We start from the raw sequence: 57671 nt of genomic DNA, 5'->3' as shown, positions 1-57671 counted from the left end.
GCAGCCGGACTCGCCCACCACGCCGAGCGTCTCACCGGAGCGGACCTCGAAGTCCAGGCCGTCGACCGCGTGCACCGCGCCGACCTGCCGCTGGAGCAGGCCCTTCTTGATCGGGAAGTGCTTCTTCAGACCCGAGACCTTCAGCAGCACCTCGCCGTCCGTGCGACGGGACTCCTGGGCCTGCGCGGGAATCGTCACCGCTTTGTCGTCACTCACAGCTTCGGCGCAATCTCTTCGGTCCAGATACGCTCCCGCTGCTCCGTGCTCATGTGGCAGGCGGCCCAGTGCCGGCTGCCGACCTCGGCCAGCTCGGGGCGGACCGTGCGGGTGACGTCGTCCTTCGGGATGTCAGCGTACGGGCAGCGCGGGTTGAAGGCGCAGCCGGACGGGACGTTGATCAAGGAGGGCGGGGAGCCCTTGACCGGGATCAGGCGCTCCTGCTGGTCGCGGTCGAGCCGCGGCATCGAGCCGAGCAGACCCCAGGTGTAGGGGTGCCGGGGCTCGTAGAACACCTTGTCGGCCGGCCCGCGCTCGACGCAGCGCCCGCCGTACATCACCAGGATGTCGTCGGCCAGTTCGGCGACGACGCCCAGGTCGTGGGTGATGACGATGACCGCGGAGCCGAACTCCTTCTGGAGGTCGCGGATGAGGTCGAGGATCTGCGCCTGGACGGTCACGTCCAGGGCGGTGGTCGGCTCGTCCGCGATGAGCAGCTCGGGGTTGTTGACCAGCGACATCGCGATCATCGCGCGCTGGCGCATACCGCCGGAGAACTCGTGCGGGTAGCTGTCCACCCGCTTGTCCGGCTGCGGGATGCCCACCCGGTCGAGCATCTCGACCGCGCGGCGCTTGGCGGTCTTCTTGTCGACGTCGTGGTGGATCCGGTACGCCTCCACGATCTGCTGGCCGATCGTGTAGTACGGGTGCAGCGCGGACAGCGGGTCCTGGAAGATCATCGCCATCTCGCGGCCACGCAGCTTGCGCACGTAGTCCGGGTCGGCGGAGAGCAGTTCGGTGCCGTCCAGCCAGATCTCGCCGGAGATCTGCGCCTTGCGCTTGCCGTACTGGCCCGCCGTGTGCAGGCCCATGATGCCCAGCGACGTCACCGACTTGCCGGAGCCGGACTCGCCCACGATGCCGAGGGTCTTGCCCTTCTCCAGCTGGAAGCTGAGTCCGTCGACGGACTTGACCAGGCCGTCGTCGGTGGGGAAGTGCACCTTCAGGTCGCGCACTTCGAGGAAGGAACTCGGGGCCGGAGAGGGCGCCGTGGGCTCGCCCACGGCCGCTCCGGTCTTGCTGAGTTCGGTCATGAGAGCCTCACTCGGGGGTCGATCACGGCGTACAGGACGTCCACCACGAGGTTGGCGATGAGCACCGCGAGAGAAGTGATCAGGACGACGCCCAGAATGATGGGCAGGTCCTGGTTCCTGATGGCGTTCAGCACCGCCTGGCCGAGGCCGGGGAGGCTGAACGTGGTCTCGGTGAGGATCGCGCCGCCGATGAGGGCGCCGAGGTCCATGCCGAGCATGGTCAGGATGGGCGTCATCGTCGAGCGCATGGCGTGCTTGCCGATGACGGTCTGTTCCTTGAGGCCCTTGGCGCGGGCGGTGCGGATGTAGTCCTCGCCGAGGATCTCCAGCATGGTGGCGCGGGTGATCCGGGCGTACATCGCCGCGTAGAGGAACGCGAGCGTGATCCACGGAAGGATCATGCCGCCGAACCAGCCGCCGAAGCTGTCCTCCAGGGGCACGTACTGCGCGTTGAACCACTTCAACCCGAAGGCGAAGACGGCCAGGCTGAGCATGCCCGTGAAGTAGATGGGGAGCGAGACGCCCGCGAGGGCGACGACCATCGCGCCGCGGTCCCACAGGGTGCCGCGCTTGAGCGCGGAGAGCACGCCTGCCGCGACACCGAGGATCAGCCACAGCACGGCGGCGCCGAGCGCGAGACCCAGGGTCACCGGGAAGCGGTCGGTCAGCACCGGCCAGACGGCCTGCTCGCTGCGGAAGGAGTAGCCGAAGCACGGCGCGGAGCAGTGGATGGTGTCCCCGCCACCCGTGTAGGTGCGACCGGCGAAGATGCCCTTGAAGAACTCCCAGACCTGGAAGTAGATCGGTTCGTCCAGGGACAGCTTCTCGCGCACGCCCGCGATGGCGGCAGGGTCGGCCTGCTTGCCCACGAAGCTCAGCGCGATGTCGACTCCCGCCCACTTGGGGACGAGGAAGAAGATGCCGAAGACCACCATGATGATGACCACCAGCATCACTGCGGCGGCGAACAACCGCCTGATGAGGTAAGCGAGCACAGCTCTCGGCCCGCCGCGGACCGCGGGCCACCGGGGGTTTCCCGATGGCCCGCGGTCACGCTGCGCCGGCCTTCACCTGCCTTTCGTGCCGTGTGGCGGGTGCGCCGGGTCTACTTCTGCGGGTTCTTCAGACCGAGGTTGACGAAGTCGTACTGACCGCTGTAACCGTCGGTCGTGTAGACGTTCGCCAGGTTGCTCGAGCGCCAGTTGATGAACTTCTCGAAGACGAAGGGCAGGTAGTACGCGCCCTCCATGACCTTGTGGTTGATCTCCGTGGAGATCTTCTCCTTGCCGGCGTCGTCGAGGGTGTTGACGTACTGGTCGAACAGGCCGTCGATCGTCTTGTCGTTGATGAGCGCGTAGTTGTTGTTACCGCTCTGCTGGATGTACTTGCTGTTCCACAGCGGCAGACCGAAGCCCTGGACGGACGGGAAGTCCGGACCCCAGCCCATGATGATGATGCCGTAGCCCTTGGTCTTCACGTTCGAGGGGCTGCCGATGATGCCGGAGGTCTGCGAGCCGTCGTACTGGTCGATCTCGGCGGTGATGCCGATCTTCTTCAGCGACGCCTGGAGCGACTGGGCGGTGGCCACCTCGACCGGCTTGTTGTTGCGGACGGCGATGGTGGTCTTGAAGCCGTTCGGCTGACCGCAGGCCTTCAGGGCCTCCTTGGCCTTGGCCTCGTTGCCGCTCTTGTTGGCCCCGTTGAGCTCGTACGGGTCGTACTTCTGGCCCTCGGCGCCCGGGACGGACGGCGGGAGCATGTTGGTGCCGATGTCGCCGCCCGCGACCGGGCCGCCGCGCGCGGTCTGGAGCGAGACGTGGTCGGCGCCGAGGATGACGGCCTTGCGGCACTCGATGTTGTCGAACGGCTTCACGCTCTGCGGGAAGACCGCGTAACGGACGTAGCCGGAGACCGGGTTGTCCAGGTTGGCCTTGTGCTGCTTCAGGGCGGTGGTGCGGCCCTGCGGCGACATGCCGGTCTGGTTCAGGTCCAGGTCCAGGTCACCGTTGAGCAGACGCTGGTCCAGCTGGTTGGCGTCCGAGAAGAACTGGATGGTGATCTTGTCCGGGTTGGCCTTGCGGACCGGGTCCGAGGCCTGCTTCCACTGGTCGTTGCGGACCAGCGTCAGCTCCTTGCCGGGCTGGTACGACTGGAACTTGTACGGACCGGAGGAGAACGGCTTCAGCTGGTACTGGGCCTTCGTGTCCTTGTCCTGGCGGACCGGGGACGCGGAGATCAGGCCGAGCATCTCCTCGAAGTCCGAGTTGGCCTTCGGCAGCTTGAAGACGATGGTCTTGTCGTCCGGCGTCTCGATGGCCTTCAGACCGAGCTTGTCGGCGGAGGTGTCCTTGTACGGGCCCTTGTACTCGCCCTTGGGGTCCAGCACGTCCTTCAGGTACGTCGGGCCGCCGGACAGCACGTCCTGCGCCCACACGCGCTCGATGCCGTACTTGACGTCCTTCGACGTGATCGGCTTGCCGTCCTCCCACGTGACGCCGTCACGCAGGGTGTACGTGTAGGTCTTGCCGTCGTCGGTGACCTTGGCGAGATCGGTGGCGAGGTCCGGGGTGAGCTCGGCGCCCGCCTTGCCCGGCTCCGGCTTGTTCGTCACCAGCTGACGGCTGTAGTACCGGGCGAAGTTCCACATCATGCCGTAGTAACCGCGCGTGGTGTCCCACGAGTCGGCGTCCTGGGCGGCGCCGAACTTCAGCGTGCCGCCCTTCTTGGCGAGCGAGGCCTGGGCGACCTTGTTGTTCGCGGCGTCGAAGCCGGCGGCGCCGTCCTTCGAGCCGTTGCCGCCGTCGTCTCCGCCACCGCCGCACGCCGCCGTGGTCAGCAGCGCGGCGACCGCGGCGGCAGCGGCAAGCGCCTGCTTCCGCCGGCCTGAGGTGCGTTGGGTAGTCACGATCTCGGATCCTCCGGATTAGATGAGAGACCCCGTGTGAGGCCACGGGACGGTTGTGGTGCGGCGGTTCAGCGGGAGGCCTTCGGGTCGAGCGCGTCCCTGACGCCGTCGCCGAAGAGGTTGAAGGCAAGCACGGTGATGAAGATCGCCACACCCGGAACCACCATGTACATGGGGTCGGACTCGTAGTAGTCGATCGCGCTGGAGAGCATCTGCCCCCAGGAGGCGGTGGGCGGCTTGACGCCCACGCCCAGGAAGCTGAGCGCGGCCTCGGTGAGGATGTTGGTGGGGATCATCATCGTGGTGTAGACGACGATCGGGGCCACGAGGTTGGGCAGCAGCTCCTTGAACAGGATGTACAGCCGTCCGGCGCCCAGCGAGCGGGCGGCCTCGACGTACTCGCGCTCACGCAGCGAGAGCGTCTGGCCGCGCACCACTCGCCCGATGTAGGGCCAGCCGAAGAATCCGATGACGAGGATCATCACGAAGACGCGCACGTTGGAGCCGGTGAGACCCATCAGGTTGCTCGGCATGACGGAGACCAGCGCGATGATGAACAGCAGCTGGGGGAAGGCGAGCAGGCCGTCCATCACCCGGCTGATGAGGGAGTCGACCCAGCCGCCGAAGAAGCCGGCGAGGATGCCGAGCACCGTTCCGAGGATCACGGCGACGACGGCGGACAGGAAGCCGACCAGCAGCGAGATGCGGGCGCCGTAGAGGATGCGGGCGAAGATGTCGCGGCCGTTGACCGGTTCGACGCCGAGCAGGTGCTCGCCGCTGATGCCGCCGAGGGTGCCCGTGGGGGTGCCGAACAGCGGGTCGATGAGGTCCTCGTGATACTCGTTCGGGTCCTGCCCGAGCGCGCCGGTGATGACCGGGGCGAGCAGCGCGATCACGACGAGGAAGAGCACGATGATGCCGCCCGTCAGCGCGAGCTTGTCCCTCTTCAGGCGCTCCCAGGCGATCCGGCCGAGGGAACGACCCTGTACGGCCTTCGTGTTGGACGCGGCGACCGCCGCTTCCTCGACCGGGCTCGGGGCCGCTTCCGCGGTCGGCTCGTGCAATGGTGCCGTCATCTGGCAGGGACCCCTCTCAACCGGCGGTAGCCGGCCCGCACTTGCCGCTGTAGCGGCGTGATCAGTCCGTTCGTGTGCAGGGGTGAAGCACCCCTGGTGCGGGAGTCTTCAACGCTTTGGCGATCTGTTGCCAGACTTGGCAGGAAAAGGATGCGTAAACGTGATGCGGTCAGGTGGATTCCGTTATCCGGACGGTGGGTAATGGCTGCCGGACGCGGACGTGTTGGGGCATTTGCTCAGCAAAACGGACCAACTGCCGCTATCTACGCGCGAAGACGACCGGTGCCTTACGCGGCTGGGGAACGCTGAGTGAGGGCCCGGACGCCAAGATCAGAAGCGGCCGGCGGGCGGGTAGCCGTAGCCGGCCACGGGCGCCTGAGCCGGGGCGGCGGGGGCGGGGGCGTGGGCCTCACGGTCGTAGAAGGGGCGGGCGTGGGCCCGCATCCACATCACGATCGGGTCGTGGTCGTCGCTCATGGAGACCGTCGACACCGGCAGCCCTTCCGGCACCGCGCCGATCGACTGCTGCATCATCGCCCGCACCGCGTCCACGGCCGGCGGGGAGGTGTCGTACACGTCCAGGCCGATGACCAGGTACGGCGCGCCCAGGGCGGGCTGGACCCAGGCGCGGCGCAGTGAGCGCAACGCCGGTGTGCGGTGGGCGTTCTGCGCGAGGAGGGCGTAGAACTGCGGGACCTCGACGCCCGGTTCGGACAGCCGCAGGGGGCCGGCGGGCTGGCGGTCCAGGCCGGTGGCGATGCGGCGCAGGTCGAGCCAGGGGATGCCGACGCCGCCGCCGGGGGCGTGCGGGTTCAGCCAGAGGCCGTAGTGGTCGGGGTAGAGCGTGCGGGCCACGTCCAGGCCGTCGATGACCTCGTACGATCTGTTCCAGCCGCTCGCCGAGAGCTCCTGGGCGGAGGTGACGCAGGGGGCGTAGCCGTGGCCCTCGACCTCCATCGTGCCGTACTGGGCGTCCGGGGAGCCGGCCTGGCCCTGCCACAGCAGCATCCAGACCTGGCCGGCCGTCGGGGTGGCGAGCGCGCGCAGGAGCGCCTCGTAGGCGTCGTAGCGCCCGGGCGTCACCTGGCGCAGCATGTGCTCGACCTGCCCGGCCGCGATGCCGCTGGCGCTCACCTGTACCGCCCCTTCGATTGGTTGGCCGCGTTGCGTGGTCCAGCTTAGGTGGCTTCGCCGACAACGGGTGCCCATGGAGTGTCGAGTTGTTCGCCGTCCGCGGCTGCGGGTTGTGGGGGCTGGGCGCGCAGTTCCCCGCGCCCCTGGGGTCGGGCCGGGCGCCCTGGGTGGAAGGGGGCCCTTCGGTCGGGGGTCAGCGGGTGTAGAAGGGGCGGACGGATTCCTTCAGCCAGCGGGCCACCGGGTCGGCCGTCACGTCGAGGAGGACCAGGTTGACCGGCCAGTTGGCGGGGGCGCGGGTGAGGGCGCGGCCGAGGGCCTCCAGGGGGAGGGCCCTCAGGTCGCCCTCCCACTGGGAGAGTTCGACGCCGACGAACATCACCGGGGCCGCCGTCTCGATGGCGGCGAGGCAGCGGCGGGCGGTGACGACCACGCCCGTCGCCTCGAACTCGGCCGAGGCGGCGGACAGGAAGTCGATCGGGTCGTCCTGCCAGTCCGGCTCGAAGAGGCGGACCCGGCCGCCGGCGGCGGGGCCGTCCAGCGGGGTGCGGCCGGCCCGGCACAGCTCGGCGACGGCCGGCGGGGGCAGCGGGACGCCGACCACGCCCTCCGGGTTCACCGCGATGCCCACCTGCGGCGGCAGCCCCCGCGCGAACTCCACCGCCGGCGCGATCGTGTACGCCATGTGCGGGCCGACGACCTGGCGGAACTGCTCCTCTGAGCTGAAGACGGGCACGTAGACCTGGCCGTCGAGCTCCAGCGTGGGCAGGTCCAGCGGGCCGCTGTGCGGGCCGCCGCCGCTGGGCAGCGGGATCCACACGAAGCTCCGGCCCAGCACCTCCACGATCCGCCCGCCGGCCCCCGGCACGCCGAGGGACGCGGACAGCGCCTCCTCCAGCTCGTTGCCGGGCCAACCGCCGTGCGAAGGGGGGTGCGCCTGTGCCGGGAAACCCGCGGAGAAGTCCGCCGGGAAGTCCGCCGGGGGGAATTCCATCTGCCTACCGCCGCCTGCCGAGAACCACTGGTGCAGAAAGGCTAGCGGCAACGGCCGTCCCGTCCAGATCCAGGCGCACCCCGGGGCTCAGCCGGTGAAGCCGACGCGGCGCAGGGTGTCCGCCGCGTCGCGGTCCAGCAGGATCGCCGAGCCGCAGCCGGAGGGCAGCCGCCCTTTCTCCACCGCCCGCAGCAGCCGGGACGCGGCCCGGCGGTGCCGCAGGAACGCGTACCGGGAGACGCCCCGCCCCCGCTCCCGCTGCCCCTCCAGCGCCGTGTCCACGGTCACGTCGAGCAGCAGCAGATGCAGCATGCCCCCGCGCCGGCGGGCCTCCCGGGCCAGCCAGTCCCGCACCCACGCCTGCGTGCCGCAGTCGTGCACCACGACCCCCTTGCCCGACCGCAGCGCCCGCCACAGCCCCGCGTAGTGGGCCAGCCGGACGAGCGGCCGGTAGAGGGCGTACGGCAGCGCCCGCGGCATCCGCGCGTCCCAGCGGTCACGGGTGTCCTGGGAGTCGATGCGGACGCCCTTCACGGCACGTTTCATCAGCGTGGACTTGCCGCTGCCCGGCAGACCGGTGACCACCACCAGGTCCCGGGGCCCGAACAGCAGCCCGTGCGGGCTGTGCCCGGCGCGGGCGCGCAGGTCGCGGACGACGGGGGCGGGCCGGGTGCCGCACGCCCCCCGGACCGGCGTCGCCGGCTGGGCCGGCAGCCCGATCGCCGTGGTGGTCGCGTACGCCGAGGTCGTCGCGTACGTCGAGGTCCTGTTCACCGTGATCGTCCTCCCCTGGGGTCAGACAAGTCTTCTCCCCATCGAGCGTAAAGAGAAGGTAATGCGCGGTGTCTTCCGTTTTCGTGCGCGTACCGCCACAAGCCGGTTACAGACGGGGCCTGCCCCGACCGGGGCGTGCCGTGCAATGATGGCCGCGCCAACTGCATACCGGCCGTTTGAATCCGCGCGGGAGAGTTCCCAGCGGCGCTTCCCGCAAGCGCCGGGCTGGGGCGCCGAAGGAGCAAGTCCCTCCCTTGAATCTCTCAGGCCCCGTTACCGCGCGGGCGAGGCACATCTGAAAAGCGGGCCGGCCCCTGTCCGGGGGCGGCTCCACCCAAGGTGCAAGCCACTGACCGTCCCGTTCACGGACGGGCTTCATGGCGAACCTCTCAGGTTCCGATGACAGATGGGGAGGAACGACCTCACAGTCATGCCTTGGGAGACGAACGCCCGATGAGCAGTACCCCGCTCCGCCATACCGCCCTCGACGCCCTGCACCGCTCGCTCGGCGCGACCATGACCGACTTCGCCGGCTGGGACATGCCCCTGCGCTACGGCTCCGAGCGCGACGAGCACCTCGCCGTGCGCACCAAGGCCGGCCTGTTCGACCTCTCGCACATGGGCGAGATCACGGTGACCGGACCGCAGGCCGCGGCCCTCTTGAACTACGCCCTCGTGGGCAACATCGGGACCGTCGGCGTCGGCCGTGCCCGCTACACCATGATCTGCCGCGAGGACGGCGGCATCCTCGACGACCTGATCGTCTACCGGCTCCAAGAGACCGAGTACATGGTCGTCGCCAACGCCTCCAACGCCCAGGTCGTCCTCGACGCACTCGTCGAGCGCTCCGCCGGCTTCGACGCCGAGGTGCGCGACGACCGGGACGCGTACGCGCTGATCGCCGTGCAGGGCCCCGAGTCCCCCGGCATCGTGAAGTCCCTCACCGATGCCGACCTCGACGGCCTGAAGTACTACGCCGGGCTGCCCGGCACGGTCGCCGGCGTCCCGGCGCTGATCGCCCGCACCGGCTACACCGGCGAGGACGGCTTCGAGCTGTTCGTGAAGCCGGAGCACGCGGTCGAGCTGTGGCAGGCGCTGACCAAGGCCGGCGAGGGCGTCGGTCTGATCCCCTGCGGTCTGTCCTGCCGGGACACGCTGCGCCTGGAGGCGGGGATGCCGCTGTACGGGCATGAGCTGTCGACCTCGCTCACCCCCTTCGACGCCGGGCTCGGCCGGGTGGTGAAGTTCGAGAAGGAGGGCGACTTTGTGGGGCGCCAGGCGCTGCGCGAGGCCCTCGAGAACCTCAACCACGACATTCCGCGCGTCCTCGTCGGCCTGATCGCCGAGGGCCGCCGGGTCCCCCGCGCCGGGTACGCCGTGGTCGCCGACGGCCAGGTGATCGGCGAGGTCACCTCCGGCGCCCCCTCCCCCACCCTGGGCAAGCCGATCGCGATGGCGTACGTCGACGCCGCGCACGCCGTTCCGGGCGCCGCGGGCATCGGCGTGGACATCCGGGGCAGCCACGAACCGTACGAGGTCGTGGCGCTGCCGTTCTACAAGCGCCAGAAGTAGACACTGGGCGCGGTGCTTCGCCCCACGGCGTGACCCTGCGCACATTTCCGCTGCTCACGTGCGTTCCGAGCAGGTCCCCCTTCACCAGCACTCCCCCGCGTACAGGAGAATTCAGGCCATGAGCAACCCGCAGCAGCTGCGCTACAGCAAGGAGCACGAGTGGCTGTCGGGCGCCGAGGACGGCGTCTCGACGGTCGGCATCACGGAGCACGCGGCCAACGCGCTCGGCGACGTGGTCTTCGTCCAGCTCCCCGAGGTCGGCGACACGGTCACCGCGGGCGAGTCCTGCGGCGAGCTGGAGTCGACCAAGTCGGTCAGCGAGCTGTACTCGCCGGTCGACGGGGAGATCGTCGAGGTCAACCAGGACGTCGCCGACGACCCGTCGCTGGTGAACTCCGCCCCCTTCGAGGGCGGGTGGCTGTTCAAGGTACGCGTCGCGGGCGAGCAGGAGGAGCTGCTGTCCGCCGACGAGTACACCGCCTACACCGCCGGCTGAGGAGTCGTAGACGCATGTCTGTCCTGAACACGCCCCTGCACGAGCTCGACCCGGAGGTCGCCGCGGCGGTCGACGCCGAGCTGCGCCGTCAGCAGTCCACGCTGGAGATGATCGCCTCGGAGAACTTCGCTCCGCTCGCGGTCATGGAGGCGCAGGGCTCGGTCCTGACCAACAAGTACGCCGAGGGCTACCCGGGCCGCCGCTACTACGGCGGCTGCGAGCACGTCGACGTCGCCGAGCAGATCGCGATCGACCGGATCAAGGACCTGTTCGGCGCCGAGTACGCCAACGTCCAGCCGCACTCGGGCGCCTCCGCCAACCAGGCCGCCCTGTTCGCGCTGGCCCAGCCCGGCGACACCATCCTGGGCCTGGACCTGGCGCACGGCGGTCACCTCACGCACGGGATGCGGCTGAACTTCTCGGGCAAGCAGTTCGACGTGGTCGCGTACCACGTGGACCCGGCGACCGGTCTCGTCGACATGGCCGAGGTGGAGAAGCTCGCCAAGGAGCACCGCCCGAAGGTGATCATCGCGGGCTGGTCGGCGTACCCGCGTCAGCTGGACTTCGCCGAGTTCCGCCGGATCGCGGACGAGGTCGAGGCGTACCTGTGGGTGGACATGGCGCACTTCGCGGGCCTGGTCGCCGCGGGGCTGCACCCCAACCCGGTCGAGCACGCGCACGTCGTCACCTCCACCACGCACAAGACGCTGGGCGGCCCGCGCGGCGGGATCATCCTCGCCAAGAAGGAGTTCGCGAAGAAGCTGAACTCGTCCGTCTTCCCGGGCTTCCAGGGCGGCCCCCTGGAGCACGTGATCGCGGCGAAGGCGGTCTCCTTCAAGGTCGCGGCCGGCGAGGAGTTCAAGGAGCGCCAGCGGCGTACGGTGGAGGGCGCCCGCGTCCTCGCCGAGCGGCTGACCGCCGCCGACGCCCGTGATGCCGGGATCAACGTCCTGTCCGGCGGCACGGACGTGCATCTGATCCTCGTCGACCTGCGCGAGTCGGAGCTCGACGGCCAGCAGGCCGAGGACCGTCTGCACGAGGTCGGCATCACGGTCAACCGCAACGCCGTCCCGAACGACCCGCGCCCCCCGATGGTCACCTCGGGTCTGCGGATCGGCACGCCGGCCCTGGCCACCCGCGGCTTCACGGCCGAGGACTTCGCCGAGGTCGCCGACGTGATCGCGCTGACACTGAAGCCCGCCTACGACGCCGAGGCGCTGAAGGCCCGGGTCGTCGCCCTGGCCGAGAAGCACCCGCTGTACCCCGGTCTGGGCAAGTAGTTCCGTAGTTTCCGTTTTCCGGCGGACGCCCCGCACACACGTACACGTACACGTACACGGGTGGGCGGGGCACCCGGCGGAAGACTTCTGCACCACCCCGTATGGAGGAGTTCCCGTGGCCATCTCGGTCTTCGACCTGTTCTCGATCGGCATCGGCCCGTCCAGCTCCCACACGGTCGGCCCGATGCGGGCGGCGGGCCTGTTCGCCCGCCGGCTGCGCAACGAGGGCCTGCTGCCCTCCGTCGCCGCCGTCCGCACCGAGCTGTACGGCTCGCTGGGCGCCACCGGCCACGGCCACGGGACCCCGAAGGCCGTCCTGCTCGGCCTGGAGGGCGACTCGCCGCGCACGGTTGACGTGGAGACGGCGGACGAGCGCGTGGAGGCGATCAGGTCGACCGGCCGCATCCGCCTCCTGGGCGAGCACGAGATCCCGTTCGCCTTCGACGACGACATGGTCCTGCACCGCCGCGAGACCCTCCCGTACCACGCCAACGGCATGACGGTCCGGGCCTACGACGACCAGGGCGCCGAGCTGCTGTCGAAGACGTACTACTCGGTCGGCGGCGGCTTCGTCGTCGACGAGGACGCGGTCGGAGCCGACCGGATCGTGCTCGACGACACGGTCCTGAAGTACCCCTTCCGCACGGGCGACGAGCTGCTGCGCCTGACGAAGGAGACGGGCCTGTCGATCTCCTCGCTGATGCTGGAGAACGAGCGGGCCTGGCGGACCGAGGAGGAGATCCGCGAGGGCCTGCTGGAGATCTGGCGGGTGATGCAGGCGTGCGTGGCGCGCGGCATGTCCCGCGAGGGCATCCTGCCCGGCGGCCTTCGCGTGCGCCGCCGCGCCTCCATGACGGCCCGTCAACTCCGCGCCGAGGGCGACCCGTTGGCGCATTCCATGGAGTGGATCACGCTGTACGCGATGGCGGTGAACGAGGAGAACGCGGCCGGCGGCCGGGTGGTCACCGCTCCCACCAACGGCGCGGCCGGCATCATCCCCGCCGTCCTGCACTACTACATGAACTTCGTCCCCGGCGCGGACGAGGACGGCGTCGTGCGCTTCCTCCTCGCGGCGGGCGCGATCGGCATGCTCTTCAAGGAGAACGCCTCGATCTCCGGCGCGGAGGTCGGCTGCCAGGGCGAGGTGGGCTCGGCCTGCTCGATGGCGGCGGGCGCCCTCGCCGAGGTCCTCGGCGGCTCCCCGGAGCAGGTCGAGAACGCGGCCGAGATCGGCATGGAACACAACCTCGGCCTCACGTGCGACCCGGTCGGCGGCCTCGTCCAGATCCCCTGCATCGAACGCAACGGCATGGCCGCGGTGAAGGCGGTCACCGCCGCCCGCATGGCGATGCGCGGCGACGGCTCGCACAAGGTGTCCCTGGACAAGGTCATCAAGACGATGAAGGACACGGGCGCGGACATGTCGGTGAAGTACAAGGAGACGGCGCGGGGCGGGCTGGCCGTGAACATCATCGAGTGTTAGGGAAACTGGCCCTGCCCAGCGCGTTCGTTTCTTTCAGCGCTGTCGGGGCCTTCCCTGCTTACGCGGCGGGAAGTCCCTGAAAACTCCCTGGGACAGACGTGAAAGTCCCTGAAAAGTCCCCAGGATGTCCCCAGACGCAGGTCGCTCATCGGGGTTGGCACGAACCGGTTTCAGGACCGACCCGGCACCCTGAGCTCCGCGAACGGGGCTGGCTCTCCAGCACCCGCCTCTGACAATTCGGGCCGCCGAAGGGCTTCTTTCAGTCGTCCCGCCGCACCCTGAAAGCCGGCGGCCGCAGAGGCGAGGACGGGCCCGGCAGCCCCTGAACCCTGCGGCACATCGGGCCTATATGCCCTGGTCCAGGCCGTGGACCCAGCCGGACACGGAGCGCTTTTCCGCCGACGGTCGGGAAGCCCCATGCGGTGGGGATCGAGCTCGACGGTGCGCAGCGTCTTGCGGTGGCCGGCGCCACGCTGTCGCCGCGGAACCCACTGCCTCCGTAGGGACGTCCCGTCAGGCGACACCGGTCCGCAGCACATACATGACTCCCGCGAGGATCGCCCGGTCGGGAAGTGTCGGGAACGCGCAGTCGGCCGGGATGGCGCTGCCGTCGTTCGGGAGCGGGCAGCCACAAAGGTGTTGGCCAATTGCCACGAGCTGCACCTGCCCAGAGCGGCCGTCCTGGAGCCGTGGAGAGTTTTCATTTGTCTTGTTCGCGCCGTTTTGCCAATTGAACGGGAAGGGCTGATTCCTGCCCGCATGAGGGATGAATTGCCGGGAACGGCCCGGAAGTTTGTGCGAGTTCTGTGACAACTTGTGGGCGCCCGGTGGCCGCTGGGGCCGCCGGGATCTGCCTTCCTGTGGGGGGAAGTCATGCACGAGCGTGCCTTCGGCATGCCGTTTCGGCGTGCCCGCAAGAGATCAGCAACCGGCGTTTCCCTGGCAGCCATCGCCTCGATCGCCCTGGCCGTCTCCGTCCTGCCCGGCGCGGGAGTGGCGGCGGCCGACGACAAGCCGGTGTCGGCCTGGGGCAAGGACAGCCCGGACTTCGCGATGCCGGCGGTGAAGGTCGGTGAGAACCGCCCGGTGGCGTCCGAGCGGTCCGAGGACCCGACGGACGAGGCGTTCCTGCCCTGGCAGCGCGAGCAGCGCGAGCGCGTCAAGGGCCCCGCGGGCAAGGCGGGCGGCGGCAAGCAGGCGCCAAATCGGGGCGCCGCCGCGGACGCCTCGGCACTGAGCATCATCCCTGAGGGCCAGGGCAATGTCCCCTGGCACCGCTACACCAGCTTCGCGATCACTGACGCGCTCACCGCGAAGATCGACTACTCGACCGGCAACCTGATGCTGACGGCGACGGACTTCGACATCGCCGGCGTCGGCCAGCGCCTGCAACTGGCGCGGACCTACAACTCCCTCGACGCTCCCTGGGGCCGGGTCTCGCAGCGCTGGTGGCAGCAGTACGAGCGCTACCTGTCCATCGGCTCCTCGGAAGTGATCTTCTACGACGCCTCCGGTGCGACGGTCCGCTTCGCCAAGAACAGCGACGGCTCCTTCACCACGCCCAAGGGCTACTCGCAGGACCTGAAGAAGAACGCGGACGGCACCTACACGCTGACCAAGTGGAAGTCGGGTGCGAAGGAGACCTACAACCAGTACGGGACCTTGACGAAGATCACCGACCGCAACAAGGGCACGATCACCGTCACCCAGCACGACGAGAACGGCGAGAACAAGGGGTTCAAACTCACCGAGACCCGCTCGGGCCGCTTCATCGACCTGGTGAAGACCTACGCGTCGCAGTGGCAGGCCAAGGACAACACCGGCCGCACCGCCGTCTACAACCTCGACGCCGACGGCAACCTGACCTCCACCACCGACACCGAGGGCAAGACGGTCTCCTTCCGCTACGACCCCTCCGGCCGCATCGACAAGATCACCACGGCAGAGGGCCGGGTGACGGTCTTCAGCTACGACGACGTCAACCGGGTCACCTCCATGCTGCGTGGCACCGGCTTCCACAGCGACGGCCACACCGGTCCGACCTGGACCTACAGCTACACCGCCGCCTCACCCACGGCCGCCGGGACGACCACGGCCAAGGACCCGGAACTGCACGCCACCACATACGCCCATGACGGCGACGGCCGGGTCACAGAGGTGACCGACGCGCTGGGCCGCAAGCAGTCCACGAAGTTCGACGCCAACAACAACATCGACTCCACCACGGACGCGATGGGCTCGGGCACCACCCCGGGCAACGTCACCGACTACGGCTTCAACACCCGCAACAACGTCGAAACCGTCACCGTCCCCACCGGCGGCAAGACGGTCAACACCTGGCAGACCATCGCCGGCGGGGACGTACCCAAGGACTCCACCAACGCCGACGGCGAGAAGACCAGCTTCACCTACGACACAGTCGGCAACACCACCTCGGTCGCGCAGACCGGCACCGGCGGCGGCAACGTCTCCTACGACTACAACCCCGCCACCCCCACCTGCGGCGGCTTCGAGGGCCAGCGCTGCAAGGCGAAGACGAAGATGACGTCCACGAAGACCGTCGTCACCGACTTCCACTACGACGCCAAGGGCAACCTGGAGTGGGTCAAGCCCCCGGCGCCGCTGGGCAAGACCACCTTCACCTACGACGACCTCGGTCGCACCAAGACCGTCACCGACGCCCGCGGCATCACCAAGACGTACACCTACGACAACCTCGACCGCATCCGAACCGTCACCTCACCGAACACGGTCAAGGTCGAGTACTGGTACGACGGCGACGGCAACCTGGTCCAGCGCTCCGACGGCACCGGCACCATCAAGTACGAGTTCGACCCGCTCCAGCGCGAGACGGTCCGCCACCTCCAGGACGGCTCCCAGACCCTGCTCGCCTACACCCCGGCCGGAAACGTCGACTACTACCAGGACCCGGCCGGCAAGGTCGACTACACCTGGAACGAGGCCAACAAGCTCAGCGAGCTGAAGGACCCGCAGGGCCGCGTGACAACGTACAAGTACAACAACAACGACGTCCGCACCACGACCACCTACCCCGGCGGTACGGTGCAGAAGGTCGACGTCGACAACTCCAGCCGCCCCAAGGCCATCAGGGCGACCTCCCCGCAAGGCACCCTGGTCGACCTGGCCTACACCTACGGCTACGGCACCAACGCCGCCACGGACGGCTCCAAGATCCGCACCCTGACGGACAACGTCCGCAACATCAAGCGCACGTACTCCTACGACGGAGCGGGCCGCTTCTCCTACGCCAAGGAGGAGAAGTCCGGAGCGATCACGGACTCCTGGCAGTACTGCTACGACCTGGCCGGCAACCTCACCTCCCAGGGCGTCGAGCAGGGCTGCCCGCGCGGCACCACCTACACCTACAACGACGCCCAGCAGCTCACCGCCAAGTCCACGACGAGCGGCCCCTGGTCCTACGACGCGATCGGCAACGAGACGGCCGGCGCTTCCACGGACGACCACGCCCGCACGGGGGAGTCGTATACGGACCACTCGCAGCTGAAGTCGATCACGGTAGGCGGCAAGGCGTACGCCGGTCAGTACGGCTCGACCGACCAGAGCGAGCGCATCAAGCTCGGTGACACCTTCTTCCACAACGGCCCGCTGGGTCTGTCGGCGAAGACGACTGCCGGTGTGGACATGGGCTTCAACCGCGAGCCCGGGGGCACGTTGAACTCCATGACGACCGGGGGCAAGACGTACTACTACCTCACGGACGCCATCGGCAGCGTGATCGCCTTGGCGGACGCGGACGGCAACAAGGTCAACACCTATGCCTACAGCCCCCGCGGCGTGCGCATCCTGACCCAGTCGTCCGAACCGGTCGCCCAGCCCTACCGCTTCGCCGGCGGCTACCAGGACCCCACCGGCCTATACCACTTCCAAGCCCGCTACTACGACGCCAACATCGGCCGGTTCACCCAGCCCGACCCCTCCGGCCAGGAGAAGAATCCCTACCTCTACGCCGAGGGCGACCCCGTCAACCGCATCGACCCGACCGGCACCATCAGCCTCAACGGGGTGATGGACACCGTCGGCAAGGCCGGAGACGCCATTGCCATCGGCGAATTCGGGGGCCAGTTGCTGACGGGAGACTACAAGGCAGCTGCCGGAACGGCTATCAGCTTCGCTGCGGACAAGGCTTTCACGGCTGGCTGTACGTACCTGACCGGCGGAGCAGGAGCGATTCCGTGCGCGGTCGGCGGAATGGCAGTCGGTGAGGCTACGGAGGCTGCTTACGAAGACGCAACGAGCTAGAAACCCCACACGGTCAGCGCATCACATGGAGGAGATCTCGTGCAGTCACACATCGCTTCGACGTCGTTAGCCTACAAAGGGCTTGATGGCGTTCCCCTCTGGCTGCTGTTCGGAATCGTCATCGTAGCTTTCATCATTTTCGGCGTGACACAGGCCCGTAAACGCAAGTAGCACCCAAAGCAGCGCTGAGGGAAGGCCGGGCGAGTACGGACTCGCCCGGCCTTCCGCGATATTCCACTGAGGTTTTCAGGGTGGCCCCCGGACGGGTGACGGCGGGACCATAGGCAACGGACAGGGCTCCCGTGCCGTTGAGAGAGGTGTCCAGGTCTCAACTCTCCAGCTCAGGAGCCCTGTTGGTCCCGTCGTCACCCGTGAGGGTGACCGACGCTGCAAACTCCGGCCGTCCGAGCGTGCGGTGATCGCTCTCGCGTACCTGCGCCGACGCGACTCCCTGGCTCAACTCGCCGCGGGTTCCCGTATCTCCGTCGGCACCGCCCACGCGTACGTCACCACCGTCGACGAGCACCTGGCCGACAAGGCGCCGGGCCTGCTGAAGGTCCTGCGCGAGACAGACCCCGACCATGTTCTCGTGGACGGCACCATCGCCGAGTGCGACCGGGTCGGCGACGGGCACGCGGACTACTCGACGAAGCACAAACGACACGGCGTGAACGTGAGGTCGATCATGGCCTCGGGGCGGGCGGGGAGTGGCTGCTAGTCGTGGGCACAAGGTCCGGGCGGGTGCCGGCCACGGAGACGGCGCGGGGTGGGCCGGCTGTCAACATTATTGAGTGTTGAACTCCATCGGGTGAACCTGGGCGGAGGGTGAGGTTCCGGTGTGGTGGGGGCGGGCATGAGAGAACTCCCTTACCTCCCCCAGCACTTCGGGAGTGCACCATGCTCCGCGGCATCGACGTCAGCGTCTACCAGTCCTCCTCCTACGGCACGGACGGCCTCTCCTTCGTCTTCGTGAAGTCGACGGAGGGGCGTACGTACGTCAATCCGAAGCTCGCCGCCCAGACCAAGCACGCGCGTGAGGCCGGGCTGGTCGTCGGCTTCTACCACTTCCTGTGGCCAGGGAACCTCACCGACCAGGCCGAACACTTCGTCGCCAAGACCCCGGAACGGGCGGGTGACATCCTCGCCGTCGACTGGGAGACGACCGGCGGCGGGACCCACGCGAGCAACGCGGAGAAGGACCGCTTCATCCGCAAGGTGAAGGAACTCCGGCCGCGCCACCGGGTGATCCTCTACTGCAACCGCGACTTCTGGCTGAACGTCGACACCACCTCGTACGACGGCGACGGCCTCTGGATCGCCGACTACGGCACCGCGGGCAAGCCCCGCATCAAGGCCCCCTGGCTCTTCCACCAGTACACCGACGACCCCATCGACAAGAACGTGGGCAGATTCGCCGACAAGGCGGCGCTGCGGGAGTGGGCCGGGAGCGACTGAACGGAGGAGGGGGCGCCCCCTCCTCCGTGGCCGTGCGTCACCCGTGCGGGGACGTCACTTGCTCAGGTGCGTCCAGAACTCGTCGAACGACAGGAGCTTGTCGCCGTTGAGGTCACGGCTGTTGATGAGCGCCTCGGCGACGGACTCGGTGACGTTCCAGTCGCCCTGCTGGGCGAGGGCGGTCTTGAACTCGGCCGCGGTGATGAAGCCGTCACCGTCCGTGTCGATCCGCTGGAACTGCTTGCGTGCTTCTTCGATGTCGGCCACCGGGTCCGCCCCTTGTTTCGTAGCGTTTCGTAGCTTGCTGTCGTACTGACGCAGGTCAGATTAACGGGCCGGGTGAGCGCGCAGCGCGGCGACCACCCACGCGAACTCCTCGCGGTGCGGGGGCAGCGGCTCGTCCTTCAGGACGGAGAGCAGTTCGCGGTAGCGGGCGAGCCGGTCGTTCGTCGTCCCCTCCATGCGCTCCAGTGACCGCGGTCGGCCGCGTTGAACTCGGCGGCCTCCCGCATCCGCGCCCTGAACTCCGTCCGGCAGGTCCGCGGCGGCGCCCCGCATACGGTCCCGGATCACCGGGTCCGCGGTGTCCAGCCCGTGGAACATCTCGTCCACGAACTCCTCGACGATCGCCTCCGTTCGGCTGTCGAAAGCCGTGCCAGCTTGTTCATCAGTGTCGTCTCCTCTGCGGTCGAGCCGCGTCGCGCCACGGTCGACAGCACCGCCCGGGTCACCTTGAGCGAGCGGATCTGCGCGTCCAGCGCGGCCACATGGGCGGCCGCCACCCGCGCCACCGTCGTCTCGCCGGCCAGCACCCGTCGTACGGCGTCCAGGCCGAGGCCCGGTTCGCGCAGGGTGCGGATCAGCTCCAGGCGGGCGGCGGACTCCGCGTCGTACAGGCGGTAGCCTCCCGGCGAGCGGGTGACGGGGGTCAGCACGCCCTCGTCGGACCAGTAGCGGATGGTGCGCACGGTCAGTCCGGTCGCCCTGGCCGGCTCTCCGACGGTGAGAAGTCCGGTGCCGTTGTCGATCATGTGTGTGAGTCTGGGTCTTCCAGTGGGTGGAGACTCAAGAGGTGGCGTGGTGGAGACGTTGCGGGACATTCTCGACTCGGCGGCGCGGGGGGTCTTCCCGCCCGCGGACGGCGGCGTGACCGTCGTGCCGCAGCAGTCCGCCCGGGACGCCGGCGTGCTGTCGTTCACCGCGCACTCCGTCGTGTTCACGGACGAGGACCCGGCGTGGGTGCGGGGAGCGCTGGCCGCCGCGGAGGCCGAGTGCGACGCGCTGGCCGCGAGCATGAACCCCCGGTTCCTGTCGGGCTTCCTGGAGCGCACGGGGCGGGTCTGCGAGACCGTCGACGCGATGCTGGTCGGGTCGCCGGCGGCGGGTGAGCCGGCGGTCGCGCTGGATGAGGTCGTCGACGCGGCGCATCCTCGCGCGGTCTACGCCCGGCGTCGGCGGGACGACGTGCGGGTCTGGACGGCGGAGGGCGGAGTGCTGGTGCTGGGCCGAGGCGTCGCCGGGCGGCTGGAGGTGTCGGTCGAGGTGGACGCGGCGGCGCGGCACCGGGGGCTGGGGCGGGCGCTCGTCGCCGCGGCCCGGCATCTCGTCGACGAGCCGGTGTGGGCGCAGATCGCGCCGGGCAACGCGCGCAGTCTGCGGGCGTTCCAGGCGGCGGGGTACGTCCCCGTCGGAGCGGAGGCGCTGTTCCTGGCCCCGAGGTGAGCCCCGCTCGGCCGCACACCCTCAGCCGCACCCCCTCAGCCGCACACCCTGAGCAGCAGCACCGAGCGGGCCGGGATCGTCAGCGCCGTCGCCGCGCGGTGAGGGGTCAGCGGCGGGGCGGACTGGGACTCGTCGGACGTGTCCACGAGCAGTTCGTAGTGGTCGGCCCAGGGCGGGCCGGGGAGGATGAAGGGCGCCGGACGGTCCCCCGCGTGCAGGACGGCCAGGAAGCTGTCGTCGGTGATGGGCGCGCCGCGCTCGTCGCGGCCCGGGATGTCGCGGCCGGAGAGGTACATGCCCAGCGTGGCCGCGGGGGCGTACCAGTCCCGTTCGGTCATCTCCGTGCCGCGCGGCGTGAACCAGGCCAGGTCCCGCAGCCCGTCCGCCGAGTGCGCCCGGCCGGAGAAGAACGCCCGCCGCCGCAGGACGGGGTGGTCGTGCCGCAGGGCGATCAGCCGGGCGGTGAGGTCGAACAGGGCCTTCCAGCCCGGGTCCTCCAGCAGGTCCCAGTCGACCCAGCTGATCTCGTTGTCCTGGCAGTACGCGTTGTTGTTGCCCCGCTGGGTGCGGCCCATCTCGTCGCCCGCGACCAGCATCGGCACCCCCGTCGACAGCAGCAGCGTCGTCAGCAGGTTGCGCAGCTGGCGGCGGCGCAGGGACCGTACGCGTTCGTCCTCGCTCTCGCCCTCCGCGCCGCAGTTCCAGGCGCGGTTGTCGCTCGTGCCGTCCCGGTTGCCCTCGCCGTTGGCCTCGTTGTGCTTGTGCTCGTAGGACACCAGGTCGCGCAGGGTGAAGCCGTCGTGCGCGGTGACGAAGTTGACCGAGGCGTAGGGGCGCCGGCCGCCCCAGGCGTACAGGTCGCTGGAGCCCGACAGGCGGTAGCCCATCTCGCGGACGTCGGGCAGCGCGTGCCGCCAGAAGTCCCGGACGGCGTTGCGGTAGCGGTCGTTCCACTCGGTCCACAGGGGCGGGAACGCGCCCACCTGGTAGCCGCCGGAGCCGACGTCCCAGGGCTCGGCGATGAGCTTCACCCGGCGCAGCACCGGGTCCTGGGCGATGACCGCGAGGAACGGGGAGAGCATGTCCACGTCGTGCATGGAGCGGGCCAGCGCCGCCGCGAGGTCGAAGCGGAAGCCGTCGACCCCCATCTCCGTCACCCAGTACCGCAGGGAGTCGGTGATCAGGCGGAGCACGTGCGGCTGGACCACGTGCAGCGTGTTGCCGCAGCCGGTGTAGTCGGCGTACCGGCGGGCGTCCGACTGGAGGCGGTAGTAGCCGCGGTTGTCGATGCCCTTGAGGGAGAGCGTCGGGCCCAGCTCGCCCGCCTCGGCGGTGTGGTTGTAGACCACGTCGAGGATGACCTCGATGCCGGCCGCGTGCAGCGCCCGCACCATCCGCTTGAACTCGCCGACCTGCCCGCCCGTCGTCCCGGAGGAGGCGTAGCCGGCGTGCGGGGCGAAGTAGCCGATGGAGTTGTAGCCCCAGTAGTTCTTCAGGCCGCGCCGCAGCAGATGGTCCTCGTGGGCGAACTGGTGGACCGGGAGCAGCTCGACGGCCGTGACGCCCAGCTTCACCAGGTGCTCGATCGCGGCCGGGTGCGCCAGCCCGGCGTACGTGCCGCGCAGTTCCTCGGGGATCCCCGGGTGCCGCATCGTGAAGCCGCGCACGTGCAGTTCGTAGATGACCGAGTCCGCCCAGGGCGTCTTCGGCCGCCGGTCGTCGGCCCAGTCGTCGTCATCGTGGACGACGACGCCCTTGGGGACGAACGGCGCCGAGTCCCGTTCGTCGCGCACGGTGTCGGCGACATGCTGCTCGGGCCAGTCGCGCACATGCCCGTACACCTCGGGCGGCAGCACGAACTCGCCGTCCACCGCGCGCGCGTACGGGTCGAGGAGCAGCTTCGCCGGGTTCCACCGGCCGCCGGTCCACGGGTCCCAGCGGCCGTGCACCCGGTAGCCGTAGCGCTGGCCGGGCATCACGCCGGGGACGAAGCCGTGCCAGATCTCATGGGTCAGCTCGGTGAGCCGGGCCCGCGTCTCGCGGCCCTGCTCGTCGAAGAGACACAGCTCGACGGCCTCCGCCCCGGCCGCCCACAGGGCGAAGTTGGTGCCGGCGACGCCGTCCGGGCCGACCCGGAAGCGGGCGCCCAGCGGGGTGGACGCGCCCGGCCACACGGGCACGCCCGGCGTCCTGCGCCGTGCCCCGTTCACGACGGTGGACGCGGCGGCGCGCTTGTCCGCCACCGCCTCCTGCTCGGCTGCGCTGGACACCGTTCCGCCTCCCGCGGCTCGTGGAACGACGGTGGCCCAGGGCGTACGGCGTCCCGGCCGCGGCTCCCTTAGCGTCGTCCTCCCCCCTGTTCTGCCCAGACCGTGCCTCGCACTCACGTTTCCCCGGAGCGTGCCCCGTCGTTGGGTACTGCGTGAGGCACGTACAACGGCGCGCGCGGCGCGCGGGGGCCGCGCTGGCCGCCGTACTGACATGGGCAGGACTGCTGGCCGGTGCGTCCGGCTGTACCGGGGAGGGCGGCCGCGGCGGCCTGGACCGGATGCTGGGCAAACCGCCGCCGGCGGCGGCGGAGGACGTCATCCGCGTCTCTCCGCGCGACGGCGCCAGGGCGGTGCGCCCCGACGGGGAGCTGCGGGTCCGGGTGACCGAGGGGCGGCTGGAGTCGGTGAAGGTGGTGAAGTCGCAGGACGCGCAGGAGGCGGAGGTGCCGGGCCGGATCTCCGCGGACGGCCGCGCCTGGAGCCCCCGCGACGGGCGGCTGGGGCTCGCCGCCCGGTACACGGTGGACGCGGTGGCTGTCGACGGCGAGGGCCGCCGCTCGGCCCGGCACACCACCTTCACCACGTACGTCCCCGAGGAGCGCTTCATCGGTTACGTCTCGCCGGAGAACCGCTCGACCGTCGGCACCGGGATGATCGTCTCCCTGGAGTTCAACCGGGAGATCGCCGACCGGGCCGCCGTCCAGCGCGCGGTGCGGGTCACCGCCGAGCCGGCCGCCGACATCCGGCCGCACTGGTTCGGCGGCACCCGGCTGGACTTCCGTCCGCAGGAGTACTGGAGGCCCGGCACCCGGGTCACCGTCGCGCTGCGCTTCCGTGACGTCGAGGCCGCGCCGGGGGTGTACGGGCTCCAGGACAAGACGTTCTCGTTCACGGTCGGCCGGCATCAGGAATCCCGCGTCGACGCCGCCGCGCACACCATGGAGGTGCGGCGCGAGGGCGAGTTGCTGGCCACCGTGCCGATCACGGCGGGGGCGCCGAAGACGACGACGTACAACGGGAAGATGGTGGTGACCGAGATGCTGGAGCTGACCCGGATGAACGGCGCCACGGTCGGCTTCAAGAAGAAGAACGGCAAGGGCGAGTACGACATCCCGGACGTGCCGCACGCGATGCGGCTGACCACCTCCGGGACCTTCCTGCACGGCAACTACTGGGCGCCGGCGGACGCCTTCGGGCGGGAGAACCTCAGCCACGGCTGCGTGGGGCTCAGGGATGTGAAGGGCGGCGCCTCGGACACGCCGGCGGGCTGGTTCTTCGACCGCAGTCTCGTCGGCGATGTCGTCGAGGTGGTCAACAGCAAGGACAAGACGGTCGCGCCGGACAACGGGCTGGGCGGCTGGAACATGGACTGGGAGGAGTGGACGGCGGGCAGCGCCGTGGAGTGACCGACGCCTCCTGCGCGCCGGCGCCCCCTCCGCGCCGGACGCTTCCTCCGCGCCGGGCGTTCCCCTTGTCGCCTGTCTCTCCTCCCCGTTTCGGGAACCTTTCCTCCCAAGGTCGAAGTTGGGACTGAACGGTGACATTTGGGGGCCGCCGACGCCGTTGACCTTGTGGTTACTATGCGGCCAGCGCGGGGGACGCGCCGGTGCACGGGCCTGACCGGCCCGGGGGAGGGGAAGAGAAAAGTGAACGTGCGACCGATATCGGGGGCATCGGTTGGCAGGCGCTCGCGTGGCCGCGACAAGCGGCTGGCGCTGATCGTCGGAGGACTCCTGCTGGCCGTCACGGCCTGCGGCGGGGGCGGGGACTCGGGCTCGGAGAAGCCGAAGGCCGAGGGGAGCTCCGGCTCGGGCACCGCCCAGAGCGAGCAGTCGGCGGCGGTCGTCAGCATCGCCCCGAAGGACGGCGCGAAGGCCGTCGACACCAGCGGCGCGCTGAAGGTCACCGCCGCGAAGGGCAAGTTGACCGAGGTGGTCGTCAAGGACGCCAAGGGCACGGCGATACCCGGCGCGATCTCCGCGGACGGTGCCGGCTGGACGCCGAGCACGCATCTGGCCGCCGCCACCAAGTACCAGGTGCACGCGGTCGCGAAGGACTCCGAGGGCCGTACGGCCGCCGAGGACGCCACCTTCACCACGCTGACGCCGGAGAACACCTTCCTCGGCAACTTCACGCCGGAGGACGGCTCCACGGTCGGCGTCGGCATGCCGTTCTCGGTCCGGTTCACCCGGGGCATCACCGCTCCGGCGGACGTCGAGAAGGCGATCACCGTCAAGACCGAGCCGGCGGTGGACGTCCAGGGCCACTGGTTCGGCAACGACCGGCTGGACTTCCGTCCGGAGAAGTACTGGAAGGCCGGCACCAAGGTCACGGTGACGATGAACCTGAACGGTGTCGAGGGCCGCAAGGGCGTCTACGGCAAGCAGTCCAAGACGGTCTCCTTCACCGTCGGCCGCAACCAGGTCTCCGTCGTGGACGTCGACAAGCTCACGATGCAGGTCACGCGGGAGGGCAAGACCGTCAAGACGATCCCGGTCACCACGGGCCAGCCCGGCATGGAGACCTGGAACGGCCAGATGGTCATCAGCGAGAAGCTCACGGTGACCCGGATGAACGGCGAGACGGTCGGCTACGGCGGCGAGTACGACATCAAGGACGTGCCGCACGCGATGCGGCTGACCACCAGCGGCACCTTCATCCACGGCAACTACTGGGGCGGCGGCGCGTTCGGCAACTACAACGCCAGCCACGGCTGCATCGGTATGCGCGATGTGCGCGGCGGCTATGACAGCGGGGTGCCGGCCGCGTGGTTCTTCAACAACTCGATGATCGGCGACGTGGTCGTCGTGAAGAACTCCAACGACGCGGTCGTGGCCGCGGACAACGGGTTCAACGGCTGGAACATGCCGTGGGCGGAGTGGACGAAGTAGTCCGCTCGCCTTGTCGGCCACGCGCTGACGATTCGCTCGCGGTTCGCTGACGTCCGGGCCCGGTGTCGTGATTTACGACACCGGGCCCGCTTCCGTTAGTCCCCGTGCTGTGCCTGCCCGGGGGCAACCCCCGGACCCCCGGCCGACTGTGACCGACCGCACGGAAACGGCAGCCGTTAGTCACCGTTAACCTGCTGCCATGACCGTGAATCTCGAAGTCGCCGAGGGCGTCGGCACGCTGCGTCTCGACCGCCCGCCCATGAACGCGCTGGACGTCGCCACGCAGGACCGGCTCAGGGAGCTGGCCGAGGAGGCGACCCGTCGGGACGACGTGCGGGCCGTCGTCCTCTACGGCGGGGAGAAGGTGTTCGCGGCGGGCGCGGACATCAAGGAGATGCAGGACATGGACCACACCGCGATGATCCTGCGGGCCCGCGACCTCCAGGACGCCTTCACGGCGGTGGCCCGGATCCCCAAGCCGGTGGTGGCGGCCGTGACGGGCTACGCGCTGGGCGGCGGCTGCGAGTTGGCGCTGTGCGCGGACTTCCGGATCGCCGCGGACAACGCGAAGCTGGGCCAGCCGGAGATCCTGCTCGGTCTGATCCCGGGCGCGGGCGGCACCCAGCGGCTCTCCCGGCTGGTCGGCCCGTCCAAGGCGAAGGACCTGATCTTCACCGGCCGGATGGTCAAGGCGGACGAGGCGCTGAGCATCGGCCTGGTGGACCGGGTGGTCCCGGCCGACGAGGTGTACACGCAGGCGCACGCGTGGGCGGCGAAGCTGGCGCAGGGTCCCGCGATCGCGCTGCGTGCGGCGAAGGAGGCGATCGACACCGGTCTGGAGACGGACCTGGAGACGGGTCTCGCCGTCGAACGGAACTGGTTCGCGGGCCTGTTCGCCACCGCGGACCGCGAGATCGGCATGCGGAGCTTCGTGGAGGAGGGGCCGGGCAAGGCCAAGTTCCTGTGACCCGGTTCCCCCGGTTCCCTCGATGGGGCGGTTTATCGGAACCTTAAAGCGACCTTAAGCCTGCCTTGTCGAGGGAGCCGCGGACTCCCCTCCGGACGGTTGGTCGCCGCAGGTGAGCGGCGGCTTCCGAGGCCCCGTACTGCCGTTGGCACATGCCCGTCGCAACGGGCGGAATGTTATCTTCCGGGGGGTGTATTCCCTCGGAACCGCCCCGGCGACCATGCCGGACGGCCATGATGGGGGGCATGGCGGGGCTGGAGGGTTTTGAACAGCCGCGGGGGCACGGTCGCGTGGCCGCGGCGCGCTGGTCGCCCGCGGTCGAGGACGAACGGGCGCTCAAGGCTCTGGAGTTGTTCGGCGACCCGACGGAGGCGGAGGTTCCGCTGCCGTCCCGTCCCGAGTCCGCCGCCACCGCCCGCCGGCTCACCCAGGTCATCGTGCTCCGCCGCTGGCAGCTCACCCCCAAGATGACCGAGGACGCCGTCTTACTCGTCTCGGAACTCGTCGGCAACGCCGTCCGGCACACCGGCGCCCGCGTCTTCGGCCTGCGGATGCGACGGCGGCGCGGCTGGATCCGCGTCGAGGTCCGCGACCCCTCACGGGGGCTGCCCTGTCTGATGCCGGTGCAGGAGCTGGACGTCAGCGGTCGAGGCCTGTTCCTCGTCGACAAGCTGTCCGACCGGTGGGGGGTCGATCTGCTGCCCCGGGGCAAGACGACCTGGTTCGAGATGCGGGTGACGGACCGCTGACCGCGTCGGTCGTCGACGAAGAGCAGGAAGACCGGATCCCGGTCCGTGGACGGTGTCTTGACGGTGCGGTGCGCTGCTGGCAGCGTGCGTGATCATGAGGGCTTCCGCTGAGCACCGTTGCGCGCGCGTCGCGCTCGTGGAGCGGCGTCACGTCGACCTGTGCCGGCAGTCCAGCGCCATCTGTCGCTGAGCCGTAGCAGCCCTCCCCTCTCTTCACCTTCCCTCCCGCCTCTTCCTTTTCGCCTTCCTTCCCTCCCCCCTTCCTTTCGCGTGCCCGCGCGAGCCGGCGCGCCGACTGCGAGGAGTCCGCATGCCCGAAATATCCCGTCGTACGTTCGGCGGCCTGGTCGGCGGCAGCGCCGTGACCGCCGTCGCCGCCCCGGCCGCCACCGCCGAAGCCGCCACCGCAGACGCCCCCGCCGAACGCCCCTTCCGCGCCCGGACCGCCTCCGCCGGCACCCGTCGCCGCCCCAACTTCCTGGTCATCCTGGGCGACGACCTCGGCTGGGCGGACCTGTCCTCGTACGGCGCCCCGCACATCCGGACGCCGAACCTCGACCGCCTCGCCCGGCAGGGCGTGCGCTTCACCGACGCCTACTCCGGCTCCGCGACCTGCTCCCCCACCCGGTTCAGCCTGTACACCGGGCGGTATCCGGGCCGCACGCCGGGCGGGCTGGCCGAGCCGATCGCCAACCGCGCGCAGGGCCTCGACCCGAACCACCCCACCCTCGCCTCCCTGCTGAAGCGCGCCGGGTACGAGACCGCCCTGATCGGCAAGTGGCACTGCGGCTGGCTGCCCGACTACAGCCCCACCAAGTCGGGTTGGGACGAGTTCTTCGGCAACTTCGGCGGGGTGCTGGAGTACTTCTCCAAGCTGGGCCAGCTCGGCGACTACGACCTCTACGAGGGCGACGCCGAGTACAAGGACCTGCGGTACTACACCACCGTGCTGACCGAGCGGGCGGTCGACTACGTCCGCCGGGACCATGACGCGCCCTGGCTGCTCAACCTCAACTTCACCACCCCGCACTGGCCTTGGCTCGCGGAGGGCGACGCGGAGACCGGCGCCGAGATCGCCGCGAAGATCCGGGCCGCCAAGAGCCAGGCGGAGGTCTCCAGAGCGCTCAACCACTACGACGGCGGCTCGGTCGCCAAGTACGCCGAGATGGTGGAGAGTCTGGACGCCGCCGTCGGCGAGGTGCTGACCGCGCTGCGCCGCTCCGGGCAGGAGGAGAACACGGTCGTACTGTTCGCCAGCGACAACGGCGGCGAGCGCTACTCCTACAACTGGCCGCTCAGCGGGCAGAAGTTCGGGCTGCTGGAGGGCGGCATCCGGGTGCCGGCCATCCTGCGCTGGCCCGCCCGCGTCGACGGCCACCAGGTCAGCGCGCAGCCGAACTTCTCCCCCGACTGGACGGCGACCCTCCTCGAACTGGGCGGCGCGCGGCCCGATCCCGCGTACCCGCTGGACGGCGTCAGCCTCGCCGGATACCTGCTGCGGGGCGAGGAACCCGCGCAGCGGGACCTGTTCTGGCGGGTGCGGGCCAACCGGGCGCTGCGGCGCGGCGACTGGAAGTACTACCGGGACGCGGCCGGCGCCGACCACCTCTACAACCTCGCGGACGACACCCGCGAGCAGGCCGACCTCGCCCCGGACCGCCCCGAAGTGCTGGCCGAGCTGAAGGCGTCCTGGGAGCGGATCGCGGGCGGGCTGCTGCCCTACCCGATCGGGTGACTCGGGCGTACGGCGTTGCCGTCGCGAGGCCGGTTCGGAGGGTCGAACGCGCAGGTCGTAGGACCGAAGCCCGAGTGCGATCCGGCCAAAACTCGGTGGGCGATGTCAGTGGCGGTCCGTAGGCTCGCCGGTGATGTCGACGACACGTGCAAGCACCAAGGATCGTTCCGCCGTCCGGACGCTGCTCCGCCTGTGGCCGTACGTGCGGCCGGTGCGGGTGCGGCTGTTCACCGCCGCGTTCGTCGCCGTCGTGGCCTCGTGCGCGGGGCTGGTGATCCCGCTCGTCCTGAAGTGGATGGTGGACGGGCCGGTCGCCGACCGTGACCACGCCGGGGTCTGGCTCGGGGCGCTGTACCTGCTGCTGCTCGGCGTCGCGGAGTCGGTGCTGTTCGGGCTGCGGCGGTGGCTGGTGGCCCGGCCGCTGGCGCACGTCGAGGCGGAGATGCGGGCGGATCTGTACCGACGGCTCCAGCGGCTGCCGGTGGCCTTCCACGACCGGTGGCCCTCGGGACAGCTGCTGTCCCGGGGGACCACGGATCTGATGCTGCTGCGGATGTTCCTCGCCTTCCCGCTGACGTTCCTGCTGGTCAACGGGGTGACGATCATCATCGGCGTGATCATCATGCTGATGCAGGACTGGTCGCTGGGGCTGGTCATCCTCGGGCCGGCGATCCCCGTGATGGTCATGTGCGTGATCTTCGAGCACCGGTACGCGGTCGTGGCGAGACTGGCGCAGGACCAGGTGGGCGATCTGACGACGGTCGTCGAGGAGAGCGTCCTCGGGATCCGGATCATCAAGGGGTTCGGACGGCACCGGAGCCAGGCGCGGGCGTTCCGGGAGCTGTCGCACACGCTGCGGGGGACGGAGCTGCGCAAGGCGCGGCTGCTGGCGGCGATCTGGGCGGTCATCGTGACGCTGCCGGAGGTGGCGATCGGGGCGGCGCTGGTGCTGGGGTCGGTGCAGGTGGCGGACGGGGAGCTGTCGGCGGGGACGCTGGTCGCCTTCCTGTCCACGGCGCTGGCGCTGCGCTGGCCGGTGGACTCGATCGGGTTCCTGCTGGCGATGAGCCAGGAGGCGGCGACGGCGACGGAGCGGTACTTCGAGGTGATGGACGCGGAGCCGGAGGGGCCCGGCGGGCCCGGGGGTTCCGGTTCGCGTGAGCTGCCGGCGGCCGGGGGTGGAGAGCGCGCCGCGGAGGCGGAGGCAGCGGCGGACGGACTGGTGTTCGAGGGTGTCGTGTTCCGGTATCCCGACGCGGAGCCCGACTCCGCTCCCACCATCGCCCGGGTCGATCTGCACATCCGGGCCGGGGAGTCCATGGCGCTCGTCGGGGCCACCGGGAGCGGGAAGACGACCCTCACCGCGCTCGTGCCGCGGCTGCACGAGGTGACCTCCGGGCGGATCCTGCTCGACGGCGAGGACATCGCCGCGATGTCGCGGGAGGAGCTGCGGGCCATGGTGGCCGTCGCCTTCGAGGAGCCGACGCTGTTCTCCGCGAGCGTCGGGGAGAACGTGCTCATGGGGGCGGGGGACGGCGCGGGCCGGGAGGAGCTGGAGCGGGCGCTCGCCGTGGCGCAGGCCGACTTCGTGCACGCGCTGCCGCAGGGAACGGGAACCCAGGTCGGCGAGCAGGGGCTGAGCCTGTCCGGCGGGCAGCGGCAGCGGCTCGCGCTCGCGAGGGCGGTCGTGGGCCGGCCCCGGTTCCTCGTGCTGGACGATCCGCTGTCCGCGCTGGACGTCCACACGGAGGCCGCCGTGGAGGCCGCGCTGCGGCAGGTCCTCGCCGACACCACCGCGCTGATCGTGGCCCACCGCCCGTCGACCGTGCTGCTCGCGGACCGGGTCGCCCTGCTCTCGGGCGGCCGGATCACCGCCGTGGGCACCCACCACGAACTGCTCCGCACCAACGCCGAGTACGCGCACCTCATGTCCGGCGAGACGGCCGGCGCGACGGCCGGGAACCAGGCCGGGAACCAGGCCGGAATCCAGGAGGACGACCGTCGATGACCGCCGCCACGACCCCCTCCCCCTCCCCCTCCCCCTCCCCCTCCCCCACCGCCGACGGTGACGACGACGCGCACGACCTGTCGCACACGCCGGGCGACGGCGACCCCTTCGACCGGGACGTCCTGCCCACCCCGCCGGGCGCGACCTCGGCGCTGCTGCGCTCGCTGCTCGCCCCGATGAAGGCGCGCGTCGCCCTCACCACGCACCTGCTGCTGCTCCAGCAGGCGGCCGTGCAGGCGGGCCCGCTGCTGGTGGCGTACGCCATCGACCGCGCCGTGCCCGCGTTCCGCGCGGACGACCACGGCCCGCTCGTCGCCGTGGCCGTCGGGTACCTGCTGTGCGCGCTGGCCTCCGGCGCGCTCCAGTACGCGTTCCTGGTGGCCTCCGCGCGCGTGAACCAGGACGTGCTGCTGGACCTGCGCGGCCGGATCTTCCGGCACGCGCAGGCGCTGAGCATCGACTTCCACGAGCGGTACACCTCGGGCCGGCTCATCTCCCGTTCCACCACGGACGTGGAGTCCCTGCGCGAGCTGCTCAGCGAGGGGCTCCAGGAACTGGTCACGGTCGTGCTGTCCTTCGTCTTCATCTCGGCGATGCTGCTCTGGCTGGACCTCGGTCTCGGCGCCGTGGCGGTGGCGTCGTTCGTGCCGCTCCACCTCCTCGTACGGGTCTACCAGCGGCGCGCGGGCCGGGTGTACCGGGCGCGGTCCACCGCGATCGCGGCCGTGATCGTGAAGTTCGTGGAGACGATGAACGGCATCCGCCCGGTGCGCGCGTTCCGCCGCGAGGCCGTCAACGACGCCGAGTTCCGGGCGCTGAACCAGCGGCACGAGCGGACCAACGGCGACGCGCTGCTGGAGATGGCCCGCTACGTCGTCGGCTCCCGGCTGGTCGCCAACACGGCCGTCGCGCTGATCGTGCTGTGGGGCGCCTTCCGGGTGGCGGAGGGCACGCTGGCGCTGGGCGTGCTGGCGGCGGCCGTGCTGTACCTGCGGCGGCTGTACGACCCGATCGACCGGCTCGCCATGTTCCTCAACTCGTACCAGTCGGCGGGGGCCTCGCTGGAGAAGATCGCGGGGCTGCTCGCCCAGACGCCGTCCGTGCCCGAGCCGTCGACGCCCGGCGAGCTGCCGGCCCGGCGGGGCGAAATCCCCGGCCGTGAGGTCGTGTTCGACGGGGTCGGCTTCCGCTACCGCACCGGCGGCGAGGTGCTGCCCCGCTTCGATCTGACCCTGCCGGCCGGGCAGACGGTCGCGGTGGTCGGCTCCACCGGCGCCGGCAAGTCCACCCTGGCCAAGCTCCTCGCCCGCTTCTACGACCCCACCGCGGGGCGGGTCCTCCTCGACGGCGTCGACCTGCGCGAGCTGGCGGTGCCCGAGCTGCGGCGCGGGGTGGTGATGGTGACGCAGGAGGCGTTCCTGTTCTCGGGCACGGTCGCCGAGAACATCGCGATCGGGCGGCCGGAGGCGAGCCGGGAGGACATCGAGCGGGCGGCGAAGGCGATCGGCGCGCACGAGTTCATCAGCGCCCTGCCCGAAGGCTACGACACGGACGTACGCAAGCGGGGCGGCCGCATCTCCGCCGGTCAGCGCCAACTGGTGGCGTTCGCCCGGGCGTTGCTGGCCGATCCGGCGGTGCTGATCCTCGACGAGGCGACCAGCTCGCTCGACGTGCCGGGCGAGCGGGCGGTGCAGGCGGCGATGACGACGGTGCTCAAGGGCCGTACGGCGGTGGTGATCGCGCACCGGTTGTCCACGGTGGAGATCGCCGACCGGGTGCTCGTCATGGAGCACGGACGGATCGTCGAGGACGGCAGCCCCGCCGAACTCGTCGCGGGTACGGGCCGGTTCGCCGATCTGCACCGGGCGTGGCGGGACAGCCTGGCGTGACGGCCTGGCGTGACGCGCACCGAAGGCTCGTGAGGACCGGCGAGGGGGACAGTTGATCGACGCGTACGAGGATCCGGGCCCGCCCGACTGCCGTGGCGGCTCCCGGTACCTGTGGTGGCTGGTGCGCCGTCAGCCGGGCCGGGCGGTGGCCGGCGCGGTGCTGGCCAGCGTCTGGATGGTGCTGATGGCGTCGGCCCCGTACCTGCTGTCGAAGGCCGTCGACGAGGGGCTGGAGCCCGGCGACACGGCGGCGCTGGCCGGCTGGACGGCCGCCCTGTTCGTCGTCGGCGCGGTCAACGCCTGGGTGAGCATCATGCGGCACCGCACGATGACGCGGCTGCGCATGGACGCCAACTTCCGCACGGTGAAGGTGGTCGTGGGGCAGGCGGCCCGGCTGGGCGCCGCGCTGCCGCGCCGGGTGGGGGCCGGGGAGGTCGTCACGGTGGGGGTGGGCGACGTCGGCACCATCGCCGGCTCGCTGACGGTGATCGGGCCGGGCGTCGGCTCGGTCGTGGTGTACGTCGTCGTCGCCGGGCTGCTGCTGTCGGTCTCGCCGCTGCTCGCGGGGGTCGTGCTGCTGGGGATGCCGGTGTTGGCCGTGCTGGTCGGGCCGTTGATGGCGCGGTTGCAGGGCGCGGAGGGCGAGTACCGGGAGCGTCAGGGCGTGCTCACCGCCCGGATCGGCGACCTCGCGGGCGGGCTGCGGGTGCTCAACGGGCTGGGCGGCAAAGGGCTGTTCGCGGACGCCTTCGCCCGCGACTCGCAGCGGCTGCGCGCCCAGGGGTACCGGGTCGGCTCGGTCACCAGCTGGATGCAGGCGCTGGGCGTGGGCCTGCCGACGGTGTTCCTCGCCGTGGTGACCTGGCTGGCGGCCCGGCTGGCCGCCCAAGGGGAGCTGACGGTGGGCGAGTTGGTGTCGGTGTACGGCTATGTCGCCGTCCTGGTGGGCCCGGTGTCGTTCCTCGTCGACCTGGGTTACGAGCTGAGCCGGGGCGTGGTGGCCGCCCGGCGGGTGGTGCGCGTGCTGCGGACGGAGCCCGACCCGGACATCGGGACCGCCGACGCGCCCGCCGAGCCGTCGGCGCTGTACGACCCCGCGTCGGGCGTGCGGGTCGCGCCGGGGCGGCTGACCGCGCTGGTCGGCGCGCGGCCCGCGGACACCGCCGAGGTCGTCGACCGGCTGGGCCGGTACACGCCGTCGGACGTCACCTGGGGCGGCGTACGGCTCGACTCGGTCGCCCTGGCGCAGGTCAGGGCGCGGATCCTGGTCGCCGACAACGAGGCCGACCTGTTCGCGGGCAGTCTGCACGAGGTGGTGGACGGTCGGCGCGAACGCGCCCCGGAGGCGGTGACGCGGGCGGTGCGGGCGGCTGCCGCCGAGGACGTCGTGCAGGGGCTGCCGGAGGGGCTCGACTCGCCCGTGGCCGCGCAGGGCCGCAGTCTCTCCGGCGGCCAGCGGCAGCGCGTACGGCTGGTGCGGGCGCTGCTCGCCGACCCCGAGATCCTGCTCGCCGTCGAGCCGACGTCGGCGCTGGACGCGCACACGGAGGCCGCGATCGCCGAACGCCTGCGCACGGCCCGCGCCGCCCGCACGACCGTCGTCACCAGCACCTCCCCCCTGCTCCTCGCCCACGCCGACACCGTCCACTACCTGGTGAACGGCAAACTGACGGCAACCGGCAGCCACCGGGAGCTACTGGAGACGGAGCCGGGGTACCGCGCGCTGGTGGCGCGGGATGCGGAGGGGGAGGCGGGGGAGACCGAAGACGGCCCGGAGACCGGGGGCGGCCGGGAGGTCGAGGGTGTGGGCCGGGGTTTCGGGCGGCAGGGCGGCGATGGTGTCGGGGAGGTTGCGCGGTGACGGTCGGCAGTGGGGGCGGGGCGGGGGACGGCGGGACGGAGGCCGGCGGGACGGAGGCCGGGCGGCTTCCCGTCGCCGGGGCGGGTGAGGTGCGGCGGGCCGCGGGCCGGCTGGTGCGGGCCGACGGGCGGGCCTTCGCCGCCGTCCTCGCGCTGAACGCGCTCGCCGCCGCGGCCGGGCTGGCCGGGCCGTGGCTGCTGGGCCGGATCATCGACGAGGTGCGCGACGGCGGCGGGGTCGGCGCGGTGGACCGGCTGGCGGCGGCCATCCTGGTGTGCGCGCTGGCCCAGCTGCTGCTGGCGCGCTGGGCCCGCTACGCCGGGCACCGCTTCGGGGAACGCACGCTCGCCCGGGTGCGGGAGCAGTTCGTCGACCGGGCGCTGTCCCTGCCGGCGTCCGTCGTGGAGCGGGCCGGCACCGGCGATCTCACCACGCGCGGCACCGCCGACGTGGCGGCCGTGGGCACCACCCTGCGCGACGCGGGCCCCGAGCTGCTGGTCTGCTCGGTGCAGGCGCTGTTCCTGCTCGGCGCGGTGTTCGTGATCGACCCGCTGCTCGGCGCGGTCGGGGTGCTAGCGCTGACGCCGATCGGGTGCGTGCTGCGCTGGTACCTGCGGCGGGCCCGCGCCGGCTATCTGGCGGAGGGCGCGGCCACCTCGGAGGTCGCTGAGATCCTCGCGGCGACGGCGTCCGGGGCCCGTACCGTCGAGGCGTTCCGGCTCCAGGAGCGGCGGGTCGCGGCGAGCCGGGAGGCGTTGGAGACCTCGCGGCGGGCCCGCTTGCACACCCTGTATCTGCGGACCGTGTTCTTCCCGGTGGTCGAGGTGACGTACACGCTGCCGGTGGTCGGCGTCCTGCTGCTCGGCGGGGCGCTGCACGCGCGGGGCGCGGTGAGCCTGGGCGCGGTGGTGGCGGCGGCGCTGTATCTGCGGCAGTTCACCGAGCCGTTGGACCAGATCCTGATGCGGGTCGACCAACTCCAGAGCAGCGGGGCCTCGTTCGCGCGCGTGGAGGGGCTGGGCGGCGCACCGCGGCCGGCGGCGACGCCGACGACAGCCGACGGCTCCCCCGCTCCGGCCGCCGCCGTCCCCGTGGACGATCTGATCGAGGTGAAGGACGTCCGGTACGCCTACGAGCGGGGCGGTGAGGTGCTGCGCGGGGTCGACCTGACGGTGCGGCCCGGCGAGCGGCTCGCGGTCGTCGGCCCGTCCGGTGCCGGGAAGACCACGCTGAGCCGGCTGATCGCGGGCGTTGACGCGCCCACGGCGGGCTCGGTGACGGTGGGCGGGGTGCCCGTCGCGGACCTGGAGCCGGAGGCGCTGCGCCGGCAGGTCGTGCTGGTCACCCAGGAGCACCACGTGTTCATCGGCACGGTCCGCGACAACCTGCTGATGGCCGAACCGGCCGCGTCCGACGAGCAGTTGTGGGCCGCGCTGAAAGCCGTCGGCGCGGCCGACTGGGTACGGGAGCTGCCCGACGGCCTCGACGCGGAACTCGGCGCGGACCGGAACCGTACGGACGGTTCGCAGGCGCAGCAACTCGCCTTGGCACGGGTGGTGTTGGCGGACCCGCACACGCTGATCCTGGACGAGGCGACGGCCCTGCTGGACCCGGCGACCGCGCGGCACGCCGAGCGCGCCCTGGCCGCCGTGCTGCGCGGCCGGACGGTCATCGCGATCGCGCACCGGCTGCACACCGCGCACGACGCGGACCGGGTAGCCGTGATGGAGGACGGCCGGCTGACCGAACTCGGCACGCACGAGGAGCTGGTGGCGGCGCGGGGCGCGTACGCGGCGCTGTGGGGGACGTGGCACGGGGAGCGGCGAAGTCCGTGACAGCCGCCGAAGTCCGTGACAGCCACCAAAGCTCATGACAGTCGCCGAAGTTCGTGACAGCCGCCGCATGCAAGCGAGTTGCCCCTTTTTCGCACGATGACCCGGTCCGTGAACAGGACATGGTCCGTATATCGAACATGAACTCCCGGACAACGAACCGTTTCCGGCCAACTTTCTGACGCGCTCCTGACAGACAGCGCTGCCACCTGCCACTCTTCCCCCTGCTACTGCACAGCAACCCCACAGCATCACCCCGTTCTGCGTACCGCCCTTAGCCGTGCCCGGACGGCCGATCCGCCGTCCGGTCTCCCCTGGCCGCGTGATCCGTGGCCGCGCAGAAGGAGTCAGTGTGAGCAGCAGTTCTCGCAGACGCACCCCCCACACCCCGCACCGCAGAGCCGCGGCCGTCGCCCTCGTGGGCGTGGCCGCGCTCGTCGCCGCCGCCGTGCAGTCCGGCGCCGCGACGGCCGCCCCGGAGAAGGCACCGCAGGCGGCCGGTCAAGCGATCCCGGGCTCGGAGTCGGTCCGGATCTCCCCCGCCCAGCGCGCCGAGCTGATACGCGAGGCGAACGCCGACAAGGCGCAGACCGCGAAGGACCTGGGCCTGGGCGCCAAGGAGGCGCTGGTCGTCCGTGACGTGGTCAAGGACGCGGACGGCACGGTCCACACCCGCTACGAGCGCACCTACGCGGGCCTGCCCGTCCTCGGCGGCGACCTGGTCGTCGAGAGCACCCCGGCCGGCGCCACCGAGGGCGTCGTCAAGGCGACCGCCGCGGCCATCGCGCCCGCCACCACCACGGCCAAGCTGCCCGCCGCCAAGGCCGAGGCGCAGGCCCTGGCCGCCGCGAAGGCGGAGGACGCCAAGAGCCCCGACGTCAACCGCGAGCCCCGCAAGGTGATCTGGGCGGCGAACGGCAAGCCGACGGTGGCGTACGAGACGGTCGTGGGCGGGTTCCAGCACGACGGCACCCCGCAGGAGCTGCACGTCATCACCGACGCCACATCGGGCGCGAAGCTGTACGAGTGGGAGGCGATCGAGACCGGCACCGGCAACACGGTGTACAGCGGTCAGGTCCCGCTCACCACCACGCAGTCCGGGTCGACGTACAACCTGACCGACGGCGCGCGCGGCAACCACAAGACGTACAACCTGAACCGCGGCACCTCCGGCACCGGCACCCTGTTCTCCGGCGCCGACGACATCTGGGGCAACGGCAGCCCGTCCAACCTGGAGTCGGCCGGCGCCGACGCCCACTACGGGGCCGCGCTGACCTGGGACTACTACAAGAACGTGCACGGCCGCTCCGGCATCCGCGGTGACGGCGTCGGCGCGTACTCCCGCGTCCACTACGGCAACAACTACGTCAACGCGTTCTGGTCGGACAGCTGCTTCTGCATGACGTACGGCGACGGCTCCGGCAACGCCAACCCGCTGACGTCGATCGACGTGGCCGCGCACGAGATGACGCACGGCCTGACGTCCAACACGGCCGGCCTCAACTACAGCGGCGAGTCCGGCGGTCTGAACGAGGCGACGTCCGACATCTTCGGCTCGACCGTCGAGTTCTACGCCAACAACTCCTCCGACGTCGGTGACTACCTCATCGGCGAGGAGATCAACATCAACGGCGACGGCACCCCGTTGCGTTACATGGACAAGCCGAGCAAGGACGGCTCGTCCAAGGACAGTTGGTACTCGGGCATCGGCTCGATCGACGTGCACTACTCGTCGGGCCCGGCGAACCACTTCTTCTACCTCCTCTCGGAGGGCAGCGGCACCAAGACGATCAACGGTGTCACCTACAACTCGTCCACCGCGGACGGGCTCGCGGTCACCGGCATCGGCCGCGACAAGGCGGAGAAGATCTGGTTCCGCGCCCTGACCACGAAGTTCACCTCGACCACCAACTACGCGGGCGCCCGCACCGGCACCCTCGCGGCGGCCGGTGAGCTGTACGGCACCACGTCGGCCGAGTACGCGGCGGTGGCGCACGCCTGGGCGGGCGTCGCGGTCGGCGCGCGTCCCGGCGGCGGCGGCGGTGGCGGCACGTCCTTCGAGAACGCGGCCGACGTGTCGATTCCGGACAACGGCGCGGCGGTCAACTCCTCGATCACCGTGACGGGCCGGCCGGGCAACGCGCCCTCGAATCTCGCGGTGGCGGTGGACATCGTCCACACCTACATCGGCGACCTGCGGGTGCAGCTGATCGCTCCCGACGGGACGGCGTACACGCTGAAGGCGTACAGCACCGGCGGCAGCACGGACAACCTCAACACCACGTACACCGTGAACGCCTCCTCCGAGGTCGCCAACGGCGTCTGGCAGTTGCGGGTCCAGGACAACGCGGCCCAGGACACGGGCTACATCAACAGCTGGAAGCTGACCTTCCCGTAGGCCACTGCCAGGAGGCCTCCGTGCGGTGACGCCGAGGCCCACCCCCCACATACAGGGCGCCGTCCCGGAGGTTCGACTCCCCGGGGCGGCGCCCTCCTTCTGCCCACCCCGCGCCCTCTTTTTGCCCACCCCTTACCCGCGACCTGTTGGCCCTTTACCGAGGTCAAGTCCGTTTACACGGCGGCAATGTTCACCGTCTGATCGATTTTTGGCCAACATCATGTGGGGGTCCTGACATGTACGCGACCTTGATGCCACTCTTCCTCTCACCCGCCGCACAACTTCACAGCAGCACCGGCCGGCCTCCCCACGCCGCCCGGGCTCCCCCACACCCAAGGAGCTTGTGTGACCTCCCTCTACGCGCGTCACAAGCGCACCTCTCTGGCCATCGCCACCGCCGTCGCGGCCGGAGCCCTGGTCACCACCGGCCTGACCTCCGGTCCCGCCGCCGCCCAGACCCCGGCGGACTCCACGAGCGCCAAGCCGCTCGCCGTGCCCACCACGCTGGCGCCGGCCGCCCGCACCGCCCTGATCCAGGACAAGCAGGCCGAGGCCCCCGCGACCGCGCAGGAGATAGGCCTGGGCACGCAGGAGAAGCTGGTCGTCCGTGACGTGATCAAGGACGCCGACGGCACGGTCCACACCCGCTACGAGCGCACCTACGCGGGCCTGCCCGTCCTCGGCGGCGACCTGGTCGTCCACGAGTCGGCGGCCGGTGCCCAGCAGGGCGTCACCAAGGCGACGAACACCGCCATCAAGGTCGCCTCGACCACGGCGGCGGTGCCGGCGGCGAAGGCCGAGTCCCAGGCGCTCACGCTGGCGAAGGCCGCGGGCTCGGAGGACACCGACGCCTCCCAGGCCCCCCGCAAGGTGATCTGGGCGGGCAACGGCAGCAAGCCGACCCTCGCCTACGAGACGGTCGTCGGCGGCCTCCAGGAGGACGGCACCCCGAACGAGCTGCACGTCATCACCGACGCGGCCACGGGCGCCAAGCTGTACGAGTACCAGGGCATCGAGACGGGCACCGGCAAGAGCGTCTACTCGGGCACCGTCACCCTCGGCTCGTACCTCTCGGGTTCGACGTACCAGCTGTACGACACCACCCGCGGCGGCCACAAGACGTACAACAAGGCGCGCGCCACGACCAGTTCGGCGGGCACGCTGTTCACGGACGCCGACGACGCCTGGGGCACCGGCGCGGCCTCCAGCTCCTCCACCGACCAGTCGGCGGCGGTGGACGCGGCGTACGGCGCGCAGACCACCTGGGACTTCTACAAGAACACCTTCGGCCGCAACGGCATCAAGAACAACGGCGTGGCCGCGTACTCCCGCGTCCACTACGGCAACGCGTACGTCAACGCGTTCTGGTCGGACAGCTGCTTCTGCATGACGTACGGCGACGGCGAGGGCAACGTCAAGCCGCTCACCTCGCTGGACGTGGCCGGCCACGAGATGACCCACGGCGTCACGTCGAACACGGCGGGCCTGAACTACTCGGGCGAGTCCGGCGGTCTGAACGAGGCCACCTCCGACATCTTCGGCACGGCGGTGGAGTTCTACGCCGCGAACTCCAAGGACGTCGGCGACTACCTCATCGGCGAGAAGATCGACATCAACGGCGACGGCACTCCGCTGCGCTACATGGACCAGCCGAGCAAGGACGGCTCCTCGGCCAACTACTGGTCGTCGACGCTGAAGAACCTGGACGTGCACTACTCGTCCGGCCCGGCGAACCACTTCTTCTTCCTGCTGTCCGAGGGCAGCGGCGCGAAGACGATCAACGGGGTCTCGTACAACTCCCCGACCTACAACAGCTCGACGATCACGGGCATCGGCCGCGCCAAGGCGGTCCAGATCTGGTACAAGGCCCTGACCTCGTACATGACGTCGACCACCAACTACGCGGGCGCCCGCACCGCGACCCTGAGCGCGGCCTCGGCCCTGTACGGCTCCACCAGCACGGAGTACAAGACGGTGGCGGCGGCCTGGACGGCGGTCAACGTCAGCTGATGTCAACCGAGTTGCCGTGAGACGACCCCCGGGAGGAGGACATTCCCGGGGGTCGCCCTACTCTTGGGACCCATGTCTGTTGGGGACTTCACCTATGAGGACGTCGGCGCGACGCGTGAGCCCGGGTTCTGCCCGCCGGGGTTCCGTCCGCTGCACGTGCGGACCCGCCTGGGCGAGGGCGAGCAGGTCTTCCGCCGGGCCGCCGAGGCCGTCCTCACCTGGGAGATGCACCGCGCCCTGGGCGTCGGCCTGACGACGTCGGCCGACCGCGCGGCCCCCGACGTCGACGTCACCGTCACCCTGGCCGGCATGATCAAGGCGCCCTGCCGCGTCGTCTGGACCCTGGAGGAACACCGCCGCGCGGGCTGGGCCTACGGCACGCTCCCCGGCCACCCCGAATCCGGCGAGGAATCCTTCATCGTGGACCGCACGGGAGACGGCACGGTCTGGCTGACGGTCTCCGCGTTCAGCCGCCCGGCGAAGTGGTACGCCCGAGCGGGCGGCCCGGCGACACGGGGCTTGCAGCAGGCTTATGCGCGGCGGTGCGGGGTGGTGTTGCGGGGGTTGGCGGCGGCCGGGGAAGGTTAGGCCGCATCACCGAGGCCGCTTTCGGCCGGACTACTGCTCGACCACTCAAGATTCTGATGCTCGCCGACCCGGCACCCACTCGGCAGAGCTACGAGCACCTCGCACTCGCCATCCGGCCACTTCGCCGACCAGTTGTCCATCACCTTGAGCGAGACCTGCAACACCGCCGCAGCATCATTGATTTCGCTTATGTCACGACTCCACAGTCCCGACCCGGTCGAACGTGGGATCGCCTTCGATAACGGGAATCTCAAGTTCCCCAAGAAGTGCAGCCCACAAGAAGTCCGTGAATGACATCTGCAGTTCAACCCATTGCCCCACGTCGAGCATTACGGACCAGCAGCTCGTTCCATTACCCGGAGGAGCCAAGAAGACATAATTTCCGGAAATTGACCGGGCGACTGGAATACACCCTCCGGGCGCCGGGTACACAGGGTGCGGATACATTTCGGGCGCGCTCAGAGAAAGCTCCGAGTAGCCATACGCGGCCTGCTCCCACAGGGATTCGAGGCGCAACCCCTCGTCCCCGCCTTCCGCTCTGGGGTGGAAGAGGTAGAGCTGATCGTTCACGCAACCAGGACCGTAGGCCGTTACGAACTCCTTGTAGTCGTCGGGAAGGCCCACACCAGAGCGCATCTCCAGTGTCCGCCAATCACGGATCACATCACCGTTGACTTTCGATTGCCCTAGAAGTTCACGGAATCGAGAGATTTCCACCGGATGTCCTTTCGGAGCAAGAGTAACCACCAGACGGACGATTATAGACGGTGCAGTTCAGCCGGTATCCGCCATCCCCAACAGCATTCATCCGTATCTCCGTCGGAATCGCAAGATCTTTCCCGCCATAGACGGGAACTACGCCGAGCGCGACATGTTGCCCAGATTTCACGGTTCTAGTGATCTCGTCCTCCAGCGAACGCATGTGCGGAGAGTTCGCAGGAGTCTGATAGCCGGCTACAAAATTGCGCAGCGTGTCATTTGCGCCTCCCATCTGATTACCAATCAGATGCAGAGCCGCCCTATTGCCGACCGGTAGACGGTCGTACCCGGCAGGCTTCCACTTCGGATCCAGACGCCACGGCCGCAGATCGAACGCGTCGATGTACGCGACTGCTCCTGTGGCTCGGCAGTCCTCGGGACCTGGGCCAAAACGGGTCATCGGAGCATAGTAGAAAGACGGGTCGGTGGACGGGAAATCCCGAGAGCATGCGTGCCTGGTGCGCTTCGCATTCGGGTTCGCTCCGGATTGTCCGAAGCCGAGGTCAGGATCAACATTCTGATCCGGGAACAGATCTTCAAGAGCAGCAAGGCTCAGCATGTCCTGCGGTGTGTACTGCCCGTCGGCCAGGCCCAGCATTTCGCCTGTATCGAAGACCGCGTCCCAGCCTTTGCTCTTATCCCACTTTCCGATATTCGGGTCCAGATCCACCTTGACCGGCCCACGGTTGGGTGCGGGCAGTGGCTGAGGTCCGTTGTTGGGGTTCTGGTCGATGGGCGGCTTGGGCGGCTTGACGACGCAGCCGTATCTGCAGCCGCCCGTCCCCATGCCCGTCCCCATGCCAGGCCGAACGCCTGTGCTGGCGGCTGTCCCCGGCCCGGTGCGAACGAGCCACGACGTGCCGGACGCCTGCTGGGCACCGCCACCACCGCCACCACTGCTCGGCGGAGGCGGCGTGTAACCCGGCGCGTAAGCCGGGGTGTTCCACCCGATCACCTGAAGGAAGACATCGGCCGCGAACCCCGACGCGCGGAGTCCCCTCCTGCCGAAACTCTTGAGGTACCGGATCCCCGTCGAGAAGGAGGGGAACCATCCTCCGCTGCTGGGCTTGTCCGGGCGCGGCCTTACAGGGCCCGGCGCGACGATTGTGTGTCCATCGTGTCCACTTGGATCGATGTAGTTCAGGGGCCCGGCGTTGGCGTAGGCATACCGGTTCGCCCGACCGGACGGCATAGGGTCCAACTGCCAGGTGTCCCGTGAGGTGAACGCCCCCGAACCCGGCTGATACCACCGCGCCTCCATGTTGACGTCCGCACTGTCCGGGTCGGTGTAGCCCGACTGGTAGCCGACCGCAGGAGTAGTGCCGCCGCTCGCCGTTTCCTTACCGAACGGGTCGTACGAGGTCGAGCCGCCCAGTTGAGTGGCGTCGGGGGTGAGGCCGGCGACCAGGTCGGTGTGCTGGTCGGTCAGGGCCCACTGCTTCGTCGTGCCGGTGGAGAAGGAGAGAAGGGCGCCCTCGGGTGTGCGGTTGTAGTCCGTCGTACCGTCGCCCGTCAGGTTGTTGGAGCCTCCGTCGTAGGTGAAGGTCGTCGTGCCACGGCTCTGGACCCGGTCCAGGGAGTCGTAGGCGTACGTCGCGTCGCCGTCGGTGATCTTGCGTTCGAAGGCGTCGAACGTCAGCGCGCGAGGGTTGCCGCTGCCCGCGGAGGCCGAGGACAGGGTGCCCCGTGCCGTGTACGCGTACGTCGTCGTGCCGTCTGTCAGTCGGCGGTTGCGCGCGTCGAAGACGGCCGTCGTCGAGCCCGCCTTCGTGCGGTTGCCGGCGGCGTCCCACTCGTACGGCGTCGTCGTGCCGTCCTTCGTCCACGACGTCAAACGGCTCGCATGGTCATAGGCGTAGGTGTTCGCACCGGCGCCTGCCGTGCCTGCCGTCGTCTTCGACGTCAGGTTGTCGTCCAAGTCGTAGCCGTACGTCGTCGAGGCGACGTTCGTCGCGCCGTCCGCCGAGGTCACGGAGTCCGTGTGAAGGCGGCCCAGGTCGTCGTAGCCGTACGTGCGCTTCGCCGTGATCGTGTACGTCGCGGCGCCCGACGGCTTGGCGGCGTACTGCTCCCGGCTCGGGCGGCCCGCCGCGTCGAAGTCGTACAGGACGTTGTTGCCGGTGATCGAGTCCCAGACCGCGTCGATGCGTCCGGTGCCGTCGTAGGTGTAGTCGGTGGTGCCCGCGTCCGTGGTGCGCTGGGTCATGCTGCCGTCAGCGTTGTAGGCGTAGCGGGAGGCGCCGCCCGGGCCGTCGGCGGTGAGGAGTTGGCCTCGGTCGTTGTAGGTGTAGGTGTTGCGGGTCAGGCCGTCTGCCGTGCCGATTGCGGTGAGGCGGCCGGTCAGGTCGTGTTCCAGGGTGCGGGTGGCCGTGGCCGCTTCCGCGCCGGTGCCGGTCTCCCTCGTCAGGCGGCCGAGGCCGTCGTAGGTGCGCTCACGCTGTACGCCGCCCGGGAGGATTTCCTTCACCGCCTGGCCGGCCTTGTCGTAGATCGTTGTCCAGGTCCGGTCGGCCGGGTTCGGATGCGCGGGCGTCGACGGCTCGATCGTGGACTCGGGCAGACCCCAACCGGTGAAGGTGTAGACGGTCTTGCTGCCCCGGCCGTCTGTCAAGCGGGTGAGATTGCTTGCCGCGTCGTAGCCGAATGACGTGGTGGTCGACGCCGTCGCCGAAACCGGTTCGACCTGGGTGGTCCTCCGGCCGAGCGCATCGTACGCCCAGGTCGTGCGCGCCTTCGTCTGCGCGGAGACGGCCGCCGTGCGGTTGCCTTCAGCGTCGTACTCGGCGCTCGCCGTGCGCAGTGCGGTCGCGCCCGTGCCGTAGTCGGTGGTCGCGGTGACGTCGCCGAGGGCGTCGTATGCGGTCGTCGTACGGCGGTTGGTCGGGTCGACGGCCTCGGTCTGACGGCCCAGGCCGTCGTAGTCGAACCGAGTCGTACCGGCAGGATCCGTCACCGTCCGGGGCTCACCTGCGGCGTTGTACGTGCCGGTCGTGGTGAGGCCGGACGGCGACACCGACGCGGTCTGGTTGTTCGCGTCGTCCCAGGTGTAGCGGCTGACCAGGTTGGCAGGGCTGGGGTAGCGCTCGACAGCGGTTGCCGTCAGCTTTCTGCCCAGTTCGTCGTACGTCGACTCCGAGCGCGCGCCCATCGGATCGGTGACCGACAGTTGGAGGCCGGTCGGCGTCCAGGTGTAGCGGGTGATTCCGCCGCCGTCCGTGCTGGTCGGGTTGAGGAGGTCGGAGTCGGTTTCCGCCGCCAGGGCCGCGGTGGCGTCGGCCGCCGGGTCGGTCTTGGCGGTCAGCTGGCCGAACTGGTCGTAGGCGTAGCGGGTGGTGCGGCCCAGCGGGTCGGTCACCGTCCGGGGCCGGCCGAGCGCCGTGTAAGTGGTGCGGGTGGTCGCTGTCAGGGGTGTGGTGGAGCCGGGCGGGGTGTAGTCGGGCAGGGTGACCGCGGTGGTGCGGCCGAGGCGGTCGAGGTCGGTGTGGGTCACCTTGCCGCGGGCGTCCTTGGCGTGGGTGGCCTCGCCGAAGGTGTTGTAACCGGTGAGGGTGGTCGGCTGGACGGTGGTGGCCGGTCCGCCGTTCTCCTCGGCCTGGACGGGCGGGGCGGTCTGCTGCACCAGGCGGCCGAGCGCGTCGTAGCGGTAGGTGGTGGTGTGCGCGGCCGGGTCGGCGCCGGTGACGTTGCCGCGGGGGCTGACGGTGGTAAGCGGCAGGCCTCGCTTGTCGTAGGCGCTGGTGGTGGTGTGGGTGGTGGCGCCGTCGGTGACGGTCTGCTTGGTGACGTTGCCGGCCGCGTCGTAGTCGGAGGTCGTGGTGAGCTTCTTGCTCCCGGAGACGGTCTGCGTCTGCTCCTTCACCCGGTCGTCGCTGTCGTAGGCGTACGTGGCGGTGCGGTTCAGGCCGGCCGGGTCGAGGACGCTGGTGAGGGTGCGGCCCAGGGCGTCCACCGTGAACGTCTGTGTGGTCGTGCCGCCGCCGGTGACCTGCTTGGTCAGGTTGCCGGCCGGGTCGTAGGCGTTGGCCTCGAGCACGATGTCGTGGCGGCTGCCGTCGGCCTGGGTGATCTGCTGGGCGGTGGTGGCGGCCGCGAGGCTGTCGTCGTAGTAGGTGTAGGCGGTCGTCGCGCCCATCGCGTCCGTCGTGGAGGCGAGGCGGCCGGCCGGGTCGTAGGCGTTGGAGACGACGGTCAGGTCGCGGGTGGTGCCGGACGGGTCGCCGGTCCAGCCGTTCAGGACGGTCGTGGCGTGCTGGCCGCGCGCGGTGTACGTGTACGTGACGTGCGTGCCGACCGGGTCGGTCATACCCACCACGCGGCCCAGGTCGTCGTGTTCGAGCAGCGTGGTGTTCTGCTCGGCGTCGGTGACGGAGTCGTTCAGGCCGTGCGCGTTGTAGCGGTAGGCGGTGGTGCGCTCGGTGTCACCGCCCGTGGTGTCCTTCGTCGACTCCGACAGAAGGTTGCCGTCCTCGTCGAAGGCGCGGGTGATCACACCGGTGTGAGTGGTTTCGCTGATCTCGTTGCGCACTCCGACGCCGGTCTCCGTGACGACGTGCGACGCCGCGTCGTAGGCGTAGGTGGTCGTGACGCCGTCGGGGAAGGTGTCGGAGGTCTGCTTCTCGGCCGTCTTCCGGCCGAGGCCGTCGTAGGTGTACGACGTCACGAGTCCGGAGGGCGAGGTCGCTTCGGCCACGTCGCCGTTGGCGTGGTAGCGGTAGGACGTCTTCGCTCCCCCGGGCGTGGTCTGGGTCAGTACCAGCCCGGCCGGGGTGGTGCCTCCGCCGACCGCGGCTTCGGTGCCCGTGGTGTAGGCCGTGGTGGCGGCCGAGCCGTTCGGGCGGGTCACGGAGGTGGGCAGGCCCTTGTCGTTGTAGGCGTACTGCGTGCGGTAGCGGGTGTCCTTGGCGTCGGTCGAGCGCGCGTCGCTGGAGGTGAGGGGCTTGTCGTTGCGCGGGTCGAGCGGGTCGGTCGTGTTGAGGTAGTACGAGGCGAAGCTCGTCGCGCACGAGTCGGCGTCCCGGCAGGCCGTGGTCGACACGACGTTGCCGCGCGCGTCGTGGCCGGTCACCGTGGAGTGGCCGTTGGGGTCGGTGACCGTGTGCAGGAAGCCGCCCGTGTCGTACGCGTAGGTGGTGACGCCCTGCTCGGCGTCGGTGGAGGCGGTACGGCGCCGGCCGCGCAGCGCGTCGTAGGTGGTGCTGGTGGTGGCGCCCGTGGGGTCGGTGACGGTGATCGTCATGGCGAGGGCGGAGGAGTTGGAGTGTTCGCGCGAGCGGTAGTGCTCGGCGACCTGGTCGGCGGTCAGGCCGTTGCGGTAGACGGCTACTTCGTCGATCTGGCCGGTGAAGTGGCTGACTTCGCCGGGTGTTGCGGGCCAGCCCTTGGCGTAGCCGGCGCCGATGTAGGTGCGGGTGTTGGACTGGTGGTTGACGGCTCCGGTCAGGGTGGCGGCCTGGACGCCGTCCAGGTAAAGGGTCTGGGCGGTGCCGGCGGCGGTGATGACGGCGTGGTGCCACTGGTCGTCGTTGACGCTGTCGGCGGAGGCGACCTTCGCGGTGCCGAGGCCGGGTGAGTAGAACTTGCCGTGCAGCTTGCCGTCCGTGCCCACGTACAGCAGCGGTGCGTAGGTGCCGGTGGCGGTGGTGCCGCTGACGGGCTGGGACTGGTCTCCGATCAGGACGCCGGGCTTGGTGGTCTTGAACCACAGCTCGATCGCCAGGTCGGTCGATCCTCGCAGGATGCCGCCGGGTATCTCGGCGTGGCCGTTGCCGTTGAGGCTGAGGGCAGTGTTGTCGCCGGTGCCGAAGACGCCGTCGGCACCGAGGGTGGCGTTGGTGTAGGAGCCGTCGCCGTCGAGGGCGGCGGACTGGCTGTGTGCCACGCTTCCGCTGGTCTCGTCCAGGCGCCAGTAGCCGGCCGGGGCGTCCGCGGTGACCGCGCCGCGGTAGTGCGGGCCGTCGCCGGTGACCATGCCGGTGCGGGAGCGGTAGTGCTCGCCGGCCTCGGCGGCGGTGAGGGCCTTGGGGTAGAAGGCGACCTCGTCGATGGCGCCGCTGAAGTGGCCCCACGGGTCGGAGGAGTCCAGCGCGGCCCAGCGTGATCCGGTGCGGCCCTTGCCGAGGAAGATCCTCGTCTGGTCGAGGTGGGTGATCGTGCCGGAGACCTGGCCCGCGAGCACGCCGTCGACGTACAGGGCGGAGGTGTTGCCGTTGCCGGTCAGCACGGCGTGGTGCCACTGGCTGTCGTTGACCTTGTTCTTGGACACCGGGGGTGTCCAGTTGGTGGTCTCCGAGTAGAACTGGCCGTGCAACTTGCCGTCCGTGCCGACGTACAGCAGGGGGGTGGCGCGGGTGGGAACGGCGTCCTCGCTGATGTCGGCGTTCGCCTCGGTCAGCAGGATTCCGGCCTTGTCGGTGCGGAACCACAGTTCCGCTGACAGGGCGGTGCCGCTGAGGGAGGCGTCGGCGACCTGGATGTGGGAGTCGCCGTTCAGGCTGGCGGCTGTGTCGTCGCCCGCGGCGAAGGCGCCGAAGGTACCGAGCGCGACATCGTCGCCGTATTCGCCGTCCGAACCCTCGGTCAGAGCGCTTGCCGCGGTGAGGCCGCGGCGGTCGCCCAGGCGCCAGTACTCGGTGGGCCCGGAGGCTCGCACGGCGGCGCTGTAGGCGGCGGAGCCAGCCGAGTAGGACGGGGCGGAGATCTTCCAGGCGCCGTTGCCGGCTTCCTTGACCTGTGTGACCCGCTCGGTGTCGGAGTCGTAGGTCACCTCGGCGTCGACGCGTCCCGAGGGCAGGGTGACCTTGGTGATCCGGGAAGCGGCGGCCTTGGCCGCGAAGTGGTCGGCGACCGTGCTCGCGTCGATGGTGTGGTCGTAGACGGCGACCTCGTCGATCAGGCCGTCGAAGTGGCCGAGCTGGTCGGTCTTGTCGATCCCCTGCCAGGGCACGTCGGTCCAGCCGAGGCCGACGTAGGTGTAGCGCTGTTCGAGGTGGTCGATCGCGCCGGTCTTGGTGCCGAGCGCGGTCCCGTCGAGGTACAGCGTCTGCGAAGTGCCCGCGCCGGAGAGCACCAGGTGGTGCCAGGCGCCGTCCGTCACGGCACCGGTGGACGTCATGGGCGTCCAGGTGGTGCCAGGGTAGTAGAACTGACCGCGGAGCTTGCCGTCCGTGCCGACGTACAGCAGGGGTGTGGACTGGCTGACGGACGGGTCGACGTCCTCCATGCGCTCGTTCGCCTGCGACAGCAGCACGCCGGCCTTTGTGGTCTTGAACCACATCTCGACCGAGGCGAACGGTGAGGAGCCCAACGCGTCGTCGGGCAGCGCGAGATGGGACTCGCTGCCGTCGAAGGCGCCGGCCTTGTTGCCCGTCCCCGCCAGCACGCCCGCCGAATCGCGGGTGACGTCCCGGTACAGGGCCTCGTTCAGGCCGGTGCCGGAGACGGCCTCACTCGTCGCGCTCTCGCCGTCGGCCTCGTTCAGCCGCCAGTACGCGGACGGGCCCGCGTCCAGCACGGTGCTGCGGTACAGGCTGCCGTCCTCGTAGGAGTAGACGGTGCACGCGGTGACCGACGACGGCGGGCACACCTTGACGAGCCGGTCGCCCTCGTAGGTGTAGCTCCACTTCAGCCCGGTGCCGGCGCCGTTCACGGCGTTCGTCTCCGCCGCCGTCACATGCCCGCCGGACCAGGTGAACGTCAGGGTGCGGCCCGACAGCACGTCCTTGGCCTGCGTCAGCTTGCCGTCTGTGTAGGTGAGTTGCTGAACCTGGCCGTGCCCGTCGGCGATCTTCGTGAGCAGACCGGCGGGGCTGAAGGTGTGCAGCGTCCCGGAACCGTCGCGCAGCGTCCAGCCGCCGCCGGTCTCCGCCTTGAGCAGGCCGGTCGAACCGGACGGCGCGGCATAGCTGCCGTCCGCGTTCTTGCCGAAGCGGACCTGGCTGCCGGCGGAGAGTGTGATGACGACGCTGCCCGTGCTCTCCGCGGTCGCCCGCATGTCCCAGCGTGTCGACCAGCCGGCGCCGAACGCGTTCTTCTGCCGCGGGTCCTGCGAGTTGTAGGTACGCGTCACGGACAGTTCGGGGCCGACGGTGGGCACCGCGGCGTCGGTGGCCGCGGTCACGTAGTTGCCGGAACGTTCGCCGAAGCTGCGGTCGCCGTCGGAGCCGCCGAGGTGGCCGGTGATCGCCGGCTGGGCCACCTGCGTCGTCAGCAGTGACGGGCCGGGACGCACCGAGGTGCCGCTGCCGTCGTAGGCGTACCCGTACCAGGCGTAGGTCTTCGACCAGGACAGCCAGCCGCTGGTGACCGCCCATTGCTGGGACGCCACGCGCGGCCCCGTCTTGCAGTTCTTGCGGAGGTTCTTGCCCTCCACCTCACAGACCTCGAACTGGTACTGCAAGGCCTTGGGGTAACGGTCGCGGTCGGCGCCGGACGCCCACAGGGTCGGCGTGAGCGTGGTGACCACGGCCCCGCTCGCCGGTGCCTCAGCGGTCAGATACGGCGGGATGTTGACGGCGGACACCCTCATGGCCACGGCAGGGACGCCGGAACCGCTGAATGTGGCCACGCCGTTGTCGTTCATGGTCCAGGCCAGGGTGTAGTCACCCGGCGTCAGCGGTGCGATCTTGGCGTCGACCGTGACCGTTCTGCCCGGAGGGACGTCGACGGGCATCGGCGACCAGCGGATCTTCGAGGTGTCCGTGATCTCCTTCCCTGCCGCGTCGTACAGGTGGTAGCGCAGGGAGAAGTTGCCGTTCTTGGGCCACGTCTGCTGACCGCGGTTGGTGACCGTCACCTTGAAGACGCTCTCCGCGGTCGCCGTGATCGGGGTGACGAACGCGCCGAGCTTGTAGGTGGCGCCGTACTTGGTCCAGGTGACGTCCAGGCTGGGCTTGCCGTTCGGGTAGTCGTCGGAGCCGAACTGCTTCCAGGACTTCGAGTCCGTGGTGGAGGCCTTCACCGCCAGGCCGTAGTTCTTCTTCCGGGCGTGCGTCCAGTCGTCGACCAGTTGCCGTCCCGCCGAGCCCAGGTTGATCGACTCCCACGCCGGGCCGCACGCCCAGGTCGTCGTGCCTCCGGGACGCCAGCCGTGGGCGAAGCTCTTCGACGCCAGCGACGCGCCGGTCGACGGGCCCGGCCACTTCGACGTCGTCGTCTCCGCCCAGTTCGAGGTGATCGGATGCACCGTCACCGGCCGTGCGGTGCAGGACTGCGACCAGGCGTTGTACAGCGAGAGGTTGGCACCGACCACCCAGGCGTTCTTCAGGCTCGTCTCCAGGCCCGCGAAGCGCAGGAAGGCCGCAGCCTTGTGGCTGCCGCCGTCGTACGTGCCGACCTTCAGCACCGTGTCCGAGGCGAAGTTCTGGTTGTAGGGGTACTGGACGTAGGTACCGGAGGTGGCGTCGACCGACTTCACCGACGGGTCCACACGGACGGGGAAGACCCGCTCGGGCGCGGACAGCCACGCCTTGTCGAGCTTGACCACCAGGACCTGCCGGCCGTCCTCCACGGTCAGGCTGTAGGTGACGCCGGAGGAGATCACGCCCTCGTTGGCGTCGGGAGCGAAGTTCGAGTCCTGCATCCAGCCGGCCGGCGTCCACGCGCGGACGGCGCCCCCGGCGTCGGCGAACACCACGTTGCCGTGGACGTCGAGCGCCGCGGTGAGCCCCTCCAACTCCAGCGGGAAACGCCACTCGGTGGGGGCGCCGGCGTCCTTGAGGACCAGGGTCTCCTTGACCGAGTCGCTGCCCGCGAGAAACTCGACGTCGGAATGGGGGCGTACGTTCTCGTAGGTGAGAGTGCTGGCCTCCGCCTGCCCGGCAACGCCGTGCGCGTCGTCCACTCCATAGCCGACCGACACGCCCTCGTCCACCTGCACGCGCACCACGGGGTCGGCGTCGGCCGTGCCGGCGAACTCGATCCGCGCCTCGGTCGAGGAGGTCTCCCAACCTTCCTCGTCCGCGCTCATCGTGCTGGGGCCGGACGACTCCCGGGGGACGAGCGTCGCGTCGATCGGCTTCCAGGACCCGTCCTCGGACCGGAAGTTGACCGGCTCCGTGTAGAAGCGGGTGGTGTAGGTCCCGTCGGGGTTGAGATACGTGCTCTCACGCTCCGCGCGCTCGCCCGCGACCTCCTCACTGCGCCCGGCGTCGAAGCCCTGGGGCGTCGCGGAAGCCGGAGGCGCGACCGAAGTGACGGGGCCGGGCTGCGGCGTGGGCGCAGCGCCGGGCAGATCGACGGCACCGGCCGCGCTCTCTGCGGGCAGTTCGCCGGGGCCGGACAGCGCTCCGGCGCGCCCGCCCTTGGCGACGGCGTCCGTCGCGTCGGCGGTGGCGGCGTGGCCACGGCCGACAGCGGTCCCCCACCACTGATCCGGTGCCTCCCCCGCACCGGAAGCGGACGACGACTGCCCTACAGCGAGAGCGACTTGCTCGGTTCCTGCCAGTACAGACAGAACGAAAGCGACAGCAAGAACCAGCGGACGTGCCGGACGCACGGAATCCCCCCACCCAAATGATCACGAGTGGGCAAGGTCTAAATGATCTCCCAATAAAGACACAAGAGTTTCACAAGATTTCCCGACTTGAAGTGAACATGCTCACATGGCATTCACTGCCAAATGCCGCTGATCGCCCGCCCTCGAACGCGACTTTCCACCACTTCCCGCCGCATGGCATCCGGCCACAAGAAGGGGGTGATCTCATACGTCGCGGCCGCGCCGGGGATGGTCCGGCGCGGCCGCGTTCAGGGAGGGGACGGGGGTATCCGCTGGGGCAGGGGGCTTGGGTCAGCGCAGTAGTACGCCTGCCTCCTCCGCCAGTTCCTCCGACGGGCCCGCCACCAGGCCCAGTTCCGCGCGGGAGGCGAGGAGGGGGTGGTCGGGGAGGATGCGGACGGTGTAGCCGTAGGGGCCCGTGCGGTCCAGGGAGAGGGGGCCCTCGTAGGTCCAGCGGGAGTCGGGGCCGGGGCCGGACGCCGGTTTCAGGGGGACCGTCGTCGCGTCCGTGATGCTGTCCTCCTCGTCGACGCGGCCCGAGACCGCCTGGACCTCGACGTCGTCGGGGGTGAGGTCGCCGAGGCTCAGGCGGACGCGGAGGGCGAGCGTGGTGCCCAGCTCGGCGGTGGGGGTGCCAACGGAGGTCTCGACGTGGTCGACGGTCACTCCGTGCCAGGCGGCGCGCACCCTCGCCTTCCAGGCCGCCAGGTCGCGTGCCGCGTCCGGGTTCAGGGCGCGGTGCGCCTGGGCGGCGGGCGCGTAGAGGCGTTCGACGTACTCGCGGACCATGCGGCCGGCCAGCACCTTCGGGCCGAGCAGGGTGAGGGTCTGGCGGACCATCTCGATCCAGCGGTCCGGCAGACCATGGCGCCCGCGTTCGTAGAAGCGCGGGGTGACGCGCTGTTCGAGGAGGTCGTAGAGGGCCGCCGCCTCGACCGCGTCGCGGTGGTCGGGGTCGGTGCCGGCGCCGTCCGCCGTGGGGATCGCCCAGCCGAAGTCGGGCTGGAACCACTCGTCCCACCAGCCGTCCAGGACGGAGAGGTTGAGGCAGCCGTTGAGGGCCGCCTTCATCCCGGAGGTACCGCAGGCCTCCAGGGGGCGCAGGGGGTTGTTCAGCCAGATGTCGCAGCCGGGGTAGAGCTTCTGCGCCATCGCCATGCCGTAGTCGGGGAGGAAGACGATGCGGTGGCGGACCCGGGGGTCGTCGGCGAAGCGGACCAGTTCCTGGACGAGCCGCTTGCCGCCGTCGTCCGCCGGGTGCGCCTTGCCGGCGACCACGATCTGGATCGGGCGCTCCGGGTGCAGGAGCAGGTCCATCAGCCGGTCGCGGTCGCGCAGCATCAGCGTCAGGCGCTTGTACGACGGGACGCGGCGCGCGAAACCGATCGTGAGGACGTCGGGGTCGAGCACGTCGTCGATCCAGCCCAGCTCCGCCGTCCCCGCGCCGCGCTGCCGCCAGGACGCCCGCAGCCGGGCCCGCACCTCCTGCACCAGCTGTTCGCGCAGGTCACGCCGGAGGTCCCAGATGTCCTGGTCGGCGATGTCGGCGACGGAGTCCCACCGGTCGGAGCCGCCGACGCTGAGCGCGTCCTCGGTGCGCTGGACGCCGATCTGGCGGGCGCCGAGCCGCAGCACCTCGGGGGCCACCCACGTCGGGGCGTGCACGCCGTTGGTGACGGAGGTGATCGGCACCTCCTCGGCGTCGAACCCGGGCCACAGGCCGGCGAACATCTCCCGGCTGACCTGGCCGTGCAGCAGGGAGACGCCGTTGGCGCGCTGGGCCAGGCGCAGGCCCATCACCGCCATGTTGAAGAGGTTCGGTTCGCCGCCGGGGTACGTCTCGATGCCCAGGTTCAGGATGCGGCCGACGTCCATGCGCGGAAGTTCGGCGTCGGGGCCGAAGTGCCGGGCGACCAGCTCGCGGTCGAAGCGGTCGATGCCGGCGGGCACGGGCGTGTGCGTGGTGAAGACGGTGCCGGCGCGGACCGCCTCCAGGGCCGAGTCGAAGTCGAGCCCCGCGTCGCACAGCTCGGCGATCCGCTCCAGGCCGAGGAAGCCGGCGTGCCCCTCGTTGGTGTGGAACACCTCGGGCCCGGCGTGGCCGGTGAGCCGGCAGTACGTCCGTACCGCCCGGACACCTCCTATGCCGAGCAGCATCTCCTGGAGCAGCCGATGCTCACTGCCGCCGCCGTAGAGCCGGTCGGTCACCCCGCGTTCGCCGAGGTCGTTCTCCTCGACGTCGGAGTCGAGCATGAGGAGCGGTACGCGGCCGACCTGGGCCAGCCAGATCCGGGCGCGCAGCCGCCGGCCGCCGGGCAGGGCGATCGCCACGTGCGCGGGGCTGCCGTCCTCCTCCTTGAGCAGGGTCACCGGCAGTTCGTTGGGGTCGAGGACGGGATAGTGCTCCTGCTGCCAGCCGTCCCGCGACAGGGTCTGGCGGAAGTAGCCGTGGCGGTAGAGGAGCCCGACGCCGATCAGCGGGACGCCCAGGTCGCTGGCCGCCTTGAGATGGTCGCCGGCGAGGATGCCGAGGCCGCCGGAGTACTGGGGCAGGGCGGCCGTGATGCCGAACTCGGGTGAGAAGTAGGCGATGGCGGCGGGCAGGCCCTCGGGCTGGGTCTGGTACCAGCGGTCGCCGGTCACATAGTCGTGGAGGTCGTCGGCCGCGGCGTTCAGGCGGCGCAGGAAGCGGCGGTCGTCGGCCAGCTCGGCGAGGCGGGCGGGGCGCAGGCCGCCCAGCAGCCGTACCGGGTCGCCGCCGGACGCCGCCCAGCGTTCCGGGTCGACGGACTGGAAGAGGTCACGGGTTTCCGCGTGCCATGACCAGCGCAGATTGCGGGCCAGGTCACTGAGCGGCCGGAGGGGTTCGGGCAGAAGGGGTCGGACGGTGAATCGACGGATCGCCTTCACATTCCACCTCGGGCGTGCGGTCTAAGGAGGCGCACGGCAGTGTGCGTCCACGTCTCCTACGACGTTACCGGTGCAGGTGTCGCCACCGCTGAGGGCAGGCCGAGCCGGGGCCGACCGGCGAGACTTCCGCACCGGCGGCCCTCCGCCCCGTTATGGCCGATTCCGCCCCTGTAGGCCACCTTGTAGCCCTTCACCTCGCACGAGAGGCTGCCCAGGGGCGTGCACGGCACGGCCGCCGCGCGCCCTCGCGCGAGAATCGGGCCAGTCTTGTGTGTAGACATACGCGCGAGTAGTTAACAAAGTGCCGGATTGCTCACCCGAATAGGGTGGGAAGGCTCCACCGGTACGAGACCCGTACGGGACCCCTAGGGGACCCGTGCAAACCCGTACGGGGACCCCGTACGACCCGAGCGGAACCCCCGGGATGCCCGGTCAGCTGTACGACCGGGGCATATCGGGGTACCAGTACTTCCCGGCACCCCACCGCAGGACCCACCTCCCCACAGTCATCCGCCCACCATCGTTGATGCGGACAGGAGCGGTCATGCCCGCCAGGCACCACTCGTCAGCACCCCCGACACCTCCCCGTGCCAAGGATCGCGCGAAGGATCCGGCGAAAGATCCGGCGCAGGATCCGGCGCAGGCCCCCGCCGTGCGCCCCTCCGACGCCGGACCACCCGCCCCGGAGCGACCCTCCACGGCCGACGCACCCACCACGACCACAGTCCCGGCCGTCGGGCGCATCCCCGTCCTGGACGTCCGCCCGATGGTCCAGCACGGCCGCCGGCCCGCCAAGGCGGTCGCCGGGGAGACGTTCGAGGTCTCGGCCACCGTGTTCCGCGAGGGCCATGACGCCGTCGCCGCCGACGTCGTCCTGCGCGGCCCCGACGGCCGCCGCGGCCCCTGGACCCCGATGCGCGAGCTGGCCCCCGGCACCGACCGGTGGGGCGCCGACGTCACCCCTGACGCGCCGGGCCGCTGGACGTACACCGTGGAGGCCTGGAGCGACCCCGTCGGCACCTGGCGGCACCACGCCCGCATCAAGATCCCCGCGGGCATCGACACGGACCTGGTGCTGGAGGAGGGCGCCCGCCTGCTCGAGCGGGCCGCCGCGGAGGCGCCCGAGAGCGAGCGGGACGTGCTGCTCGCCGCGGTCGCCGCCCTGCGCGACGAGGACCGCCCGGCCGCCTCCCGGCTGGCCGCGGCCCTGGCCCCGGAGGTGGACGCCGTCCTGGCGCGTCATCCCCTGCGGGAGCTGGTCACCGCGTCGGAAACCCTGCCGCTTCAGGTGGAGCGGGAGCGGGCGTTGTACGGGGCGTGGTACGAGTTCTTCCCGCGGTCGGAGGGGACGGCGGAGCGGGCGCACGGTACGTTCCGGTCGGCGGCGCGGCGGTTGCCGGCGATCGCGGCGATGGGGTTCGACGTGGTGTATCTCCCGCCGGTGCATCCGATCGGGACGACGTTCCGCAAGGGCCGCAACAACACGCTGACGCCGGGCCGGGAGGACGTCGGGGTGCCGTGGGCGATCGGCTCGCCGGAGGGCGGTCATGACGCCGTGCATCCGGCTCTGGGCACGATCGAGGACTTCGCGTGGTTCGTGGAGCAGGCGCGGGAGCTGGGTCTGGAGGTGGCGCTGGACTTCGCGTTGCAGTGTTCGCCGGATCATCCGTGGGTGCACAAGCATCCGGAGTGGTTCCATCACCGCCCCGACGGGACGATCGCGTACGCGGAGAACCCGCCGAAGAAGTACCAGGACATCTACCCGGTCGCGTTCGACGCGGACATGGGCGGTCTGGTGCGGGAGACGGTGCGGGTGCTGCGGCACTGGAT

Annotated in this window: 35 protein-coding genes, 2 pseudogenes and 1 riboswitch (1 of these 38 running past the window's edge); of the genes and pseudogenes, 23 read left to right on the top strand and 14 right to left on the bottom strand. The window is 70.4% G+C overall.

The genetic code is table 11. The features are described 5' to 3' along the window. The 8 genes from ACFYX4_RS24250 to ACFYX4_RS24215 all read right to left on the bottom strand — a co-directional run. Positions 1–216: the start of an ABC transporter ATP-binding protein gene (locus ACFYX4_RS24250; RefSeq protein ID WP_389337030.1), read on the bottom strand. Its footprint begins 1059 nt before the window's first position; only the first 216 of its 1275 coding nucleotides appear in the window; it begins with the start codon at positions 214–216; the stop codon falls past the left edge of the window. Beyond that, on the bottom strand, positions 213–1310 hold the full coding sequence (locus ACFYX4_RS24245; RefSeq protein WP_389337027.1) for an ABC transporter ATP-binding protein: 1098 nt from the start codon (positions 1308–1310) through the stop codon (positions 213–215). Before ACFYX4_RS24245 ends, ACFYX4_RS24250 begins: the two co-directional genes overlap by 4 nt. Beyond that, positions 1307–2305 (bottom strand): ABC transporter permease, encoded by a 999-nt coding sequence (locus ACFYX4_RS24240; protein ID WP_389337024.1) that lies wholly within the window; start codon positions 2303–2305, stop codon positions 1307–1309. The genes ACFYX4_RS24245 and ACFYX4_RS24240 overlap by 4 nt, the downstream gene beginning before the upstream one ends. A gap of 110 nt (positions 2306–2415) precedes the next feature. After that, complete coding sequence (locus ACFYX4_RS24235) at positions 2416–4215, bottom strand: ABC transporter substrate-binding protein (RefSeq protein ID WP_389337021.1); 1800 nt, start codon at positions 4213–4215, stop codon at positions 2416–2418. A 68-nt stretch (positions 4216–4283) separates the two neighbouring features. Then, a complete protein-coding gene (locus ACFYX4_RS24230; RefSeq protein WP_389337018.1) occupies positions 4284–5291 on the bottom strand; it encodes an ABC transporter permease in 1008 nt (335 codons plus the stop codon). A 330-nt stretch (positions 5292–5621) separates the two neighbouring features. Continuing rightward, positions 5622–6425: an enhanced serine sensitivity protein SseB C-terminal domain-containing protein gene (locus ACFYX4_RS24225; protein ID WP_389337015.1), complete on the bottom strand. Its 804-nt coding sequence runs from the start codon at positions 6423–6425 to the stop codon at positions 5622–5624. A gap of 193 nt (positions 6426–6618) precedes the next feature. Then, positions 6619–7419, bottom strand: a complete 801-nt coding sequence (locus ACFYX4_RS24220; protein ID WP_389337012.1) for an enhanced serine sensitivity protein SseB — start codon at positions 7417–7419, stop codon at positions 6619–6621. 87 nt (positions 7420–7506) lie between these two features. Then, entirely contained in the window at positions 7507–8199 is a 693-nt protein-coding gene (locus tag ACFYX4_RS24215; RefSeq protein ID WP_389337598.1) for an AAA family ATPase, read from the bottom strand. A 171-nt stretch (positions 8200–8370) separates the two neighbouring features. Further along, positions 8371–8482: riboswitch (glycine riboswitch) on the top strand. A gap of 164 nt (positions 8483–8646) precedes the next feature. Between ACFYX4_RS24215 and gcvT the strand changes: the two genes are divergently transcribed. The 8 genes and pseudogenes from gcvT to ACFYX4_RS24175 all read left to right on the top strand — a co-directional run bounded on the left by gcvT (position 8647) and on the right by ACFYX4_RS24175 (position 18760). Beyond that, positions 8647–9765: a glycine cleavage system aminomethyltransferase GcvT gene (gcvT, locus tag ACFYX4_RS24210; RefSeq protein ID WP_389337009.1), complete on the top strand. Its 1119-nt coding sequence runs from the start codon at positions 8647–8649 to the stop codon at positions 9763–9765. 118 nt (positions 9766–9883) lie between these two features. After that, positions 9884–10261 (top strand): glycine cleavage system protein GcvH, encoded by a 378-nt coding sequence (gcvH, locus tag ACFYX4_RS24205; RefSeq protein WP_389337006.1) that lies wholly within the window; start codon positions 9884–9886, stop codon positions 10259–10261. Positions 10262–10275: 14 nt separating this feature from the next. Then, positions 10276–11541 carry a serine hydroxymethyltransferase gene (gene glyA / locus ACFYX4_RS24200; protein ID WP_389337003.1) on the top strand — a complete coding sequence of 422 codons (1266 nt, stop codon included), beginning with the start codon at positions 10276–10278 and terminating at the stop codon, positions 11539–11541. A gap of 115 nt (positions 11542–11656) precedes the next feature. Beyond that, positions 11657–13024: an L-serine ammonia-lyase gene (locus tag ACFYX4_RS24195; RefSeq protein ID WP_389337000.1), complete on the top strand. Its 1368-nt coding sequence runs from the start codon at positions 11657–11659 to the stop codon at positions 13022–13024. A gap of 873 nt (positions 13025–13897) precedes the next feature. Next, positions 13898–17305: an RHS repeat-associated core domain-containing protein gene (locus tag ACFYX4_RS24190; protein ID WP_389336997.1), complete on the top strand. Its 3408-nt coding sequence runs from the start codon at positions 13898–13900 to the stop codon at positions 17303–17305. Between the two features lie 39 nt (positions 17306–17344). Next, a complete protein-coding gene (locus ACFYX4_RS24185) occupies positions 17345–17476 on the top strand; it encodes a hypothetical protein (RefSeq protein ID WP_389336994.1) in 132 nt (43 codons plus the stop codon). A 190-nt stretch (positions 17477–17666) separates the two neighbouring features. Beyond that, positions 17667–17990 (top strand): annotated as a pseudogene (locus tag ACFYX4_RS24180) (transposase family protein); the annotation flags it as partial. A 212-nt stretch (positions 17991–18202) separates the two neighbouring features. Further along, positions 18203–18760, top strand: a complete 558-nt coding sequence (locus ACFYX4_RS24175; protein ID WP_389336991.1) for a glycoside hydrolase family 25 protein — start codon at positions 18203–18205, stop codon at positions 18758–18760. A gap of 54 nt (positions 18761–18814) precedes the next feature. Here the strand turns inward: ACFYX4_RS24175 and ACFYX4_RS24170 are convergent, their stop codons facing one another. Together ACFYX4_RS24170 and ACFYX4_RS24165 are read right to left on the bottom strand one after the other, a co-directional pair. Next, positions 18815–19027, bottom strand: coding sequence for an EF-hand domain-containing protein (locus ACFYX4_RS24170; RefSeq protein WP_389336988.1), 213 nt, complete (start codon positions 19025–19027; stop codon positions 18815–18817). Positions 19028–19087: 60 nt separating this feature from the next. Continuing rightward, a pseudogene (locus ACFYX4_RS24165) lies at positions 19088–19791 on the bottom strand (MerR family transcriptional regulator). 49 nt (positions 19792–19840) lie between these two features. On the opposite strand from ACFYX4_RS24165, the gene ACFYX4_RS24160 reads away from it, so the two are divergent. Beyond that, positions 19841–20482, top strand: coding sequence for a GNAT family N-acetyltransferase (locus tag ACFYX4_RS24160; protein WP_389337595.1), 642 nt, complete (start codon positions 19841–19843; stop codon positions 20480–20482). 35 nt (positions 20483–20517) lie between these two features. Here the strand turns inward: ACFYX4_RS24160 and glgX are convergent, their stop codons facing one another. Continuing rightward, positions 20518–22752, bottom strand: coding sequence for a glycogen debranching protein GlgX (gene glgX / locus ACFYX4_RS24155; RefSeq protein WP_389336985.1), 2235 nt, complete (start codon positions 22750–22752; stop codon positions 20518–20520). Between the two features lie 152 nt (positions 22753–22904). Between glgX and ACFYX4_RS24150 the strand changes: the two genes are divergently transcribed. From ACFYX4_RS24150 to ACFYX4_RS24090, 13 genes are all read left to right on the top strand, one after another. Then, positions 22905–24158: an Ig-like domain-containing protein gene (locus ACFYX4_RS24150; protein WP_389336982.1), complete on the top strand. Its 1254-nt coding sequence runs from the start codon at positions 22905–22907 to the stop codon at positions 24156–24158. A gap of 240 nt (positions 24159–24398) precedes the next feature. Next, entirely contained in the window at positions 24399–25643 is a 1245-nt protein-coding gene (locus ACFYX4_RS24145; RefSeq protein WP_389336979.1) for an Ig-like domain-containing protein, read from the top strand. A 199-nt stretch (positions 25644–25842) separates the two neighbouring features. Beyond that, positions 25843–26610, top strand: coding sequence for an enoyl-CoA hydratase/isomerase family protein (locus ACFYX4_RS24140; RefSeq protein WP_389336976.1), 768 nt, complete (start codon positions 25843–25845; stop codon positions 26608–26610). A gap of 245 nt (positions 26611–26855) precedes the next feature. Further along, positions 26856–27359 (top strand): ATP-binding protein, encoded by a 504-nt coding sequence (locus ACFYX4_RS24135; protein ID WP_389336973.1) that lies wholly within the window; start codon positions 26856–26858, stop codon positions 27357–27359. A gap of 94 nt (positions 27360–27453) precedes the next feature. Next, positions 27454–27549 carry a putative leader peptide gene (locus tag ACFYX4_RS24130; protein ID WP_389336969.1) on the top strand — a complete coding sequence of 32 codons (96 nt, stop codon included), beginning with the start codon at positions 27454–27456 and terminating at the stop codon, positions 27547–27549. A 120-nt stretch (positions 27550–27669) separates the two neighbouring features. Then, positions 27670–29094 carry a sulfatase gene (locus ACFYX4_RS24125; RefSeq protein ID WP_389336966.1) on the top strand — a complete coding sequence of 475 codons (1425 nt, stop codon included), beginning with the start codon at positions 27670–27672 and terminating at the stop codon, positions 29092–29094. 133 nt (positions 29095–29227) lie between these two features. Beyond that, a complete protein-coding gene (locus tag ACFYX4_RS24120) occupies positions 29228–31102 on the top strand; it encodes an ABC transporter ATP-binding protein (protein WP_389336963.1) in 1875 nt (624 codons plus the stop codon). Further along, positions 31099–32991, top strand: a complete 1893-nt coding sequence (locus ACFYX4_RS24115; protein ID WP_389336960.1) for an ABC transporter ATP-binding protein — start codon at positions 31099–31101, stop codon at positions 32989–32991. The genes ACFYX4_RS24120 and ACFYX4_RS24115 overlap by 4 nt, the downstream gene beginning before the upstream one ends. Positions 32992–33043: 52 nt before the next feature. After that, positions 33044–34852, top strand: coding sequence for an ABC transporter transmembrane domain-containing protein (locus ACFYX4_RS24110; RefSeq protein WP_389336957.1), 1809 nt, complete (start codon positions 33044–33046; stop codon positions 34850–34852). Between the two features lie 89 nt (positions 34853–34941). Further along, positions 34942–36687 carry an ABC transporter ATP-binding protein gene (locus tag ACFYX4_RS24105; RefSeq protein WP_389337592.1) on the top strand — a complete coding sequence of 582 codons (1746 nt, stop codon included), beginning with the start codon at positions 34942–34944 and terminating at the stop codon, positions 36685–36687. Between the two features lie 349 nt (positions 36688–37036). Further along, positions 37037–39082: a M4 family metallopeptidase gene (locus ACFYX4_RS24100; RefSeq protein ID WP_389336954.1), complete on the top strand. Its 2046-nt coding sequence runs from the start codon at positions 37037–37039 to the stop codon at positions 39080–39082. Positions 39083–39427: 345 nt separating this feature from the next. Next, entirely contained in the window at positions 39428–41092 is a 1665-nt protein-coding gene (locus ACFYX4_RS24095) for a M4 family metallopeptidase (RefSeq protein WP_389336952.1), read from the top strand. Between the two features lie 72 nt (positions 41093–41164). Then, entirely contained in the window at positions 41165–41680 is a 516-nt protein-coding gene (locus ACFYX4_RS24090) for a DUF1990 domain-containing protein (RefSeq protein WP_389336949.1), read from the top strand. 192 nt (positions 41681–41872) lie between these two features. On the opposite strand, the gene ACFYX4_RS24085 is transcribed toward ACFYX4_RS24090, so the two are convergent. The 3 genes from ACFYX4_RS24085 to ACFYX4_RS24075 form a co-directional block, all read right to left on the bottom strand. Beyond that, positions 41873–42397 carry an SMI1/KNR4 family protein gene (locus tag ACFYX4_RS24085; RefSeq protein WP_389336946.1) on the bottom strand — a complete coding sequence of 175 codons (525 nt, stop codon included), beginning with the start codon at positions 42395–42397 and terminating at the stop codon, positions 41873–41875. Beyond that, on the bottom strand, positions 42375–52931 hold the full coding sequence (locus tag ACFYX4_RS24080) for a LamG-like jellyroll fold domain-containing protein (protein ID WP_389336943.1): 10557 nt from the start codon (positions 52929–52931) through the stop codon (positions 42375–42377). Before ACFYX4_RS24080 ends, ACFYX4_RS24085 begins: the two co-directional genes overlap by 23 nt. 291 nt (positions 52932–53222) lie before the next feature. Next, the gene (locus ACFYX4_RS24075; RefSeq protein ID WP_389336940.1) at positions 53223–55841 is read right to left on the bottom strand and encodes a glycosyltransferase family 1 protein; all 2619 of its coding nucleotides are present in this window, start codon (positions 55839–55841) and stop codon (positions 53223–53225) included. A gap of 544 nt (positions 55842–56385) precedes the next feature. Between ACFYX4_RS24075 and ACFYX4_RS24070 the strand changes: the two genes are divergently transcribed. Further along, positions 56386–57671 (top strand): maltotransferase domain-containing protein (locus ACFYX4_RS24070; RefSeq protein ID WP_389336937.1); only part of this gene is annotated, 1286 nt, incomplete at its 3' end.

The organism is Streptomyces sp. NPDC002328, assembly GCF_042890065.1.
In the GTDB taxonomy this organism is placed as follows: domain Bacteria; phylum Actinomycetota; class Actinomycetes; order Streptomycetales; family Streptomycetaceae; genus Streptomyces.
The sequence above is the reverse complement of the archived record's forward strand: the minus strand, read 5'-3'. Positions and strand labels throughout refer to the sequence as shown.

What these genes read in the sequence shown, in the direction of transcription:
- ACFYX4_RS24220 (WP_389337012.1), bottom strand. Translation starts at nt 7,419, where the DNA reads ATGGAATTCCCCCCGGCGGACTTCCCGGCGGACTTCTCCGCGGGTTTC.
- ACFYX4_RS24120 (WP_389336963.1), top strand. Translation starts at nt 29,228, where the DNA reads ATGTCGACGACACGTGCAAGCACCAAGGATCGTTCCGCCGTCCGGACG.
- ACFYX4_RS24090 (WP_389336949.1), top strand. Translation starts at nt 41,165, where the DNA reads ATGTCTGTTGGGGACTTCACCTATGAGGACGTCGGCGCGACGCGTGAG.
- ACFYX4_RS24125 (WP_389336966.1), top strand. Translation starts at nt 27,670, where the DNA reads ATGCCCGAAATATCCCGTCGTACGTTCGGCGGCCTGGTCGGCGGCAGC.
- ACFYX4_RS24140 (WP_389336976.1), top strand. Translation starts at nt 25,843, where the DNA reads ATGACCGTGAATCTCGAAGTCGCCGAGGGCGTCGGCACGCTGCGTCTC.
- ACFYX4_RS24135 (WP_389336973.1), top strand. Translation starts at nt 26,856, where the DNA reads ATGGCGGGGCTGGAGGGTTTTGAACAGCCGCGGGGGCACGGTCGCGTG.
- ACFYX4_RS24245 (WP_389337027.1), bottom strand. Translation starts at nt 1,310, where the DNA reads ATGACCGAACTCAGCAAGACCGGAGCGGCCGTGGGCGAGCCCACGGCG.
- ACFYX4_RS24115 (WP_389336960.1), top strand. Translation starts at nt 31,099, where the DNA reads ATGACCGCCGCCACGACCCCCTCCCCCTCCCCCTCCCCCTCCCCCTCC.
- gcvH (WP_389337006.1), top strand. Translation starts at nt 9,884, where the DNA reads ATGAGCAACCCGCAGCAGCTGCGCTACAGCAAGGAGCACGAGTGGCTG.
- gcvT (WP_389337009.1), top strand. Translation starts at nt 8,647, where the DNA reads ATGAGCAGTACCCCGCTCCGCCATACCGCCCTCGACGCCCTGCACCGC.
- glyA (WP_389337003.1), top strand. Translation starts at nt 10,276, where the DNA reads ATGTCTGTCCTGAACACGCCCCTGCACGAGCTCGACCCGGAGGTCGCC.
- ACFYX4_RS24190 (WP_389336997.1), top strand. Translation starts at nt 13,898, where the DNA reads ATGCACGAGCGTGCCTTCGGCATGCCGTTTCGGCGTGCCCGCAAGAGA.
- ACFYX4_RS24230 (WP_389337018.1), bottom strand. Translation starts at nt 5,291, where the DNA reads ATGACGGCACCATTGCACGAGCCGACCGCGGAAGCGGCCCCGAGCCCG.
- ACFYX4_RS24130 (WP_389336969.1), top strand. Translation starts at nt 27,454, where the DNA reads ATGAGGGCTTCCGCTGAGCACCGTTGCGCGCGCGTCGCGCTCGTGGAG.
- ACFYX4_RS24175 (WP_389336991.1), top strand. Translation starts at nt 18,203, where the DNA reads ATGCTCCGCGGCATCGACGTCAGCGTCTACCAGTCCTCCTCCTACGGC.